The organism is Bradyrhizobium sp. LA6.1 (assembly GCF_040547805.1).
In the GTDB taxonomy this organism is placed as follows: domain Bacteria; phylum Pseudomonadota; class Alphaproteobacteria; order Rhizobiales; family Xanthobacteraceae; genus Bradyrhizobium; species Bradyrhizobium barranii.
The window spans coordinates 1-57,370 of sequence record NZ_JBEPQK010000031.1 but is presented as its reverse complement, the minus strand read 5'-3'; the positions used below and the strand labels follow the sequence as shown (position 1 = coordinate 57,370).

Here is a 57,370-nt window from a genome sequence, read left to right as displayed (position 1 = left end):
GTCCGAGAGGCGCAAGGACTCCGCCGTCCACGTTTCTCTTTCTTCATCTTCACTTGTCAAACAGCCCGGGACCAGGAGGTCCCAACCTTCCAGAGAGGAAGGGTTCCGACACCCTTACCGACGATGAATGAACTCCAACCGACTTATGTCGACTGTTGTGTCACTCAACAAGGTGAGGAGCATCAAGAGCGTGCATGCTTCCCTTGGCATCTAGGCCAAAGAGAGCGCCCGACAGACGGGCAACGCTGGAAAACGCATAGACGCTCACTCACCTGACTTCAAGCAGAAAATGAAAAGTTTCCACTTCGCCAATCTTCTCGTGTCCGCGTAGCAGAGCAGCAAGCCTGCTCGTCCTGGTTAAGCCCAGACGTTCATCGACTTTCCACCCGGGCACTCAGATAGTCAGAACCTCGGAAGAGACCGCTCTGGCCGTCGAGTTAGGGAACGATGCCTCGGCACGCCCACGCGACGTTTGCAAAGGACCTGGGGCCGTCGGGCCGGCCGGCCTCGTAGGCATCGCGCACGGCGGCGTCGGTGCGCGCTCGCTCCGCAGCGTCGAGCGCTGCCACATACTTGCCGAGCGGCCCTTCGCCAGCGGCAATCGGCGTCCAATAGTCGGCAAAGCTTTTGTAGTCCATGCGGATCATCAGCTCTACTTCCGCAATGCTCACGAGACCCTGTTCGGCAAAAGTCCGTCTCAGTTCGCCCGGCTGCATCATTGGTTGAAAGCAATAGCGACTGCGCAGCTGGCGCCCGCTTTCACCGAGTGCCGCCACCGTGTCGACCATCATGCGCATGCCGGGCATCCCGCCGAGATGATCCCACACCGCTGCCGCGACCACGCCGCCCGGCCGAACGACGCGGCGCATCTCGGCTACTGCCTTACCGGCTTCGGGAACGAACTGGAGCACGAGAAGCGCCAAAGCGCGATCGAACGTGCCGCCCTCGAAGGGCAGGGCGCAGGCATCCGCCTGTCGGACTTTTATTCGCGGGTTTGTGTTGCGCCGGATTACCTCCTCGACAAAGATTGGCGAATAGTCGACCGCGGTAATCTCGGCGAGGTCGGCGGCTTTGGCGAGCGTGAAGGTCAAGCTACCGGTGCCGCAGCCGATCTCGAGAATCCTTTCGCCGTCGGAAATCCCTGTGAAGTCGATGAATTTCCGCGCGAGTCTTCGGCTCCAGCGGCCCATGAGCTGCTCATAGCCCGCGGCGCTGTGGACGTTGAATTCTGAGGTCATCGAAGTCTCCGTGCGCTTCCCAGATTTTTAGATCTCCACGAGGTGGCTGCACAGCCGCTAACACAATCGCATTGCGATCGCGGCGAGAACGCCGTGCTGCTTGCTCTGTGGATGCGTATGAGAAGATCCGTCACGGCGAGCTCCTTTTGAGGGCTACCATGCCTCATCGAGGCCGAGTTGCCCAAACACCTCGCGACGAAGCTCAACGAAGTGCGGATCGCCCCGGTGGCGAGGATAGGGCTGGCTGTTGACGACTTCAGCCTTGACCCGTGCAGGCCGGTCGCTCAGCACGATGACACGGCCAGCAAGCAATAGCGCCTCCTCGACATCGTGCGTGACCATCAGCGCCGTGAAGCGCGAGCGCTGCCAAAGTGATACGAGTTCCGCCTGCATCGCGATGCGAGTCAGCGAGTCGAGCTGGCCCAAAGGTTCGTCGAGAATGAGCAGCTTTGGGTCGTTGACAAGCGCACGCGCCAGAGCCGCGCGTTGCGCCATGCCACCGGAAAGCTGGTGCGGGTAGGCATTGGCGAAGCCAGTGAGCCCCACCAGGCGCAAGGCGTCTTCGATACGCCCGCCATGAGTGCGTAGCAACCCGCGGGCTTCCAGACCAAGCGCAACGTTGCTCCGTACCGTCCGCCATGGATAGAGCGTTGGGTCTTGAAAAACGACGACACGCGACGGATCGGGTGCTTCGATCTCTCTTCCCTCCGCTAGCAGGGAGCCGGCTGTTGGAGTGTCGAGCCCCGCGACCAGCCGCAGCAGGGTCGATTTTCCGCACCCACTCGGACCCAGGAGAGCGACAAATTCGCCGCGGCCGACCTGAAGGCTGATGCGGTCCAATACCGGCAGGGGCTGCCCTTCGAGATCGAAGCTGTGGCTCACTTCGCGGAGCGTTAGCGTCGATCCACGGACCGCGTGATCGCTTGCGATCGCCGCTACCATCGCACCAGACCTTTCTGCCAGGATAGCAGGCGGTCCCGCAAGCGGAACAGCAGCGTGATCAGCCCTGAGCACAAGAACGCCATGAGCAGCAGCGCGGCGTACATATTGGCATAGGCCGCCCAACCTTGCGCCCATTGCAGGTACCAGCCGAGCCCCGCCTTCACGCCCAGCATCTCGGCTACGACAAGAACCGCAAACGAGTTGCCGAGACCCATGAACAGGCCAACAAAGACATGTGGCATTGCCGCCGGAATGGCAACCTTGAGCACGAGGAAGCGCTGGGTTGCTCCCAATGTCCGCGCAATATCGTAATAGGCGCTCTTCACGCAGGCGACGCCCGACCAGGTCAGCACGGTGACCGGAAACCCGGTGGCGAGCGCAATCAGGAAAATGCTGGCGCTGAAGCTCGACGGGAAAACGAAAAATGCGAGCGGCAGCCAAGCTGTCGCGGGCAGCGGCCCGATGAACCGCAAAACTGGGTGGATCCAATAACCGGCGAGCCGCGACCAGCCGATCGCCACGCCGGTTACGAACCCCACCGCCGCACCGAGAAAGTAACCGGTCGCGAGCAGACGCGCTGAGGCGAAGATGCCTTCAGCCAGCCGCCCCCAATCATCGATTACGACTTCGACAATGGCCTGCGGCGGCGGAAAGAACGGCAACGGCAGCAATCCAAGCTTTGCTGTGACGGCCTCCCAGGCAGCAAAAAACAGCGCGAGCGCAAACAGCCACGGGGAGAGCCGCTGGAGACGCTGAAAAGCAACAAAACGAACGCCGGCAAAGGCTGCCAGGGCGAGCGCAAGGGCCAACGCGCCGCAGGCAATCGCGAAGCCGCCCGTGTAGGCCCAATCGCTCTCGGGCTTATCCGGCCAGAGCGCAGTGAGCACGGCGACCATAGACCATGCGGCGGCAACAGACAGTCCGCCGATCAACGACCGAGTGGTCGAACTTTCAAAAAAGCCGAAACCCGATTTCTCTGATGGCCTCGGCACTTCATCGATGACCGAGCTCACTGCGGATCTTCCCAATCGGCTCAGCTTAGAACGTCAAGATAAATCCGCTCGGCGAACTTGGCCGGGTCAGTGCTTCGCTTCATGACGTTCACTGCCTTGAGTTCGTCGGTGTAGAGTAGAAGCTGCTTCTTGAGCGTGGCCCCGACCGGGTGATTGTGGTGAGTATGGCTACGATACATGGTGGCGAGATCCTCTACGGATCCTCTCCCGCCGTAGCCCGAATAGATTGCTGCGGCATCGGCGGGATCGCTGGCAACTAGGTCTGCCCCCTCCAGTATCGATCGGGTCAGAGCGGCCGCCACCGGCATTTCGCTTCGGGTGAGGCTGCCACGTATCGCGAGAACGCAGCAGGTGCGGTCGGCGAATTCACCCGTCAAGTTCGTCGCGATCTCGTTGAGTTTGCCTTCCTTGAGCCAGAGGTAGGGCAGCGGATCTATCTCGGCCAGCGCCTGCACTTCGCCCTTGTCGACGGCAAGCGCGAGCAGATTGGCCGGGTACTGGCGCCACTCTACCTCTTGGGCCGGATCGATGCCCTTTTTGGCGAGGTAGATCGAAAAGAAGTTCTTCGCTGGGCTCGATTGATCGCTAACCCCGATGGCCTTGCCGCGCAGGGATTCCAGGCTGTCAATATTCGCAGCCTTGGAGCCGAGGAGCCGGATGCAGCCGCCGTGCACACCGGCGGTGATCCGAACGTCGAAACCTTGCTCCAGCGGTTTGAGCCAGCGCAGGGCCAATCCCAAACCGGCATCCGCCTTGCCAGTTGCAATCGCCTCCAACAACTGGTCGGTCGAACCGCCGAAATTGACGAATTCGACATCGAGGTTGTGCTTGGCGAAGATACCCCGCTCCTTTGCGACTGCCGCAGCGACGGTGCACGCCGCGTTCGCATTCCAGGCGAGTTTGAGTTGGCGGGGTGGGCCCTGCAGCTCTTCACTGCTCGCTGCGGCGCGACAAATAAGAGGCTCGCCGGGAATATAAGACAGCGATCCAGTCCCGGATGCCGTCAGCGCGCGAGCCGCTCCAAACATTCCAAGCGGCGCCGTGGCGCCGAGGGTGCAAACCAACGTCAACACCGAGCGGCGGGAGAAGGCACCCCGCTTCGCTTCGGACAGACCTTTCGTCAAGCTGTTGCCAATTTCGCGCTTTTCCATGTGTCACTCCCAAACTCGCGTGTGAATGGAATAGAACTGGGCGGCGCTTTGCGGGGCCTTAGCTCACCTCTCTTTGGGCATCATCCGAGCCCGTCTGCTACACAGGTGTGAAGAGCTTCACATTAACGCAAAAAATTGGAAGGAGATAGCCGCGCGGCGATTAAGGCTCTTGTCAATCGTGTTGACCCACTCACGGCGGCGTCTGTCGCATTTGATCGCGATCGGCACGAGTAGATGGTCAATATCTGAGTCGGGCACACGCACCAGCATGCATGGAGCCTGCGTTGCGCGAATTGAGCAACGCCTGGACCGAGATCATGCAGGATAGGCTGAACTTCGACGCTAAGTTCAGCATGCTTTGGAATGGTCGGCTTCCCGCTTCGCTAGCTTGATCCCGGGAATGGCATCAATGTTGCGCCGGGGCATACTTACAAGGAGGTCGCATGATTACCGCCGTTGTACGATACACACTGCCGCCGCAGATCGACCACGCCGCGTGTCGCGAGCACTTTCACAAGATCGCCCCCAACTTCCGCGGGGTGACGGGGCTGATCAGCAAGCACTTCATCTGGTCCGAAAGCGGCTGGGCGGGCGGCGTGTACCAGTGGGAGCGTATCGAGGACGCTACGGCGTTCTACACCGGGCCGTGGCTCGAGGGCATCATCCAGCGCTACGGCATGAAGCCGCAGATCGATTTTTACGAGGTTTTTGCGGTAACAGACAACACGCGCGGTAAGGTTGAGCTGTTCGAGGAGGCCGTTGCTCCAAATGACCCCAGCAGATAGCTCTTCTGCCGCACTAGCGCGTAGAGGTGGCGTTGTATGAGAGGATAGCTGCGGAATCCTCACGTCATCGTAGGTAGCAAGTCCACGCCTCGACCGAATGCGACGGATCACTCTGATCTTGGCTCTTCGGAGACGTGCCGATCAGGCCAAATGTCCGCGTTTCGCCAAGAACTGCCCTCCCCGTTAAGTCGCAGTTTGACCCAACCCGGACATATCTTGCACCGGAGACAAGTAGCCCTTTTGGGCGTCCGGTAAGGCCGCCGCCTCGCCGGACCGATTAAGCTTCGACCGCTTTAGTTGAATGTTTGCAGCCTCAATTTGAGCGATCCGTCGGCTTGGCGTTCGAAGACGTGCGTCGCTAAACCACTGAAGGGAGACAGCTTGCCCTCCTTGTCCTTACCCGTAGCGCTCCACTTGGCTGTGCCGAAGACTACCTTGTCGTCTCCGCCGGCATCGATCATCTCCAACTTGTGATCCGTCACACCGCTCGCGAAGAGTCCGGCAAAGAACTTCTCGATCTCGGCCGGCCCCGACGCGACCTGATGTGTGGGCGGCATCAATTTTGCCGTCGCGACATAGGAGGCGCCGATGGCTTTCTCGTCGTGCTTGTTGAATGCGGCATCCCAAGCGGCGTAAGCCTTCTCCACGTCCCTCTTGGCGTCTGCGGCCAACGAAATTCCCGGCGCGCCGAGCAGACAAATGAGTAGTGTTGAAGACCGTTATAGGAATTTCTCGCGGCCCTGTGCTTTGATCTCGGTCTCCAGTTGCTGATCGAGCTTGTCGAGGCTTCGCCTCAAAACCTCGATTTCGTGCGGATCGAGCGCCGCCATGAGCTTGCGCTCGACCCGAACAACGAATTTCTCGATATCCTTGTAGACCTTGCGGCCATCGGTCGTGAGGCTCAGGCTGGCGCGGCGGCGGTCCGCTTTATCCACGTCACGATGAATCAGCCCTCGGCGCACCAGCAATTCGATGGAGCGCGCGACCTTGAACGCATCGGACGAGGTCAATGTCGCAAGTTGCGTGGCCGTCAGCGGCTGATGCCTGGCAATGACCGCGAGGCTTCGCCAGGCCGGCATCGTCAGCTCGTAACGATCTTCGTACATGGGGGAGATGAAGCTTCCCAGCCGCGAAGCGATGAGACCGAACCGGTATCCGGTCCAATTCTCGAGCGGGAGGATCGTGCTGACCTTGTTCATCAAGACAATTTGCTCGCGGTGATGGGAGCAGAACCATAACGAGTTGCACTGCACCACTCAACCGCTCGCTTTCCGGACGATCGCGTCATTGACGCAGGACCGAATTACTTGCATAATGCAAATAATAAGCATTCAAAAGAACCGAGGAGGATCACCATGTCGAAATCGACTGACGGCCAGGATCTGACGCTGGTTGGCCCGGGTACGGTCATGGGCGAGATGATGCGGCAATACTGGATACCCGCCGCTCTTTCTTCGGAACTATCAGTCGACGGCGATCCAATGCGCTTGATGCTGCTCGGTGAGCAGCTCATTGCCTTCCGTGACAGCTCGGGCCGGGTTGGCGTGCTGGATCACCAATGTCCGCACCGCTGTGCCTCGCTGTTCCTCGGCCGTAACGAGCAGGACGGCATCCGTTGCGTCTATCACGGCTGGAAATTCGACGTTGACGGCCGCTGCCTCGAAATGCCGAACGTCCCCCCTCCGCAGGATTTCAAGGAAAAGGTCCGTGCAAAAAGCTACAGGGTTCGCGAGTGCGCGGGCCTCATCTGGGTTTACATGGGCCCGCGGGCCGAGGCGCCGCCGATGCCGATGCACGAAGCGCTGTTCGTTCCGGAGCAGGATCTGACCGTCACCATCCTCCAGCGCGAAGCCAATTGGCTCCAGGGCCTCGAAGGCGATATCGACACGTCGCATTTCGGCTTCCTGCATGCCGGACACATCAACCCTGATGATTTCGAGGAAGGCCACCCGGCCCGTCACACGGTTTCCAACCGAGCGCCGGAGTACAAGGTCACCGAGACCGACTGGGGCACGATGTACGGCGCATTTCGGCCGGAAGCTGACGATCGAATGCACTGGCGCATGGCGCATTTCTCACTGCCGTTCTGGACCCAAACCCCGAACGCCGACTTTGCCGACCACGTGGTGGCCAAAGCGTGGGTGCCCATGGACGACACTCACACGATGCTGATCTCGATCTATGGCGGCCGCGCCAAAGGGGCGACTTACTCGAGTTCCAAGCTGAAATCCGGTGGCGGCATCCCCGGGGCCGACGGTCTCGATTATCTACCCAACACCACGGACTGGTATGGGCGCTGGCGTGCGGTCCAGAACATCGGCAACGACTGGCAGATCGATCGCGAAGCTCAGCGTACCAACAAGATCTACACCGGCATCCGCAACATCGTGATGCAGGACCAAGCCGTCACGGAAAGCATGGGGCCGATCGTCGATCACACCAAGGAACATCTCGCACCGAGCGACGTGATGATCGCGCGGACGAGGCGGCGCCTGCTCAACGCGGCACGGGCATTCGCCAACAGCGGCACCGTGCCGCCCGGCGTCGACGATGCCGAGGTGTTCTGGAACGCGCGCGCAGGCTCCTACTACGCTGACGCGAAGATCGACTGGCTCGAGGCCTATCAGGACAAGCTGAAGACCGCCATTCGCTGGCGTGCCCCGAGCCCGCAAGCCGCGGAGTAGCGACAATGGCCACGCCGGACCGGGAAAAGCGCGCGCGCATCACGCGCCGCGCTACGGTGTTTGGACTGACGGCCTCTTCGATCCTGCCGTCGATCATGGCTCCTTCGAGAGCGGAGGGCGAATGGTCCTCGCTGGTCGCCGCCGCAAAGAAGGAAGGCCGCGTGGTGCTCTACAGCGCATTCGTCGGCCTTGCCGCGCACAAGGAGCTCAAGAAGGACTTCGAGTCCGCCTACGGAATCACCGTGGACATTCTCGAAGCACGCGCGAGCGAAGTCCGGGAGCGCATCCGCATCGAGCAGGCTGCGGGCCGCAACGCAGCCGACGTCTCCGAGAACGGGCGGACCACGACCACGCTGCAGATCAGGGAGGAGCGTGTCTTCGAACCGCACGGCCCCCTCCCCAGCCTCGGCCGTCTCAAGACGGACTTCCCAAGCGACGGCATGCGGCTCCCTGTCTTTGCCATCGTCTACGGCATCCTGGCGAACACCATGCTGATCAAGCCGGCGGACGAGCCGAAAAGCTGGCTCGACCTGACGGATCCGCGCTGGAAAGGAAAAATCCTCAGCGACGATCTGCGGACGCTCGGCGGCGGCGGCGTGCTCTTCTCGGTCCTGCAGGACCTCTACGGGCGCGCCTTCCACGAGAAGCTTGCCCAGCAGGACCTGAAGTTCAGCCGGGAGATCCCCGCAAATGAGCGCCGCGTAGCGCGCGGCGAATACCCGCTCTACATCCCCGACAGCCTGACGTCGCTGCTCGAACTCAAGGGCCTTCCGGTCAAGTTCATCGCGCCGAAGGAGGGGCTGCCCTATGTCGGCTACGATCTCGCGCTGCTGAAGAATGCACCCCACCCCAACGCGGCGCGGCTGCTGATGGAATACTATCTGGGCAAGACGATGCAGCAGAACCTTGCGAGGCTCGGGCTGCTGCCGACCACGGCGGACGCGCTGACCGGTGTCGATCCCGCGGTGGCACAGATCGAAACAACGAAGCTTCTCGGCACCACGGATCCAGAACGCATGAACGAGATGCTGTCTTTGGCTCAGCAGATCTATCGCTGAGAGGCATTCCCGGCTTAAGGGGCCGCGCCGGCCTGCTCCGGCACAGCCCAAGCCGACTGCTGCGGAACGACGACGGTCACATTGTCTCCGACGGAGAAGCCACCGAACGGCGGCGCATCGACATTGAGGCGGCTATCGTCGGTCTGCACCACGACCGACCGGATCGGACCGCGGAAGATCGTATGCGCAATCTGTCCGGACCATCGAAGTTCGTGGTCACTGTGAGCTGCACCCGGCGCCGCGATCCGGGCGTCCTCGGGACGAACCATGACGGTCACGGGCCGCCCGGGCCGGATCTCGCTTGCCGACTGGCACGCACCACGCCAGCCCTTGCCGACGACATTGAGCCGCACCCGATGATCGTCGATCCGCGTGCAGGCCTCCACACTGGCCTCGAGCAGGTTCGGTGTCCCGAAGAAGGCCGCCACGATCCGGTTTGCGGGATAGCGATAGATCTCCTCGGGCGCTCCGATCTGCTGGATTCGGCCGCGATCCATCACGACCACACGGTCGGACAACGCCATCGCTTCGGCCTGATCATGTGTCACGTACAGGCTCGTCATCCCAAGCCGTCTCTGGATCGAACGGAACTCGTCGCCCATCTGCAGACGGAGCTTCGCGTCGAGATTGCTGAGCGGCTCGTCGAGCAGCAGCACCTTGGGTTCGAAGACGAGGGCCCGCGCGATCGCGACCCGCTGCTGCTGGCCGCCGGACAGCGCCGGTGCCGGCCGCTCGGCAAAATCCTGCATCTCGACCAGACGGAGTGCCCTGGCGACGAGATCGCGTATCTCGGCCGCGGATTTGCGGCGCACCCGCAGCGGATAGGCGACGTTCTCGAAGACGGTCATATGCGGCCAGATCGCGTATGACTGGAAGACCATGCCGAGCCGCCGGCGCTCCGACGGAACGAAAACGCCGCGAGCCGCATCACTGACGACCTCGTTGCCGATGCTGATGCGGCCACCGGTATTCTGCTCGAGGCCCGCGACCATCCGCAACGTCGTGGTCTTGCCGCACCCCGACGGCCCCAGCAGGGTCACGAATTCACCCTCGCTGACGCGCAGGTCGACGCCGTCGACCGCGACGAAATTACCGAAGCTCCGGCTTACCTTCTCAAGAACGACATTCGACATGGCACGATCCAAGCCTGGTCACATTCCACCGATACGGCTGCTGATGAACTTGAGTTGAACCCACCGGAAGACGATCACGAGAACCATCATGATGAGCCCGATCACGCTGACCTGCTCCGCGTTGCCGTTCGCCCACAGCTTCAGCAGCACGACAGACAACACCTCGGAGCCGACAGAATAGAGCAGAACGGATGCGCTCAGCTCGCGCATGATGCCGAAGAACACCAGCACCCATCCGACGGCGAAGGAAGGCCAGGCCAGGGCAAGGACGATGCGCCTCATGGTTTGCAGCCAGCTTGCGCCATGCACCCGGGAGCACTCCTCGAGGTCGAACGAAAGCTGCGCATATGCGCTCGACATGGCGCGCACCGAAAGCGGCGTCCCAAGCGAAATATAGGCCAGCAGCAGCGCCCAGATCGTGCCGTAGATCGGAATCGCGTGAGGCAGCAGAGCAAAACCCCAGAGAAACCCGACACCAAGGACGATGCCGGGCATCATCCACGGCAGCCAGGCCATCGAATCGATCAGCAGCCGGCCTCGCCACTTCGTGCGAACCGAGACATAGGCGACGGTTGCGCCGAGCAACATCGTCAGTGTGGCGCCGACGAGGCCCAGGAACATCGTGTTGCTGAACCCGCGCCAGAACTCGCTGCTGCCGAACACCGCCTGATAGTGCTCGAGTGTCAGCATGTCCCACTGGTAGAACCCGAAGAACTTGAAGAACGAGCCGATGATGAGTTGCCCGACCGGGAGGACCACCGTCACCACAAAGAACAGAACGCAAAAGGCAAAGGTTGCCCATCGCCATGCACCGAGTTTCATCACCGAAGGTGAATAGCCCTTGCCGGTGATGGTCTGAAAACTCCGGCCGCGCAGCATCCGCCGCTGCAGAAGAACGATCAGGAACAACAGCGCCATGATGACGAAGCTGATCGCGGTTGCATACTGATATTGCGGCGGCGACCGCTGGTTGATCGAGTCATAGATGTCCGTCGTGATGACCCGAATGCCTGCCGGTGAACCGAAGAATAGCGGCGACTCGAAATTCTCGATGCCGCGAATGAAGCTCAGGATGGCCGCACCTGTCAGCGCGGGCAGCATAAGCTGCAATGTGACGGTACGAAAAGTTCTCAGGCGTGACGCGCCGCACATGGTCGCCGCTTCTTCGAGACTCGGATCCATCGCTCGGAAGGCGTCCACGATAAGAAGAAACAGGAACGGCACGGAATACTGCATCATGTGCCAGACTACGCCGCCATATGAATAGACGTTGATCGGCGCTGTCTCCGATCCCGTGACCCACTGATAGAGCTGATTGAGCAATCCGACCTGCGGATTGCCGAGCATGCCCCACGCCATTGCGGTCAGGATGGGGGGAATGAAGAATGGCAGCGTGATCAGGACTTCCAGAGCCCCCCGGAATGGCGTGTCGGTTCGCGCCAGTATCCAGGCGAGCAGAACGGCCAGGATTACCGAAGGGATGGTCTTGGCCAGGGAGATGCCGACGGTGTTGAGGAGTGTCACCGCGCTTTGCAGCGTGATGACGTCGCGATATCCGTCCAGATTGAAAGTGCCGGCCATTCCCGGCGGCGTCGAATGCAGGCTTCCATAGAGCAGCATCGACAGCGGATAGACGGAAAGGAAGGCGAGAACGACGACGAGCAGAGCGAGCGCCGCAAGGCGGCCTGCCGCAGTCGCCTGCAGCCACCGCCCGATCCCGCTCAGGCCGGTCGTACGCCTCTCGACGAGGTTGTTCACTCCCTCTCCGGCTGAAACGCTCATGGGTCTCTCAGGGGTAAAGCTTCTTGGCGAGATCCATCATCGAGGAGCGCTCAGCCAGCTTGGCGGGACCAATGATCTTGGCATTCACGAACTGCTGCGCGTCCGGATTGGCGCGCTCGGCGGCCGCGGCGTTCACCGGAAGCATCCAGGCGTTTGCGTAGAGCAATTGCGACTCGACGCTGAGGAAGTGGTCGATGAACAAACGCGCAGCGTTGGGATGCGGCGCGTTCTTGAGCACCGCGAGATCCATCTCCGCGAAAGGTGCACCCTCCTTCGGAATCACGACTTTCACCGGCAGCCCCTTCAGATCGGACGTGAAGGCAAAGATCTGCGGGATATAGATGGCGTACTCGCCGCGAGCGACGCGCCGCGCGTCGTTTCGCATATCGCGGCTGAACACGGGCTTTTGCTCGGCGAGCTTCTGGTTGAAGTCGGTGCCCATGGTCTTTTCCAGGATGGCGAACATGGTATTCCCGCTGCCGAGCGGCCGCATGTCGTCCGAGAGGATCTTGCCCTTCCATTTGGGATCGTTGAGATCGTTCCAGCTCGTCGGGATGTCCTGCTCCTTGACCAGCCGCGTGTTGATGAGGATGCCCATCGGCTGCATGAAGGCCGGCACGCTGTATTCATTGGCTTTGAACGGCGGTCGCAAATGGGCGGCATTCGGGATCGGCGGCAGTTTCTGCACGAAATCGCCGTTCTTGAGTTGCTCCTCGATCATGGTCGTCGTGACCATTTCGGCGTCGCCCAGGAAGCGGCCGGCCGCCTGCTCGGTGCGGATGCGCTCGGAAAGCTCACTGGCACGGAGGTCGAGACTCTCGACCGGAATTCCGTATTTCGCTTCGAACGACTTGAGGACAGCCGTGAAGTAGGGAGCGCCCAAGGCCATGTTGTAGACCACGACTTTGCCTTCCTTCTTGGCGGCCTCGACGACCTTGTCCCAAGAACCGTCCTCGGCTTGCGCGGAGCTCAACAGACCCACGAAACAGGCGACAGCCGCCGACATCCCTAGCTTGAACACCACTTACTCCTCCCAATGCGCTTTTATTTACTTAATTGATTCACTGGTCTTCAGACTTCCAAGACAACATATTGCTTGTCGATCGTGACCTGAAACGTTTCGGCGCGCAGCTCGCCTTCGATCAGCGTGCCTCCGGGCTCGACTTTCAGCTCATAGCTTCGGACCTTGGTGCGATCCGGCTCGCACCATGACCGGCCGGTTCGCAGATCGAATTCCCAGCCATGCCACGGGCAGCGCAACAACTCACCGCGACGGCTGTATTGATAGTCACCGGGCCCCGTCGCCTCGACGAGCCCGACGATGCGTCCCTTGCACAGGGACGCCCCCTCATGCGGGCAACGATTGCCGACGGCGAAATACTCGCCCTCGACATTGAAGATGCCGATCTCGCGTCCATTGACCTGGACCAGCAGGCGCTGGCCCGGCGGGATCTGATCCACGGTCGCAACCACATGCCGCGCCATCAGTCCAGCCTGTAGAACTTGCGCGCATTCTCGTAGAGAAGCTGCTCGCGCTGGGCCTGCGTGAGATTGGCGCGAAACGCGTAGCGCGGATCGTCGAAATCCCAATGCGGGTAGTCGGTGGAAAACAGCAGCCGATCCCATCCGATCCTGTCGAACAGATCGATCAATTCGGCTGACGTCGCCGGCTCTTCCATCGGCTGCGTGCTGAACCACACCTGCTCGCGCACATATTCCGACGGCGGCTTCTTCACATGAGGAACCTCGCTCCGAAGTCGTGCCCAGTGCTTGTCCATGCGCGCATTGAGCGACGGTACCCAGCCCAACCCGCCCTCCATGATCACGACGCGCAACTCGGGAAAGCGCGCCAGGACGCCTTCAAACACGAGACTGGCCACGACCGCCTGCATGGTCTGGGCGACCGAGTGGTGTTCCTCCATGTAATAGGATGTCCATCCGCCGCCGGTCGACGGATGGCCATTGGTGCCGCCGACATGAATCGTGATCGGCAGGTTGTTGCGCACGGCCGCCTCATAGATCGGCCAGTAGCGCCGACGTCCAAGCGGCTCGTCGGTCTTGGGCAGGATCAGGATCTGGGTAAAGTTGGGATCCCCTCCCCTGGAATCGATCTCGGCGACGGAGGCAACCGTGTCCTCCTGGGCGATCAGCACCGAGGCCCTCAAACGCGGCTCCTGCTTCACCCAGCGTTCGACCTGCCAGGTGTTCATCGCGCGGGTCAACGCGACGCCAAGGTCGAGATTTCTCTGACTGCCCGGATTCCAGCGCAGGGGTATCAACATGCCCACCTCGATCCCGTTCGGATCGAGGTGCTGCTTCTTCATCAGGTCAAGGCTCGATCCCGGCGGCCCACCCTCCTCCGGATAGGCATCGATCCGCGCAGCGTCGGGCGACATGCGCGGATGCGACAGCGCCTCGGAGAAGGCGTGGCGCAGATGGCTGCCATAGACCGTGAGATGCTCGATCCATTGCCTTTCCAGATAAGGATGCACCTCGGTCCAGGAGGTCATCGCCGGATGGATGTCGCAATCGATGACTTTCAGCTTGTAGTTCGAGGCCCGTGGCCGTTCCAGTTCAACGGTGCTCATGGCACAACCTCCATGATCTGATCGGCCGTGGCCAATCGCGAGTAAGTGGCGAGCGCATTTTCACTGGCGATCTTGCGGAAAAGCGCATCAGGGAGCCGGCCGGAGAGAACCGCATCCCCGTCGAAATGCCAATGCGGATAGTCCGTCGAGAACAGGAACAGTTCGTCCGACTTGATGTGATCGGCGAGCCGCATGATGGCCTCGCCGTCGTCCGCCGCATCGACCGGCTGGACGGTGAAGCGCACATTGTTACGGATGATCTCGGACGGCGTGCGCGTGACCCACGGAACCTCGGCTCGCACGCCTTTCCATGTCTTGTCGGCGCGCCAGATGAACCCGCTCAGCCACGTCAACCCGGATTCGATTGCAACGACCTTGAGCCCGGGAAACTTCGCGAACACGCCCTCCGATATCAGGCTTTGAAGCTGGCTCTCGAATGCGGCGGATTGCGCCACATAGTCCTCGACATAGTATGACGGCCACCCGACGGCGGTAGGCGCATATCGATAGGCGCTTCCTGCGTGAATTCCGATCGTCAGGCCGAGGCGCTCGGCGCGTTCGTAGATGGGCCAGAGATGTCGCCGGCCCAGCGTCGTTTCACCGGACACCAGCATGAGGACCTGCACGAACCGGAAGTCGTCGGCGCGGCGGTCGATTTCCGCCACGGCGAGTTCCGCGTTGTGGGACGGGATCACGATCGAGGCGCGGAGGCGCGGATCCCGATTGAGCCAGTGATCCCTGATCCAGTCGTTGGTCGCCCGGCAGAACGCTGCCGCCATATCCTCACTGTGAAGCACCTGCGCGCCGTAGAGGCAGTTCAGAATTCCATAGCGTGGTCGAAACCGATCGAGCACATGGTCTTGCATCGCTTCGAGCGAGGAGCCAGCCTTCGCACCGCCCGGGAGAAGCCAGTCTGGACGACAGGACAGCGGCGAATTCTGCGGATAGCTGGTCAGGCTCAGATTGAGACGATCGAGCGCGCGGACGGAGACCATCTCGCGCCAATAGTCGTCCAGATAGGGCAGGAGGACGCCCATCCCGGGCACCGCCGGGTGAAGGTCGCAATCGATTGCGCCGGCATACGTCCTCGCCTCATCAAGACCGGCGACCAAGCCGTTTCCTTCCATGTCACTCTCGCCACTTTTTTCTTGGAATTGGGAGATTGGGCTCTATGTTGATATGTCAATAAATGTTTTGTCAAGAACTTTGATCTGGATCAATGCGCTGCAAAATGTGGGACTTGGAACGAAGTCCATTGGAGATCTTCGAAAATGCCGGCGACCAAGAAATTCGAGAGGGAGAAAGCTTCGGACGAACGTTCCCGGAATGCCGGAATGCTGGCCCGTGAACATGTGGCCGTGCTGGTGTCGACCCTCGGCATGCGCCTCAACAGAGGCGCGACCGCGTATTACCGCGCGGCCTGGAACATCGGCATCGTGGAATGGCGTCTTCTCATGACGCTCAAGAGCATCGAATCCCTCAATGTCAGTGAACTTTCCGACGCTGCCGACGTCGACAAGGCTGCAGCAAGTCGCAGTCTCGCCATCTTGGCGGATCGAGGGCTGATCTCGATCGAGCAGACTCGCTCCCGTGGCAGAGCCGCTATCGCCAAGCTTACCGGCGAAGGTAGAGATTTCGCCACGAGAATGGCCGAAGCCTCGCGTAAGCGCGAGGCTCGGCTATTCAAAGATTTCCCAATCGCCGACAAAAAACAATTGTCGCAACTTTTACTTCAGCTTTCTAATGCCTTGGATCATGCTGATTGGGAGCACTAACGGATCCCACAGCAGCGGCAGGATCAATTGAGCTACGATGCTCGCGTCCAACCCGCAGAACGTTTCTCGATAGGATGTCCCCGTCTCACTCACGGCACGCGCGACGCTCTTGCCCTCCTTAGGGAGACGGCCGGCGGCTTCGGATCGCCCCCAAAGTCCTGCTAGGTGGTGCATTGTTCTGAAAGTTGTCGCCGTCTCTCGCTTTTCAACCCGGATCGCCCGCAACAATTCGTAGACGTGGCTAGGCTTGATCTCGGGGGTCGTGAGTTTCCAATTGCCGGGTAAGCGTACAGTTTGAGCGACGACGGCCATTGACCGCGATGCTTCGTGCTCCAGATCGACCAGTGCTCGCGCATGTAGATTTCTGCGCACAGCTCGAAAGTAGGCAGGGTGACCTTGGTCTCTCCGGCTTTCGCTTCCTCAGGCGCCGCTCGCTTCTCCACACGATGTCGACGCCGGGTGCGCTGCGATCGCCTTTGACACGAAGACGCGCTGCGTCGCGGACAAGCCGCGCGTCCTTTAGCGACACGTCCTTGAGCGATCCGAGACCGAGCCAGCGCGGCTTACCTTCTTTCCAGTACCGTTAGCACCAGTTCTTGCACTCGCGATGACGAGGTAGAGACCGTCGCCGTTGTTGTTGCTGGCTGAGAAGATGATGACGGCACTGCGAAAATGCGAATAATTTCCGTTGGTCACTTTTGAGGGGCTGTGTGATAGGCCAAGCGGTCTCCCATCCTCAAGCAAGTCGATCTGGTCGGACCACTGTCAAAGTCTTGGCACTGGCCTGTTTCCGGCGACAGTGGCCTAGTTTGAAATGACAACGTGGCCCGTTTTGTTCTGGGCCAACCATACGGTGTATTCACGGGCGGAACACGCCGTCATAGATTGCCGAACTTTCCCGGTCTTGGCACGATCTGCAATAGACGCCGCATTCTGACGGGCAATATCATTTCCCGTTTCAGGACTATGGAGGGCGGGCGCGCTTCGCGGGCTAGCTCTTAGTCCGTATTCCTGACCGCCTCAGCTAGTATGGCGTAAAGCTGGCGCTTGCTGAGCTCTTTGGGCTGCCGCTTCTCCAGTGGTTTCGACACCTTCTTACCTACAGTGCGGGCACAAGCGGCGGACAATGCCGCTCTCTTCCGGTCTACCCCTGTGAACGGAAATCGTCAGACTGCACCGGCATGTATCACGCGGGCCAAAACCGGACTCGTGCACCGTAGAAAATGATGGCGCATGATCTACTTATCCTATCGGTTCTGGTATGATCCTTAAGGTGGTTGAATATCTCGGGAAGCGGATTTTTCGAGCAGGAAGGGCATCTGCGGAACCTAACGTAACATCAGACGTTCTTCCGGCGTATGAGCAGCGCCGTCGCCCCGGCGCAGCCTGCGCAGAGGCGTCGCGCTGTGCTGGTCGGAGAGAAAGCTCATGAGACTCACTCTTTCTGTCATCAAGGCTGACGTTGGCTCAGTCGGCGGGCATACGAAACCATCTTCACGCATGATGGCAGCTGTCGAGGGCGAGGTCGCGAAGGCGATCTGCAATGGTCTGTTGATCGACGGTTTTGTCTGCCACACCGGCGACGACATTGCGATCATCATGACGCACACTCGGGGCGAGGGGAGCTCCGAGATCCATCAACTCGCCTGGAAGGCGTTTCTTGCGGCCACTTCGGTTGCAAGGACTTCCGGTCTCTACGGCGCCGGCCAGGATCTTCTCGCAGACGCACCTTCCGGAAACATTCGCGGTGCCGGCCCGGGCGTCGCCGAGCTCAGCTTCGACCACAGCCTCTCGGGGCCGAGACCCGCGGAATCATTCATGGTGTTTGCCGCCGACAAATGCGGCCCCGGCGCCTATAACCTGCCGCTCTACCTCGCCTTCGCTGATCCCATGTATTGCGCCGGGCTGATGCTACCCCCGATGATCAAGGGATTCCGTTTCCATGTCATCGACATGGACCACACGGCGGGCGACAGCGTGATCGAACTCGACGCGCCCGAGGACAACTACCACATTGCCGCGCTGCTCCGCGACAACGAGCGCTTTGGCATTGATCGCATCGTTTCTCAAACATATGGCGAGGTTGCCGCCGCCGTGTCGGCGCAACGTCTTCACGCAATCGCAGGCAAGTACACCGGCAAGGACGATCCGGTCGCAATCATCAGAAACCAGGGAATTTTCCCGGCGCCCGAGGAAATTATCTCGCCCTTCGCCAAGGCACACTTCGTGGGCGGCGATGCGCGCGGCTCGCATGTGATGCCGCTGATGCCCGTGCCGCTCAATACACCGGTCACTGGCATGTACTGCCTGCCGATCGTTTCTTGCGCTGGCTTTTCGGTCGACAAGGACGGCCGCTTTTCCGAGTCCTATACCGATTTCTTCGACAACCCGGCGTGGGACGAGGTGCGCCGGCGCGCGCAACGCAAGGCAATCGAGATGCGCAGCCAGGGCTGGTCCGGCGCTGCGATGCTGCCCTATTCTGAGCTGGAATATGGCGGCTTCCGCGACACCGTATCCGCACTCGTGAAGCGATTTCGGCTGCGTGAGGAGCGCAAGCCGGAAGCGGCCGAGTAGCGAAGCTGCGCTGTGCATTATTACGACCTGCCAATGCTGGGAGGTTTGGCTTGGCGAAAAGACGCATCGGCATTCTCACGGGCGGCGGCGACGTCGCCGGCCTCAACGCAGTCATCAAGAGCGTGACTTATCGCGGCAGTGAGAACGACATCGAGGTCGTCGGTCTCCGCCGTGGTTGGGAGGCCCTCACGCACTTGAACCTCGAGGACCCGACCAGCAGGTCTCACTATGTCATCCCGCTCAACCGTGAAAACACTCGCACTATCGACCGGCGCGGCGGCACCGTGCTGCACTCGAGCCGCATCAATCCGTCCAAAATACAAAAGCTGCCCGATCATCTCGTCGGCAGGGACGTTCCAGTCTCCCTGAGTACCAAGGACGGCATCGTAACCAAGACCTGGGACCTCACCGGCCAGGTGCTGGCGAACCTTTCGGGGCTCGGAATCGAACACCTGATCGCCATCGGCGGCGACGACACGCTCAGCTATGCGGCCAAGCTCAACGAACTCGGCGTCAAGATCATCGCCATCCCGAAGACGATGGACAACGACGTCCGCAACACCGAGTACTGCATCGGCTTCTCGACCGCGATCACCCGCGCCAGCGATGCCATCCAGCGACAGCGCACCACTGTCGGCTCGCATGAGCGAATTGGCATTTTCCGCGTCTTTGGCCGCGATGCTGGATTCACAGCGCTCTACGCCGCGTATGCGACCTCGATACGATGCGTCATACCGGAGTACAAGGTCAACCTCGACAAACTGATCCAGCTGCTCCTCGAGGAGAAGCGAGCGAACCCAAGCAACTACGCGCTGATCGTGCTCAGCGAGGGTGCCGAGTGGGAGGGCTTCAACCTGCAGGAATACGGCGAGCCTGACGCCTACGGTCACCGCAAGAAGGCCAACGTGGCGGAATCGCTTGCCGACGAGATCAAGCGGCGCGCCGGCGAGGAGACGATCACCTCCGACCTCACCTACGACCTGCGATCGGGCGATCCGGACTTCATCGACAAGCTTGTGGCCCTGACTTTCGGCAACATGGCCTACGATGCCATCCTGGAAGGCAAGACCGGCCTCATGTCGGCGCTGGTAGAGGGCTGCTACGACCTCGTGCCCATCCCTGACGCCAAGCTCGGCCCGCGCAAATTGGACGTCGCCAGCAGCTACAACACGGAGCGCTATCGCCCCATCTACGGCAACAAGCAGGGGTTGCCGATCTTTCTCAACCGCGCGTCATAGATAGATGGTGACCCAAGCGCCGGCATGACTGGTTGCTGCGGGTGCGTCGCAACCGGCCTTGTCGCCGCCGCGCCACCGAGATCGGGGAGACGGCTCATGAGGACCTTGCTGCTGCTCGTGCTTTCTATGGTGACCGTCGTGCGCGAAGTGACCGCACAGGACGCTCAATGCGTCCTCGAACGCGCCGCCATGGTCGAAACCATCCGGTCCTACGCCCGGTCCCACGTCAGTGTTTTGGGACAGCAGGGGCTGTCGGGGAGAGTCCTTGAGGCCATGGGGCAAACACAACGCCATCTGTTCATCCCTGAGCGATCTTGCTCCATCGCATACGCAGACATGCCGCTTCCGATCGGCGCCGGCCAGACCATATCGCAGCCATTCATCGTGGCCTTGATGACTCAGCTGGCTTACGTCGCGCCCGATGATGTTGTGCTCGAAGTCGGTACGGGTTCGGGCTATCAGGCTGCCATCCTTGCGCACCTGGCGCGAAAGGTCTGCACCATCGAGATCATCCCGCAGTTGGCCGCAGCCGCAGCCAAAACGCTCAAGGACCTCGCGTATGACAATGTGAGCGTTCGGCTTGGCGACGGCTATGCTGGCTGGCCCGATTGCGGTCCTTTTGAAGCAATCATCGTCACCGCAGCGCTCGGGCACGTACCGGCGCCGCTGATTGAGCAGCTCAAATTGGGTGGCCGGCTGGTGATGCCGGTGGGACCTGCCTACACCACTCAGCAGCTCACGGTGGTGGAAAAAACCGGCCCGGGCAAGACAACAACGCGCGCCGCCAGCCTCGTGCGGTTTGTACCCTTTACGCGCTCACCAGATTAGAAACCAATCGACGTTTAATTCTTGAGCAGCACTTGCGCAGTCGCCTCGCTGGCTGGAGCCTTGCGGAAAGCGCCAGCTGTTCGAACCTGTCGGCTTCGGGTCAAAATCCGCATTGACCGCCGCGAAATCCAACTTCCGCTCTGCCCCTGTTAACGGACATCGTCAGACGGTCAGTCGGGTCCGCCACCAGTTGCAACTCAAAAAGACCCGCGCGCGAAGGGGAACCGAATGCGCTAGGTCGCATTTCTAGACGTACAGGCACACTTGCTACGTCAAGCTGACCCTTTCACGACAACTTCCGAAAAGATGGCGACCATGCCACGGGTGAAGCAAGCTGCGAAGCACGTACGCGCAACCAAAGCCGCCGCCGTCACGGCACTCGGTACGGCCGGACTGGGTCTCTCGCTGGCGGGGAGCGCATCCGCGCACACGATACCCACTGCTCATATCCCGCATTCTGACAACATCTCGCCCAATCAGCGCTTCGTTCTTGGCGAAGAGGAAATGGCCGACGTCAGTCTCGCCACGTTCTATCTCTTCGATAAGGAAAATGCTGGAAGCGACGTGCAGCTAGCCGCCGTTGTTGTTCGCCGAGGTTGCGGTGGTTGCCGTGGCTGCCGTGGTTGCCGAGCTGTGCGTGGTTGCGGTGGCTGCGGGGGTTGCGGCGGCTGCTGCGCACGCTGGGGACGGTGCCGCTGGTGCTAAGTTCCACGACCTAGCGGATGAACGATAAAACTTAACGAACAATCGTGCGGCATCTCCGCCGCAGGTCGGCGATGATATCCCCCCTGTAGCCTGCTTCTCAGTACATCCGTGAAACCGAAGCGTCGACCGATGTTATAGGGTCTTCAGATTTTCAGCGCTCGTCTTTCCGCGCCTCGGATCGGTCTTCTCCTCGAAGGAGACCTTCTGCCCTTCGGCTAGTCCATGAAGGCCCGCACGCTCGACGGCGCTAATGTGAACAAATACATCCGGCCCACCATTGTCCGGCTGAATAAAGCCAAAGCCCTTCTGGCCGTTGAACCACTTCACGACACCCGTTGCCATTATCCGTCTCCAACAGTACCCACGAAAGAGTTCGCTACCCACAATCCGTGTGAGCAAATTCGATCCAGCGATGTCTTGGAAAGGCCCCCTCGGGGCGCGGCCATCAAGTCATTCAATAGGTCGAACCCCTTCACCATACCACCGGTGGCATGGGTTGCCACGGGAATGAGATGAGAGGGCGCCGCGGCTGGCCTCGGGTTCCGCGGCCTTCTCGAAGGGACTGTTCACGGCCCGCAAAACCTTGATTGCAATCAGCGGGCCGGCGGGCTTCTCTGTGAGGCGCACGCACCCCAAATGCTGTAAGGAACACAATGCCCTACATCTTCTCGATCAACGACGACGTTCATCATCAAGCCCAGCGACCGCAGGGCCGCGCCGACAATGGCGAACGGACCGTCTACACTATTGTTGCATGCCTCCCGATTGAGGCGGACGGACGCATTCGATACCGCATCAAAAGCAAAACCGAGAATTTCGAGCGTGTTGTAACTGAAGATGAACTCAGTCAGTGGCTACAGCAGTAGGCGCGACAGTGGGCCTGTCGGTTGGTTCACAGGGGAGATCCAGCTCGACCTGCTTGCGGTCCACCTCGCTTCTCAGCGGCATTCGTACCGCGAGTGCAAACACCGCCTGTATCGGATCAAGCTCAAGGCCTCTCTTCGTTGCGTGTTCAGCCCGAACTATGCAGCCCCTGTGTTCCCCAATGAGCGCCAAAGGAGCCGCGACGCTAGTGGCCCGTGGCGTGCCGGTTCATTTCCTCCAGAAGCTCGCGCATTGCGTCGAACTGCGTGCCAAAGCCTTTCCAGTCGCCGGACTTCAATCGTTCAACGGCATGATTGTAGCGGTCGAGCGCCTCCCGTGCCTGACTTGCCGACGGGCGTGCGACAGGCATTTCCTCCTTCGTGCTCGAGACCGGCCGCACCGCGCCAGGCTCGATAAACAGTGCTGACAAGGCCTCGTCGAGCGTCTCCTTCATCACCACATGTTCACCATAGGCTGCGATCACGCGTTTCAGCTCCGGCAGGTGTCCGTGCTCCGCTCGCAAATAGAGCGGCGTTACATAGAGGATCGAGTTCTCGATTGGGATCACAAGCAGGTTCGCACCGCGTATCACCCGCGAGCCCATCTGATTCCACAGCGTGATCTGCTGCGATATATCGGTGCTCTGATTGATCCGCGCTTCGATCTGGAACGGCCCGTAGACGAGCTTCTCCTTGGGAAACTCGTAGACAATCAGCTTGCCGTAGTCGGGTGCGTCGCAACGCGCGGCGAGCCACGCGATCATATTGTCGCGGCGGCTTGGCACCATGGGAAGCATGAGGAAAAACTCGGCCTGCGGCTCGCCGGGCAGTCGCATGATGATGTAATATGGGGCCATCGTCGCAATGCCGCCGCCGCCCGGCTGGCGCGGGAACTGCCAGAGATCCTCGCGGTTATAGAAAACGTCAGCGGCCTCCATGTGATAGCTCTGATAGAGCTGCGCCTGAATCAGGAACAGGTCCTCCGGATAGCGAATGTGCCTCTGCATATCCGCCGGCATGGCCGAGAATGGCTTGAACAGGCTCGGAAAGATACGCCGATAGGTCGCTGCAATCGGATCGCCGGTCTCCATCAGGTAAAAGTCGACGGTCCCGTTATAGGCATCGACGATGACCTTCACTGAATTGCGAATGTAGTTGATATCCTCGTCTTGCGCCGGCTGCGCGGAGGGGAAGTAGGAACTCACCGTGTAGGCGTCCTGCATCCAGAACATCCGCCCATTGCTGATGACCAGATAAGGATCGTGATCGAGCCTGAGGAACGGGGCGATCGTTCGTACTCTTTCCCCGATATTGCGCCGGATCATGATACGGCTGTCGGTCGTGATGTAGCTTGAGAGCAGTAGGTTCGGGTCGTTGAAGTAGTAAGCGAACAGGCCTCTCCACACCATCGCCCCTATCGGAACGCCGCCCGTACCGTCATAAGCCGCGTAGACATTGTCCTTTCCCTTCGGATAGTCGAACTCCGGCGTGCTCCCCTTGACGATGACGTAGTTGTCGCTCCGTTCGCCGTAGTAGAGGCGCGGCTCGTGGATATTGGGGCCTCCATCCGCAACCGGAGGGATATCCCGCAAATAGAGCAGCGGTAGCCCCTCGGTGCTTTTGCGCGTGACCGGGCTCATCACCGCGCCATTGCCGTGAGTAAACAGCACGTGGCGGTTGACCCATGTCTGGGCATTCGGCGGCAGCAGGGAGGGCCGCAATTCGCGAGCCGAGAGCATTACGCTTTGGTAGGAGCCATCGAGCCAGTAGCGATCAACATCAAGATCATGGAATTTGTAGTAAGTGCGGATCTCTTGCAGCTGCGCGTAGGTGTCCGACAAGGGCAGCCAGTCCCACAGCCTGATATTGTCGATTGTCGCCTTGTTGGCGTCGAGCGTCTTGAAGCTAAGCTTCTGTTCCGCCGCAAACGGCTTGGCTGCGATCTGATCGAGATTGTATGCCTGCCGGGTGAGCGCAATGTTGCGTTCGATATAGGGCCTTTCCAGCTCCAATTCGCTTGGTTTGACGAAGAACTCCCGGAACAGCACGGGAATCACGCTAGACAGCACGAAAGACCCGATCACGACAAGCAGGAACGCGGCGGCAGGAAGCCGGTAGGTGCGCACCCGCAAATTTGCCCACGTGGCGAACGCCGCGATGACCGAAAGTCCGATCACCAACCACAAGGCCGGGAGCCTCACGTGGACATCGGTGTAGCTTGCGCCGACGACCACACCGTTGTCGCCGTAGAGCAGCAGATAGCGATCAAGACCATAGGACCAGGCCTTCACTGCAAAGAAAAGACCGAGCAGCACCGAGCCGTGGGCAATCGCCATCGACGACATTGATCGGCGATGAAGGTCGTATTCGATATCGCCGTGCACCCAGTAGATCGCCGCGGCGAAAAGCGCGCTGAGAACGAGCACGAGCATGATCCAGTTTTTGATGAGGATATAGGCGGGCAGCGAGAAGAGATAGAAGCCGATGTCCTTGTTGTAGAGCGGATCGTCTGCGCCATATGGCACCTGATAGACAAACCGCAGGAAGACACCCCAGTTGCCGACTTCTGCGGCGGCGACGAGCAGAGCGATCAAAGCTGCCCCACCTACGGTCAACCGGGACCACGGCAGTCGACCGCGTAAAAGCGCAAGCAAATCTGGCGGCGCGTTGACCGCGAAGTTCCACACCGAAGCGGTGACAAGCTGTGTCGACCGCCGTCGGGCAAAGCGCAGGGCGAACCATCCGTTCAGCCAAAGGATGATGGCGGTTCCGGTCCAGACCGCAAGAAAGATGACGGTTTTCGCACCGATTGTCGTCCAAAAAACCTGCGGATAATTGATCGAGGAAAACCACAGCCAGTCGACGAGGAGGTCGCTCGCGAGCCAAAGCAGGATCAGGCAAACCCCAATGACAGCGGCCGCAATAGTGAGCCCGACCACGGCACTCTGCCTTGGTACCTTCCGTTCGGGTCCGGTGATCCCGATCGTCATGGCTTGATCATAGCGGAAATGAGGGACGCCCGCCGCTCGATTTCGCGGTCGGAATAGCGCTTCAAGGCGGGGGCACGGGTGCTCGAACCTGGGTCGCCAGGATCGCGAAACAGCGCAAAGTGGCGAGGTCCGCCGCGAATTCCCATTCGGCCTCGGTCGGAAGTTCCTTGCCTGCCCACTTGGCAAAGGCCTCGGCGTCGTTGAACGCCACATGCACGACCGGGTGCTCGTCCAGCCTGCGGATCGAGCTGCCCGGTCCGTTAAGGCCGCCGCCAGCAGAAAATTTGTCATAATTCAAAGGCACGCGATGTGCCGTTCATCGGCGCGACCTAAATGATCTGCGGACAGTTTCTTCCTGACGGCTCTGCGATTGCGCCAACGAGTCGCGATGATTGCCTATGTTGTTTCGTCAAACTACTGCTCGACAGCTGACTATGGTCTCTCCGTTCTTGTGGTAGATTCGGCGGCGCTATCGTGCCAACCGGCCAACCAACGATCGGATTTCGGCACGTGCTGATTCAGTTGTCCGCAGGTTGCTCGCTCATATAAACTACCCCCCGATCTCCGGCGGAGCCTTGCCATGAAAGCCTTCTTGCTCGCCTGCGCAGCCGCAATTGTGATCGCGGCGGCCGGTTTTGTCGTCCTTGACCAGATCCAGGAACCCGTCCAACAAGCGTTTGCGACGACGGGCGTGCGGCTCTGACCAAGCGCCTGGCACATTTATGGGCCGCGCGATCCCTACTCCGCCGCGGTGGCCGCCGGCCGGGGCCGTGCATTCGCTTCGGCGCGCGCGTTCTGCTCTTCAAGCCAGAGCCCATGGTGCTCCTTGGCCCAGTTGACATCGACAGTGCCGCTGCCCATTGCCTCGAACGCGCCTTCCATACCGATCGTCCCGATATAGATGTGCGCCAGCATCGCCGCGATGAAGAGCATCGCCACGATGGAGTGAACGATCTGCGCGAACTGCATCCCTTCGATACCTGACAGATAGAACGGGAACATCAGCACATATCCGGTGGCCGCCACCAGGCCTCCGCCGATGACCACGATCCAATAGATCGCCTTCTGGCCGGCGTTGAAACGATAGGCCGGTGGATGATCGTGACCCACCATACCGCCACGGCGCTTGATCCAATCGACATCCGCCTTGTTCGGGACGTTGCCAGCGATCCACATCAGGAAGATCAGCACGACTCCGATGGTGAACGGAAAGCTGAGGTAGTTGTGCGCGTACTTCGCCCACTGCGACCATTCGGAAAACGCCTCGTGGCCAATCAGCGGCAGGAGCAACGGACGGCCGAAGGTGATGTTCAATCCGGAAATCGCCAGAACGACAAAGCAGGTCGCAGTCATCCAATGCACGAAACGCTCGAATAAGGAAAAGCGCACGATTGTGCGGCCGGATCGTCCGCTTTCCAGACGGACCATGCCGCGCGTCAAATAGAAGATCACGAGAACCGCCAGCATGCCGAGGATGGCAACCCCGCCAATCCAGCGCAGCGCCACGTTGCGGAATTCACGCCACTCGCGGCCAGCCGGCTGCATGAGCACGCTGGAGCGCTGGTCGGGAATGCTGACGCGCCCCTGGATCCGGTCCATTTCCTGGAGCAGCTGCCGCTCGCTAACCGAGCTCGCTGTCGGATTGACCTGCTGGGCCAGTGACGGTGCCGGCGCCGCAATGATCAACAGAAGCAATGCCCACGCGCCGATGGTGACTGGAATGAACCTTCCGGATGACGACATGAACTCCTCCTCGGCATCTGCGCCGCGTGGCCGCGGCCTGCTTCAGGACTCGATCGTCTCGCGATAGGCGGTTTTCCAGCCCCATGCGCCCGAGCCGTAGCCGCGCTTCAGTACGCGCTCTCTGTAGATCTGGGCGATGATCTCGCCATCGCCGGCGAGCAGCGATTTTGTCGAGCACATCTCGGCGCAGAGCGGCAGCTTGCCTTCGGCAAGCCGGTTCGCGCCGTATTTCTCGTATTCCTCCTTGCTGCCGTCGGCTTCGGGACCGCCGGCGCAATAGGTGCATTTGTCCATCTTGCCGCGGGAGCCGAAATTGCCGACCTTCGGATATTGCGGCGCGCCGAACGGACAGGCGTAGAAGCAATAGCCGCAGCCGATGCAGAGGTCCTTGGAGTGCAGCACCACGCCGTCGGCGGTGGTGTAGAAGCAGTTCACCGGACACACCGCAGCGCAGGGCGCATCGGTGCAGTGCATGCAGGCCATCGAGACCGAGCGTTCGCCCGGCTTGCCGTCATTGATGGTGACGACACGACGCCGGTTGATGCCCCAGGGGACCTCGTGCTCGTTCTTGCAGGCCGTCACGCAGGCGTTGCACTCGATGCAACGGTCGGCGTCGCAGAGAAATTTCATACGTGCCATCGTCGTTGCTCCTTATGCCGCCGCGATCTGGCAGAGAGTGACTTTCGTCTCCTGCATGTTCGTCGCGGGATCATACCCGTAGGTGGTGATCGTGTTCGCGCTTTCGCCGAGCACGATCGGATCGGTGCCCTTGGGGTAGTTGCTGCGAAGATCCTTGCCTGCGAGCCAACCGCCGAAGTGGAAAGGCATCCAGGCAACGCCCTTGCCGACACGCTCGGTGACGAGCGCCTTCATCCTGGCCCTCGAATTGTTCTCTGCGCCCGTGACCCAGACCCAGCCACCGTCCGTGACGCCGCGCTCGGCGGCATCGGCTGGATTGATCTCGATGAACATGTCCTGCTGCAATTCGGCGAGCCAGGGGTTGGTGCGCGTCTCCTCGCCGCCGCCCTCATATTCGACCAGACGGCCGGACGACAGGATGAGCGGAAATTGCTTCGCGATCCCCTTCTCGACCGCCGCCTTTTGCACCGAGAAGCCGATATTGGGCATCCGGAACTGCTCGGCGTCGGGCAACGTCGGATATTTCGCGACCAGGTCGACGCGCGGCGTGTAGATCGGCTCCCGGTGTACCGGAATGGGGTCGGGCAAGCCGAACGCATTCATCCGCGCCTTGCCGTTGCCATAGGGCACGCAACCATGCATGAGCGCGACACGCTGGATTCCGCCCGACAGGTCGAGCGACCACGACACCACGTCTGGCTTGGCCGGGTTGATCTTGTTGATAACAGCCATTTCGGCTTCCGTGAGCTCCGTGTCCCAGCCGAGCTTCTTCAGGCTCGCCAGCGTGAATTCCGGATAGCCGTCCTCGATCGCCGAACCCTTCGAGTACGAGCCGTCCGCGAGCAGGCTGACCTTGCGCGTGGTGCCGTCGGGCAGCTTCTCTTCGCGCTCGACGCCAAAGCGCGGACGGAACGTGCCGCCACCGTCCATCACGTGCAGATTGGTGTTGTAGAGCAGCGGCGTGCCCGGATGCTTGACTTCAGGTGATCCCCAGCACGGCCAAGGCAGACCGTAATAGTCGCCGCCGACCTCGGGATCGTCCTTGGGCGCCCGCATCGTCAGCATGTCGAACTTCGCCTGGTTCTTCATATGCGCCTTGAGGCGCTCGGGCGATTGCCCGCAATAGCCGGTCGACCAGCTGCCGCGGTTCATCTCACGCAGCACATCCTCCGCCTCGGGCAGATTGTTCTCGACCTTGATGTTCTTGAACATCTTGTCGGCGAAGCCGAACTTCTTCGCCAGGAGATAGATGATCTCGAGGTCGTCCTTCGATTCGAAGATCGGCTTCACGACCTGCTCGCCCCATTGCAACGAGCGGTTCGAGGCAACGCGCGAACCCTTGCACTCGAATTGCGTGGCAACCGGGAGAATGTAGACTCCATCCTTGCGTCCCGCCTCGACCGAGAGCGAGGCCCAGGTCGTCGGATGCGGGTCGGCGATGACGAGCAGCTCGAGCGCCTTCAGGCCATTAAGGGATTCAGGAATGCGGGTGATGCTGTTGCTGGCGTGCCCCTGCACGAACACGGCCCGCACATTGTCCTTCTGCGCGATCTGATCTTTCGGCAGCGTCACCGCTTCGAACCAGCGGGTCAGCGGGATGCCGGGCGTTTCCATGATCTGCTTGGAGTCGAAGCGCGACTTCAGGAACTCATGGTCGACCTCCCAAACCCGCGACCAGTGCTTCCACGCGCCTTCGGCGAGCCCGTAGTAGAACGGCAGCGTGACGATATCGAGCCCGACATCGGTCGCGCCTTGCACGTTGTCATGGCCACGGAAGATGTTGGCGCCCATGCCCGCTCCGCCGACATTGCCCGTCATCAGCAGTGCGATGCAACTGGCCCGCACGTTGGCGGTGCCAACGGTCTTCTGGGTCTGGCCCATGGCCCAGATCAGCGTTGCCGGCTTCTCGGTAGCAAACATCTTGGCGACGCGCTTGAGCTGCTCGCCGGGAATGCCGGTGACACGCTCGACTTCTGCCGGATTCCACTTCTCCACTTCTTTCCGGAGATCATCGAATCCATAGACCCGCTGTCGGATGAACTCCTTGTCTTCCCACCCGTTCTGGAGGATGTGCCACATCATGCCGTACAGCACCGGGATGTCGGTGCCCGGCCGCATCCGAACATATTCGGTCGCGTGTGCCGCGGTTCGCGTCAGGCGCGGGTCGATGACGACAAAGTTGGCCTTTTGAAGCTCCTTGCCCTCGAGCAGATGCTGCAACGATACAGGGTGCGCCTCGGCTGGATTGCCGCCCATGATGACCTGGGTCTTGGCATTGCGGATATCGTTGAAGCTGTTGGTCATCGCGCCGTAGCCCCAGGTGTTGGCCACGCCGGTAACGGTCGTTGAATGGCAGATGCGCGCCTGATGATCGGTGTTGTTGGTTCCCCAGAACGCGCCGAGCTTGCGGAACAGATAGGCGCCTTCGTTCGTCATTTTGGCCGAGCCGAGCCAATAGATGGAATCGGGCCCAGATTTCTCGCGGACTTCCAGGAGCTTGTCGCCGATCTCGTTGATCGCCGTATCCCAGGAGACACGCGTCCACTGCCCACCCACAAGCTTCATCGGATAGCGCAGCCGCCGCTCGCTGTGCACGAGCTCGCGCACAGAAGCGCCCTTGGCACAATGTGATCCGCGATTGATCGGGGAATCCCAGCTCGGCTCCTGGCCGATCCACACCCCGTTCAGCACCTCCGCCGTCACGGTGCATCCAACCGAACAATGCGTGCAGACGCTCTTGCGAACGGTTGCTCCCGATGTGAGGGGACCTGCCACTGCTGCTTTCGCCTTGCGGACGCCACCGACCGGCAGCGTGCTCACTGCGGCGAGAGCGCCGCCACCAAGGCCGGACCGGAGCAGGAAGGTGCGGCGGTCGAGACCATTGGTTTGCCCGGACAAACCTTCCGCGATTGATCCGCGTGAAGCGGATTCGGAACGCTGTTGTGTTCTCCTGATCAGCACGGCCGCCTCCTCTCAACCCGGATAGCGATTGACACGGTAGTACGCCTTCACATGATCGGTCTCCTTGTAGCGCGCCTTGCGTTTCTCATCGTCGGTCTCGCTGTCCGCCTGAGCAGGCGTGATCAAGGGCGTTGCCAACGTCGCGCCCGCACCGACCGTGCCGATGCCGACCTTGCGAAGGAAATCGCGGCGTCCGACTGTCGTTCTCTGCTCGTCCCTCATCGCATCTCTCCTGGACCAGCGGCGCTGGTCAGTTGACGAACGTGAAAGCCTCGGATTCGATTTCCAGAAAATTTCGTCCAAGTGTTCCGACCGACCGGTAGAATTTGGCGTTTTCCGCCTTCTCCATGTCGTCAAACAAACGTCCCATCCAGCGGGACACATGCTTCTCGAAGAATGTGCGCTGTGCTTCCGTTGGCACCGGAAAGCGTGCCACCGCAAGGCCCGCCATGATCTCGCACAGCGTCGCCGCGTGATCCTCGGGCTCAAAATTGCTCTCGACCCGCTCAATGCCGAGCGCGGCGAGATCGTCGCGCAGGCGCGACAGCGGACGTTCGTGGAGAAAGCCCGTCAAGTAATAGGATGCGTAAGGCAGCAACTCGCCGCGACCCAGACCGACGAAGAGGTCAAAATATTCGCGCTCGACCTCGGATACGGCCGCTACCGATGCAGCTTCTGCAAGGGTTGCGTGGGCGCGTCCAAGCGGCGTCGCATCGCCATGCAGTTGCGCGATCTGCTCGAGCAATGCGGCCGACGGCGCGGACGAGAGCAAGGTTGCAAGCAGCGCGTATTCCTGCGCGCGCGCGGCATCGGTCGGATCAACCGCGTCGTCCGGCGCGGCCGGCTCGCTATAGAGATCGGGACGAAGCACTTCGCGCGACACACCCGTTGCGCCTTCGACCGCAATCACACGTTGCGCGGGCACCCTGTTCCAGTTCGACACCGAGGGCTGGGCAATACCGATTTTTCGGGCAAGCTCGGCAACGCCGCCCGCCGCATCGATGGCTCGTTCAAGGCCCGCATCGCGCATGCCGACCTCCCATCCAGGGGGCCAAGCGCTTGATTGCGTTTGCGTAACAAAGACTAGCCGCGTGTCCGGGAGCGGTCAATTGATAGCCATAGTCTGAGGCTATCGCATTTAGTCGCAGTCTACCGGGGCAACGCCCCGCCATGTGTGCGGTGCCGAAGGGGAGTCTCTTCACTCGCAGCTACGGGTTGCGATGCAGTAGAATTCGACGGCAATTCCGCGGCTGCGAACTCGCCGAGCGGTCGAGGTTCCGTGATCGCCTTCACCGGATTTGATGATTGCTCGAAACCGGCCTCCGCGGGAACCGATCGCGCGGCGTCTTCGGCAGCCTCGGGCGGATTAGGGAGGCCCTCGGCGGCCTCTACCACGCCCCCGACGACGCGGCGGACGAGAGCGTCAATTTGCTCGGCCGAATAGTCCAGCGGACCGAAGCCAGCCATGGCGTTCGGGTCGTTGAAGTCCCAGGCGTTTTCCGCCAACCCCACGAAATCGCGGATGGTGGGATCGGCGCTCCAGGCGCGACGGAGCGCCGCCCGGCTCAACTCCTGCGGAATGCCTTTGCGCAGGAAAGCCGTGATGTCGGTGGCAGCATCGATCGATTCAATCGGGGGCAAGTTCGACAGCTCCGTCTCCGGGGGAGCCGGCTCTGCCGCAGCCCGGTTGGACAGCGCCGGCCCATGCGCCTCAGCGGCTTCTTCAGGGGCTGGTTCAGCGTGACCGGCCTTCGCCTCTTGCTTGCGGCGCGCCCAGCGCGCCAGGAATTGCTCGTCGCTCATTCGTGCTCACCGTCGTGGTGACGCCGCGCAAGCGCCTCAGGATCGGCGCGGCGTCGCTCGCGCTTGACGAATTCCCTCTCGACGTGGTGCTCGGCGATGAAATTTTCAATCGCCTTATGCAGTATCTCAGGCATTGGCACCGCTTCGACAAGATTGGCACCTGCTTCCGTGAATGCCTCGCCTTCCGCTGGATCTGCGGTGACGGCCGAAACGGCATAGGGCCAGGCGCCCTCGGAGGGAGTCAATACGATCCAGATGCGGGGAGCGCCCGTGGCAAGATTGTCGCGGTAGCGCTCGGTTTCCGAGCGATAGAGATCGACCATGGCGTTCCCGGCATAAAAGAGCGTCAATCCCTCCTGCGCCCGTAGGACAGTCCACGGCATCATCTCCGACTCATCCGGCAAGACGCCGATGCCGCGCCAGACAAAATCAATCCATGGGGAATCCGCCTTGCGGCGCTCGACGACAACGCCGACCGGAATGCGCAACAATGGCAGCGCGCCGGGGCTCACGTTGCAGCCTCCAGGTGCTTGATCGGCAGCCCCGTCAACAGATTCTGCGGCTTCATCTGCACCAGCTGATCGGAGGTCGTTGCAAGGATCAGGTAGACCGGCTCGCGCCCGACCGCATCAACGACCAGGCTGGAATCTGGAAAAGTGAGCCGGAACAGCGCCAGCACACGGCTTGCGGTGTGGTCGTCCAGCGCCTCTCCATGCCAAAGCTGGTCGCCCATCCGGGTGGCTTCAGCATCGAGCCCAACATACCAGGTGAGCTTCGCATCGCGCAGGGCGGTGAGCGGCTCAATTCCGACGGCAAATCCAAGCAAATGAGTAATCCAGCGCCCCATGGCCTCTGCCAGCGCAGCGGGGCCCCGCGTTCCGCCGGTGAAATCGAGCGCAAGATCGAACTGATCGCTGCGCTGCCAGTAGCTGTCGGCATTCCCCTCGCTGAGGACGTCGATCTCCGCGCCGGTTGTTGCCCCCAACATGGACATCAGCGACAACACGGGCGTTTGGCTTGGCCCGCCAATGATTTCCTCGTCGCCCAACAGCAGCAAGTGTTCGTGCGGCACGATACGCTGCGGCCGGAAGAACAGTTCGGCCGCGCGCAGCACGAACGGGTCCTCGCAGCCGTCAAGCGCATTTCGCAGGATCACGTGAACAAGGTGGTTCACAAACAGCGGCGGCAGGTTGACGTGACGTGAGCGAACCAATGCAAGATAGGCCGCTTCCAACGTGGGTTCGCGCAGCAGAAGCTTCCGAAATGCCAGTACGAATTGCCAGTTCTCCCGCGCATCCGCATCGGCGATCGCAGCTACCTCCTCCGCAGCGACTGCCCGGCCCGGGTCAGCGAGCAGCTCCTGGTGCAACCTGCGTTCGACCGCGCAAGCGTCGTCCGGCGGCATCAGTTCGGGGCGCACGAAGTAGGCCTTCAGGAACTCATCCGTGACCACGAGCCCGCCGCTCGCATTGTGATCGAGCAGATGGTGGCCGCAGGCGATCCAGAAATCCCTCATCGGCGCGACGGCTCCTCGCTCATATTCGCAAGATTGAGATCCTTGTCGGGCTCGGTGTCATCCTCCACTTCCATGAACGAGAACGCCTTGCCGTGACGCTGGCCCTCGCGCAGTTGCAATCTGCGGAATGACTCGCGGACCTCGCCATTGCTCGCCGAGCGGTGGACCGCGATCAGCGCGCTGATGGGATGCGTGCAGAGTGATTGCGCAAAGGCGACTTCCTCTTCAGCGGCAAGGCACGCGGTTGCAAGGTCCGGCGCCCCGAACCGTTCGACCAGTTGTTTCGCAAGGAGCTCCACCAACGTCCGGCGATCGCCCTCAGTCGCGGGGACGATCTGCACCAATGTCGACCAGCCCCAGGATTGCACGCCGAGGAAACCGCTTCGAAACGCCGAACGGTCCTTGCCGCTCAGCTTCGCTGCATCCCGATTACAAAAGCGGAAGGCGCCAGACACTGCCCAATCGCCGGGCTGCGCCGGCACGTCGAACACGAACGTGTCGGATGGATCGAGCGCGATGGTGCGCAAGAGCTTCACAGACGCGGTCCTCCGAGTATTGAATCGAACCATGACGGCGATAGCAAGCCCTTCTTCAGGTCGTGCCGATCGGTCCTGTTTGTCCCAATCCGGCGGGCAATAAGGTCACCGTTGTCAGCGATCACATATGTGGTTTGCCGCGCACGCGGCAACCGACTTAGAAACTCGCGTGCGATGTCGTCGAATCCATCGGCTTGCCAGCCGTCGAGAGCGCGCATCAGATGCCGCACAAAGCTCTCCGTCACCTGAATCGCGCCGGCCTCACCAAAACCCTCCTGATCCAGGGCGGAAGCGAGTGGATAAACGCCGGCTTCCCTGTCGCTCATCGCAACCGTCCGGATCATGGCACCGAACACCAGCCAGCGCGGCGGCTCGTCCTCCTTTGCGGACGAAGGCCAGCCGAGCCGCCCGCCACCAACGAGGCCGCCGTCAACACGGATCGCGTCCGGCCAGTCGATCGAGATCTCCTTGTTCGGCGGCGCATACGCGCGCAAGGCGTCGGTCAGCGCCACCATCCCCGCAAAGAAGGCGCGGCGCGCGGTACGCAACGGCTCGCCAGGTTCAAGGACGACTGCGAACTCGGCAAGATCGAACCGCCCCACGTAGGTCAGCGTACCTGCCCCACTCTCTTCGGCGATATGCATGGCATGGGCAAAAGAGTCACGACTTTCGCGCAGCCTCACCAGCGTGAATGGCGGAGGCAGATTGATTGGCTCCGTGACCGATGAGTGCCCAGGGGCTGTCGGTGTCAGGCGGACCTCCAGCTTTCTTTTCTTCTCTTGTGAGAATAACTTAATCGACCAGGAGGGGCGACGCGAGTCCGCTCGCCGTCGTTCCCGGACCTCTTCAGGAGGTGAAGGGCTGCGCATGCCTGATCCGCCGAACACGATCCTGATCTGCTCGTGCGAAGACACGATGCGCCTCGATACGGCCGCCGTGAAGCGAGGATGCCGCAAAAGCGAAATCGCCGAGTTCCGCCAGCTCTGCAGGGCCGAGCTCGATCATTTTCGCAATGCGGCGAAGGCGGAAGGACCGCTCATCGTCGGCTGCACCCAGGAGGCCCCACTGTTTGGCGACGAGGCGAAGGGGCGTTCGGGGAAACTGGATTTCATCAACCTTCGCGAGACGGCCGGCTGGTCGGTGGAGGGAACCAAGGCAGGCCCAAAAATGGCAGCACTGCTCGCCGCTGTGTCCGAGGCTGCGCCTGCTTTTCCGTTTGTCACCCTATCGAGCGAAGGGGTGATCTTGATCTATGGCCGCGACGAACTTGCGGTCGAAGCTGGTCGATTGCTTGCCGATCATCTCGACGTGACGATCATGATCACAAAGCCGTCACAGATTATGCCGCCGGCGACGACATCCTTTCCGATCGTCCAAGGAACGATCCGTAACGCCAAGGGCCATTTGGGGGCCTTCGAGTTGACGGTCGACGACTATGCGGCCCCCCGCCCCTCCTCGCGCGATACGCTCGTCTTCGAGGCTCCGTGCGACGGCCTGACTTCGCGCTGCGACATCGTCCTTGATCTCTCCGGCGGGAAACCGCTTTTTCCCGCGCATGACTTGCGCGACGGCTATCTCCGCGCGGATCCGCGGGACCCGGCCGCGATGCTGCGTGCGGTGCTCAGGGCACGCGACCTCGTCGGCAACTTCGACAAGCCGAAATACGTCAATTTCACCGCAGAGATCTGCGTCCATTCGCGCTCGAGGCTGACGGGTTGCCATCGCTGTCTCGATCTCTGCCCGACCGGAGCGATCACGCCACATGGCGATCACGTCAAGATCAACGCCGAGGTCTGCGCCGGATGCGGCCAGTGCGCCGCGGCCTGTCCGACGGGTGCAGCAACCTATGCCCTTCCGCCGCCCGATGCGCTGCTGCACAAATTGCGCGCAATGCTTTTGACCTACCGCGAAGCCGGCGGCTCCGGTGCGGTCGTGCTGCTGCACGACACCCAACATGGCAGCACGCTGATCGATGCGCTCGCCCGCCACGGCGACGGGCTTCCCGCCAATGTGCTGCCGTTCCCCGTCAACGAGGTGACACAGGTTGGATTGGAGGCGGTCGTGGCATCCTTCGCCTATGGCGCAGCGGGGATACGCTTTCTCCTCCGCGCAAGACCTCTGCACGACATCTCCGGGCTTTCTCAAACCATAACGATGGCTGATGCCATTGTTTCCGGATTAGGTTTTTCGGGGCGCCGGGTTGCGACTATCGAAACGGACGACCCGGACGTGCTGGGCGAAGTGCTGCGGTCGATTGAACCCGCGCCGGCCGTGGAGCGTCCCGCAACCTTCAAGACGGTAGGCAAGCGGCGCGACCTGCTTCGCTTCGCTCTTCACGAACTGCACCGCGTTGCGCCTGTGCCGACCGACGTCATTGCGCTGTCCCAGGGCGCGCCGCTTGGTACGGTTACCGTCAATACGGACGGATGCACTTTGTGCCTGGCCTGCGTGTCGGCCTGTCCCACCGGGGCTCTCCGCGACGATCCCGAACGTCCCGTGCTTAAATTCGTCGAAGATGCGTGCGTGCAGTGCGGATTATGCCAGAGCACCTGCCCGGAAAAGGTGATCACTCTGAAGCCGCAGATCGATTTCCGGGCCTCAAGGGCTCCGGCACGGATCATCAAGGAGGAAGAGCCGGCGCTTTGCATCCGCTGCAATAAGCCCTTTGGGGTAAAGAGCACGATCGAGAAGATCGCTGCGAAACTCGAGGGCCGACACTGGATGTATCCTGCGGGCGACAAGCGGCTGGACGTGGTCAGAATGTGCGCGGACTGCCGCGTCACCGCCATGAGTGAACAACAGTTCGACCCGTTCGCCGGCGTGCCCGAACGCGCTTCGCCTCGCACGACCGATGATTATCTCCGTGAGCGTGAGACCAAGCGTTAGCTACTTGGCGGTGGCGCGCGCCAGGAAATCCGTAAGCGCCTTGCGATCCTTCGCGGATCCAATCCGCTGCTCCGGCATTTTTGTGCCAGGCGTATAGGCGTTCGGACCGAGTTCGAACAATTTTGACACGGTCTCGGGCGTCCACACGATGTCCATCGCTTTGAGCGCGTCGGAGAAGCGATAACCAGGCAGCGACGCGATCCTGCGGCCGTACAAGCCCGCAAGCGTGGGGCCGGCGCGCTGCGCGTCCTGCTCGGACAGGGTATGACAGGCAACGCACGCCCTGAACACCTCGGCCCCGTGATCTCCCGTATAGGCGGCAAGCGGATCGCGCGGCGTGGCTTGCAACGATGAGCCGATGGGGGCGCCGGTCAGCGCGTTCCAGCGCCGGATCCTGCCGTCGACGCCGCCCGTCAGCAATGTTGCGTTGTCCGGCAGGAAAGCGACCGACCACACGGGCGAACCTGTATCGACCAGGCTTCGCGCGATGCTTCGCGCCTTTCGGTCGATGACCGCCACGACACCGCCAATTCCTGCAGCAGCGACCGACGTGCCGTCTGGAGAGATCGACAACGCGACAATCGGCGTCTGGCCAGCCTGCACCTCGCCGCTTTCCCGGCCCTCCGACATCAGAAAGCGTAGCCTGCCATCAGCACCACCCGCTACGATCTCGCCGTCAGGCGCGACTGCCACGGCATTAAGGGGTGAGCCCAGCGTAATGACATTAGGGGTGCCACCCGCCAATGGCCAGATCCTCAGTTCACGATCGTAACCCACGCTCACCAGCGATCGTCCATCCGGCGTGAATGCGACGCCGTTGACGTTCTGCGCATGCCCTTCCAGCACCTGCTGCGCGCCATCGCCGAGCGACCAGATACGAACTGTATGGTCCCAGGAGGCAGAAGCCAATCTTGCGCCATCCGGCGAGACTGCAAGTGAAGCGATCGGCGCGCCATGGCCCTCGAAAACCTGATCCGGCTGCTGCCGGCCAGGCGTCCAGATCGCTACCTTCGCATCCGCTCCGGCAGTCACCATCCGCCCATCCTTCAGGAAGGCCACCGCGTTCACCGCATCGGAGTGAAAGCGAAGGACCTGCTCGGCGGATTCGGTCTTGAGCGACCATCGGATGGCGGCGGTGTCGAAGCTGCCCGACAGAACATTGTTGCCATCACTGGAAATCGCAATCGCCCGCACGGGCCCACCGTGACCTGTCAATTGCGCTGGCGCCGGCGCTGAATGCATCGCCAACAGAGCGGCAACGATGCAGAGACTGGTGCTGAGACGTGGGACCCAATTCATCTGCGGCTTACAGGTCGTTCGGGCATGTCGTCGGTGTTGACACGGCGTACGTGCACTCGCTCCGTCTCGTCAATGATTGAAGCCGTTATCCGGTTTCCATGCTGCACCGCAGGACGGGCATGGCTCCGCTACTCAATGCCGCAACGGCTGTTGTCGGCTTGAACCGGGCATAACCTGAACCTATGCTTGATCTGACACGTCGAGGACGACGTCATGCAAATACGACCTAAAACGTATCTGCATTTCATTTCGTTGTGGCGATCACTTCGCGATGCGATACCGCCACACCATGACGATGTGCCCGCTGAAACGTCACCGTTCCTCATCTATACCGCGGCCGTGCTGATGCTTCTCTTGGCCATTCTGGAACTGGACGCTCATCGAGGCGAACTGGAATTGCTCGGCCTTTTGGGGAACGACTACCCGATTCCGCCCGCTTTCCTGGGCCCGTAGCCCCGCCTCTCGACCACGCTTTCGTTCGACCTCGCAGGCTCAAGCGCATCTATTTGCGAGCCCTGGCTGAACGGTCTGCTGCGCGGCCTTCTGCCTAAAGCGCGATGAGATTGGGATGAATCGTCATCGCGCTTTAGGTTGTTGTTTGAGCATGATCTTTTCGGAAAACCGCTGCGCACTTTTTCGGATCATGCCTTAGCGCTTGGAATCCCGCGGAAAGACCAATGACCGATCGTCAAAATCGTCGACCGGCAGCTTGTCTGCGCTTCGACCGCTTTGCATGCCCTGCAATGTCGACGGGCTTGATGTTCCGGCGCGCCCGACCGTTGCGTTCGAGTGTGATCGCGGGATGCCGGTCACAGCAGCAAGCAGACCAACAGCGGCGATGGAATAAATGATCAAAGGCTTCATGCGAAATCTCCTGTCCGCCAGAAATCCCCGCAGCGATCTGATTAGCGCGAAGCCTGACGTGGGGGTGTGAGCCGCCTCACACCTCCCGGGATTCTTGCGCTCAGCGCCTGTCAGGTTCCTAGTTTGGAACCGTCAGAGTCGGCTTCATCCCCTGAGCGAGGTTCGTCGACCGCGCGGGGCGGCAAGGCTTGTTGGGCGCGACTTGTTTGGCGCGCTGGTCACGAACAATCTTCGGGAGGCGTTGCGAAACAGCACGTCAGGCACGAAAATCTCAGACCATCTACCGCACCAGTTTCGCACCAGAAACGATCTCACCGGAACACAACGAACACGACCGAACGCAGACCAAAACGCGTCCAGATCAACGAAGCCGACTTCGAAGCGGCCGCATTGGCACGGGGGCGGCTCAGTTTTCGGACAATCACATCTTGATCGCATTCGCGAAGAGCCTGTCACCCCACTCGTACAACGGCCGCATGAAGTCCGATTGGGTGTGGATTGCTCGACCTTTGCGTTCACGCCATTTTCGTCCGTAGGTATCGAACGGAAAGTGTCGCATGTAGTAGTCGCAGGTCTCTTCCCAATGGTCGACCGACAACGATTTGCCGTAGTGCTGGCAATAGAGGCCAGTCGCCACGCGTTCAACGCCACCCGGCTCGCGCGCATGGTGCTCTGCGAAGGTGACCTGCAACCGGTTTCGCCACAACATCAGAATGTCTCGCCTTTCCGGACCAAAGAAACGACGAAAGTCCAACAGCTCGCGATCGGCCTGATAGGGTGCGTGGTCCCCAGGAGTCATATAGGCATCGAACAGTTGAACCCGCACGCCGTCGCATTCGCTAGAATGCGTTCCTTCTATGAATCCGCGTAAATCCCCGGTAACGCGCTCATCCGCATCGAAGCAAAACATCCAGTCGAACTGCAAATGCTCGCGCGCCGTCTGCAACAAGAGGCCGCGATGCCGACCCTCAGCAATCCGGCGCGCCTCGATGTCAGCTTCCCACGACCGATTTGTCACAATCAGAGCGACTTTCGGGTGTTCGCATAGAATCTCCAGCGTACGATCCGTGCTCGCGTCATCATAAGCGACAATCGCATCGACCTGCTTGCCCACGTAATCCAGTGTGTCTCTGAGAATAAGCGCTTCGTTACGAACGCGGGTAGCGCCGATTAGAAGGTGCTTGTCACCCAATAGACCTGTGTTGCAAGCAATGATTCGTTCGCCCTCGCGAAGTAGCCAACCAATGGTGCCCGGCATGATCGACGCCTCCCGACTATAAAAAATTGACACCAACGATGGCGGACGGGCGCGTATCAGCAAGATTAGGAACTCTCGTTGTCGCCGCATCGCGCCGGCGAGCCGCCCCTCTTGACCATCCCTCCCCATACGCGATTTCGTGATATCTTCTCAAAGAGGTTGTTAGATCAGCGAATGCAAGGCCGTGACCGCGGCCTCGCGGGTCTCCACAGGAACGAACAAATTTATCGAATGTGGTGATAGAACGTACTTTTCAACGACAATCCCGTGCGATTGCAGAATTTGCATCGCCTGAAATGGCAAGTCTGAAGAAACGCCGCCGAAGCAAGTGAGGCTCACCGAACTCAAAGTCTCACGCCCTTTGCGCAAGTCCTTGCTCCTTTCCAGCGTGCGCAGCAGAGTGTCGAGCGTTTCCGACTCGCAAGTCATCATGATGCGCGTTTTTCCGGCGGTGAAAGCCGAGGCGAGGACTTGCGGCCAAGATAGGCCGCTTTGCTTGAGATGCTGCGCAAATTTCTCAAAACCGTGACTGAGATTCGTCGAAGCGATCTCCACATGCTCAATACGAGCCATCGAGTTGACGGCCAGAATTTTTCCGGTTTCCATTCCGATAACCTCTTTCATCACTCGCGTGCTGTGTTCGGAATTGCCCCATTTTCGCAAATACAAAGGGATGTTTTGGCTTTGTGCCAGCTCCACGCTGCGAAAATGCAGAACCTTGGCGCCCCAAAAACACATTTCGGATAAGGATGCAAAATCCAGCCGGCGCAATGGTTTTGCGTTCGCCACGATGCGCGGATCGGCCGAGCAAATTCCGTCGACCTCTTTGATAATTTCACAGCGCTCGGCCTTTAGCGCCGCAGCCATGGCGACTGCAGTGGTGTCGCTGCCGCCCCTGCCTAGTGTGGTGATTTCTTTGGTTCGCGGATTCACGCCTTGAAAGCCCGCTAAAACCACGATGCGTCCGCGACCGAGTTCTTCGAGCACGCGCGCAGGCCGCACATCTAAAATGCGCGCGGAAGAATGAGATTCGTCTGTCATTACACCGGCCTGACTCCCGGTAAAACTAATGGCTGGCGCACCGAGATCAGACAGGGCCATGCTCATCAACGACATGCTGATGCGCTCACCGGTCGTTAACAACATATCCAGTTCGCGGCGGTTGGGATGCGGGCTTACTTGATAAGCCGCCTTAATTAGTTCGTCGGTCGTCTTACCCATCGCTGAAACGATCGCCACGACGCGATGACCACGGCTGTGCAAATCGGCGAGGCTCCTCGCAACCGCGCGGATTTTTTCCGGGGTTTCTAGACAGACGCCGCCGTATTTTTGCACGATGGTCGGATTGCTGCGCATTTACGTGCGACGGCAGCTGTATGAGCGGTGGCTTGATGTTCGCTTCGCTCCGCCGGATAGTTTCATGCATCTAGCTCCAGAACTGCTTGGGGTCCGCGCAAAGATTGGATCACCCCTATCGAATTTCGCGACGTTTTTTCCGCGCGCCAGCGCGTCTCTGAGGTTCAGAGAATAGGCCAGTGCACGCGGTTGCCCACGTACCTCTCCGCTCATCGCCTTTCACAGCTCTCCAAGTATTCGATACAAGAATCGTTTTTCTTGGCGGAAGATTGGCGGTCACGACAAGATCGGCTGGGTAACGCTAAAGGTTCTGCCGACCCGAAAAATAATCCCTGAATGAAAGTGTCGTACCGGTTTCGCCGGGAAATGGCCACACGCACGTCCTCGGACCAGCGGTGCCGCCGACCCGTCTCCACCGCTTCAAGCCGTTCGACTTGGGCACTGAGCCCATCACCGTCCATCGGGACAGTTCTCAATACCGCGCCTCTTTCGGCAAGGCGGCCCCGCCGGATGTGTACTAACAGAGTGGCCCGACGTCGTGTTTTCTAGGACGTTCCAAGACTTGTCAGCCTTGCACAAGGCAGCTAACGAAAATTTGGGTCCAGATGCTGGACATAATCGATGTGGATCAAATATCATCCACCATTGCGCGCGATTGCTCCAAGCTCCGAGAGCTTGGCGGCCGGGCCCTGTCGGCTGAGACAACAACTGACGCCCCCCGAGCCCGTGCCTACTTTCGCTTGGTTGCCCTGAGTTAGTGCGTCGCTACCAGCAAGGTTGCGCTATGCTGAAACACTTGCTCATTGAAGTCATTGGTCACGTTTCCGGTCTCAGCGACGCGCAGCTTGAACAAATTGAGCGGTCATTGCCCGCGACCAAGGCGCTGATCGATCTTCTCAGTAAGGCACATCCGATCATCGAACAGGCGGAAACGCTCTATAATGAGGCGCAGCCGCTAATCGATCAAGCTAGGAAAGAGTGGCAAACGGTCGGCCCTGCAGCGCAAATTCTGATTGATGTGATCTCACATCATCTCAACAAAGGCAGTTCGCCGGCGGAGGCCACTGAGGCAGTGCGCGCGGCGCTCGGCGGGTCAATACAGAACGTTGCGCAGGATCGTGGGATGGACCGGGGAATGAACCGCGTGACCGTGTTTGGGGGGACCGGCTTCGTTGGTTGTCGCGTTGTGCGCCATTTGAGCGTCTCCACCGTTACGGTGCGTATAGCCTCACGGCATCCTGCGCGGGCCGAGGGCGACAACGCGGAACAGGTCATCGCTGATGCCCATGACGAGCGCTCTGTAGAGGCCGCCGTTATGGGTGCCGACGGCGTCGTCAACGCGATCAGCCTTTACACCGAGCATGGAGGCGACACATTTCATTCGGTGCACGTCGAAGCGGCCGCCAGGATCGCTGGAGTGGCACGGCGGGCCGGGGTCAAACGGTTTGTGCACCTATCAGGCATAGGCGCTGACCCCACATCGCCTTCGCCATATATTCGCAATCGCGGCGAGGGCGAGGTGGCTGTGCAAGCGGCATTCCCTGGCGCAGTCGTTATCCGCCCGGCGGTAATGTTCGCGCCGGACGACGCCTTTCTCACGACAATTCTTGGGCTGCTTCGGACCCTGCCGGCTTATCCGCTATTCGGCGACGGCAGGACGAGGCTTCAGCCGGTGTACGTGGACGACGTCGCCGCGGCGATCGCACAGGTCCTGCGGCAAACACAAAGACCGTTTCCAATCTACGAACTGGCCGGCCCGCGCGTTTACTCATACGGCGAGCTGTTGCGGACCATTGCGCGCACCGCCGGATTGCGGCCAATGCTGGTGCGAGTACCCTTTGCTTTCTGGAATGCCGCCGCCGGCCTCGCTGAGATCCTGCCGCACCCGCCGCTCACGCGCAATCAGGTTGAGCTTATGCAGATCGACACGATGGTCTCGGGCAGCCGGCCGGGATTCGGTTCACTCGGAATTTCGCCGCGATCGCTCGAAGAAGAACTCAAAGCGATGCTCAAGCATACAAACGAGGAAACTCAAAACACAAATAAGGGTCGAGCCAGGTAGGGTTGAGACTTCGTTACCGTGTCACGATGTGACTACTGATGTCGGGAAGCGGCTTACCTCCGAGGTCGCGCACTAGGCCCGATAGATCAATGGTCGCAGCTCAGGGGTCAGTTCATCCGCCAAAGTTTTTACAAGAGCCGAAGGGGAATGACCCTCCCGAGTGAACCCTTAGCGTGCGGCCAGCCGGCTGGAGCTGTCTGAATTAGGACAATCGATCTGTCACATTAGGATACCCAACGGAGTGCTCCTTTTGCGCAGTCACCTCTTCACTTTGACCGGGAATAAATTGAGTTGGCCGGCTCGACTCATCCAGCCCAAGTCCGGACGGCAGGCGGCCCTACCACGCGACTCGCGAGGCGGGGTCGCTGCGTGTAGCTCTATCAGATGTGCTACCAGTTGGGTCGCAAGATGGTAGCGGGAAAAGCAGATCATGACTGACGATCAGGTCAATCTCGTGGTTCGGCACCTTTGCGAGCAATTGCACTTGACGCTCCGATTGAAGGGCAGCGAGGCACATCCACCAAACGCCAAGGATATTGGTTTCGATCCTGCCTCTGTAAGAACTGTGTTGCTGACAGGTCTGCGTTCGGCGGGCTTCACAATCCACCACGAGGCAATCGGGGCGAGCGAAGAGCCGCCGTGGTCCTAACGAAAAGCCCAGGACAGAAGTCCCGTGCCAATGTCCGGGTCGTACGCACCGGTCTACCTTTGAGCCGGTGACTTCCGGTCTACTCGCGTGAACGGAATTTGCCAGACCAACGCGACTGGTCGGGCTCGTGCCAATAGACGTCTTTTGCGTCTACTCAAATTATTTGGTCAGCTTGTGCGAGTAGTGTCGTCGGAACTACGAGCTTGAGCGCTTTTGCAGTTCTAACGTTGATCCATAACTCGACCCGCGTCGGCTGTTCGACGGGCAAGTCGCTGGCTCGTGCACCCTCAAGGATTCTTTTGACGTAGTAAGCTGATCGAATAAAAAGACGCCGTCTCGACGCACCGTAAGCGAGTAGACCACCTTCCCCGACGAAATCCGGCGATGTTGCCAAGCTCGGAATGCGGTGCATCAACGCCAACGCGGCGATGCGGCTTCGATACGCGAAACGAGGACGACTTCGCGACTCCATCGACCATCGGCCCCGGACCCGACGAGCGCAAGAGCGCACCCGCGTTAGTATTACTTGGGCCGCTTAACGATACCAGATCGCTTCGCAGATGGCCTCCGGGTGACGATCGTTTCAATACCTTGCAGCGTCCGCGCGAATTCGGACCGCAGGTGCTGCGCGTGTGCTGCATCCTTCGGCTCAGATAAAAATGCAATCTTCACGAAGAAGCGGTTCAATCGCGATGTGACGAGAAGATTGTCAGAGTGTTGCGAGCGTAAGTTCGTGATCTGTCGTCGCATCTCAACGAGATCGAACCGGTCATCGTCGGGCTTATTCGCCAAATGAAGCTCATACCGTTGCGGTAGATAAACGAAGCCGCCGCGCCGAATATCTTGGCGCGACGACCTCGCCATGGTGAACCCGGACGGGGCAATGTCCGGTGCAGAGAGGTTAGCGCTCCGCAGCTCGGGTGCAATCGAAGACGCGGATTAAGCTTGATGTCGTCGCGGAAAGTTAAATCTGGAACAAGCGCTACTGTGGTCTACAGCACGCCCGCGCGTCCAGTTAAGCGCTCCTTCTCCAGCGACGTCCCGGCCACGCGATCAAGGTCGGAGCCTAGCGCTTTGGCGCGGGTTACGTCGCCTCAATCGATCGCTCGGACTTGCCAGATTTTGCCGCCGTGTCCTTAGCGAAACTGTCCATAAGGCCGTCAAGCCGCCTTTCGCTTGGAGATCAGCTTTCGCCCGTTGCGCCGACGTCAGGTCGCGGCGGATCAGGTTTTCGTCGATTTCCATAGCGTCGCAGGATGTGCCGCCTGAGGCAGCTGCTCCGGCGATCCACGCGCGAAATCAGCCCAGGCACGATGAAATACCAAAAGTTGATTACTCTGTTCAATCAACCGAACATTGCTTTTGATTTGCCGGTATGAAAATATGGGCGCCTGACTGACGAGCGCGGCTGGGCACCGCCTTGTTCAAGACGATCGTAGCGTGGGGACCGACGCGCATGAATCTGAGAGGCTCAACGGCGGGTCACGGGAATACGACCTTGCCGGACACTCGCTTTGGCTATGAGGATCTACCACATTCCGTCGAAAAGTTCTTACGAGGTCAGGCCGACCGTATTCGTCGGCAATGCGCAAATTCGATCATCCAGATCGAAGCGGCGAAATGTGCTTGCGGCCGGTGCGGTCCTCATCGCGGTCGGCAGTGGCGCCGCCGCCGGCATGGCGCTGCTTGGTGGGTCGATGCAGGCAGAGGCGCTGATCCCTGGCCTGCTGCTACTTGGATTTGGCCGCGGCCTACTGGTGACGCCGCTCTTCAACATCATTCTCGTCGATGTTCCTCAAGGCAACATCGGGTCCGCGTCGGGCATGCTGAGCACCATTCAGCAGGTGGGTGGTACCTTCGGCGTCGCCCTGGTCGGGATCCTGTTTTCGACGGTGCTGATGCGAGCCCGCAGCGCCGGGATCGCCGAGGCCGACGCTTATTGTCGAGCGTTCGCGGCAGCCAGCGGCTATGCCGCCCTGATGGCTCTGCTCGTCCTTGCGCTGCTCTTGACTCTGTCGTCCGACCGTACGGCGCGCTCCGCCGCGCCCCGAGTTCGCGGCTGACATTGTCGCTAGCTTCAAGAGCCGAGTCCCCGGACGGCGCGGAGTGCGCGATCCGGCCTCGATCCATCAGGGATTAGATTGTTGGCCCGGACTTTTGTCAGACTGCGTTGCCAGTTCCACGTGATGGTTGCCGGCGCGGGGCCCGCAACAAGGATCGAGGAGTCTGCCGGTTCAAGAATGAGCAAGCAGCAACGGCGACGGCCTTCAAGAGATTGCCAATGAAGGATTCAGCTGCGAAGCCATCAAGGATTAGATTATCGAAGGCGAAAGTCGAGGCGCTACAGCCCGGGATCCGCATCGAGCGATCTGTCTAACACATTGATGTTATGTGGATTTATGGTAGCGGGAGACCGCTACCGCCTTTCCCCACACGACTCAAATCTGCGATATTCCCTCCGATGGCCCGCCTAAAGTCGGAAGCTCATCGAACGGTAGGTTCAAGTCGGGGGCACGCAACCAACGATTCTTGCGATTGGTCGAGAGGGCGATTCCCCGCCTGGCTGCGTACATTGACCGTTACCCGCAATTCCGCTCGTACATCTGCCACACCGTTCCCCTAAACGACACATGTGCATCAAGGAAGCGGTGTAGACGAGGGCTGCGAGAACTCTCGGAAGAGGCCCTCGACACTGTCGCTGACGATATCCTTGATGCCCGTCGGGTTGGTGTAAGGAAACCGCGCGTTGATCCAGCCGGACGGTCGCTGCCTTTGCAGCATCGGTGAAGCCCCCGCGGGCAATCTCCTCTGCGGCTATTGCGCGACAAGTCCTCAGATACAGCCGCTCGTCATCGAACATCGGCTCTTTCGGACCCGACGCGCCGTGTCCAGGGTGCACGATGGCGACATTGGGATACATCGCCTCGAGCCGGTCGAGGATGCCAAGCCACGGCCCGGTATGGGCTTCTCTAAGGGGACCGTGGAGCCGGTTGAGAATGGCGTCCCCGGGGAACAGCTCTCGCGTGGCGGGCAGGTAGTAGGCCGTGGTCGCAGGGGCCTCGCCAGCCCCTAATTCGCGCGCGACGATCGTCAATCCGTCGATTTGCAAGGTCGTGTCGCCGTCGAAGGTGATGCCAGGGACCACGAAGTCGCGCGGCGGGATGTCGGGCGCATCGGCCTGCTCGCCCGCGTTCGCACCATAGGTGTCGTAGCGAATCGCATCGGCGGTCACCTTGGACGAATAGACGGGGATGACCTGAGCCCCTGAACTTCCTCCAAAAAGAGGTAGAATCCGTCACCTTGAGGGAGACGGAGATGAAGCAGTCGAGGTTCACGGAAGAACGGATCATTGCGATCCTGCGGGAGCAGGAAGCGGGTTCGAAGACGGGGGATGTCTGCCGCAAGCATGGGATCTCAAGCGCGACGTTCTACAAGTGGAAGGCCAAATATGGCGGCCTGGACGTATCAGACGCTCGGCGCCTCAAGGTGCTTGACGACGAGAATGCGAAGCTGAAGAAGCTGTTGGCCGAGGCGATGCTCGACAACGCCATGCTGAAGGACCTCAATTCAAAAAAATGGTGACGCCCGTCGCAAGGCGGCAGGCTGTGGCTCACCTTCGTTCGAGTTTTGAGGTCAGTCAGCGGCGGGCGTGTGAAGTGATTGGAGCTGATCGGTCCTCGGTGCGTTATCGCAGCCTTCGGCCTGACGACGCGACCATTCGCGTCCGGCTGCGTGAGCTGGCGTCGGTACGCCTGCGCTTTGGCTATCGCCGTCTGCTTCTCATGATCCGCGGCGAAGGCGTGCTGATCAACCACAAGAAGCTGCGGCGGCTGTATGCCGAGGAGCGGCTGCAGGTTCGCCGGCGCGGCGGACGCAAGAGAGCTCTGGGAACACGGGCTCCGATGGCGTTGCCGCAGGGACCGAACCAGCGCTGGTCACTGGATTTCGTCAGCGACACGCTGACCGACAGCCGACGCTTCCGTATCCTGGCTGTCGTGGATGACTTCACCCGGGAATGCATCGCATTGGTCGCCGACACCTCGTTGTCGGGGACCCGGGTGGGTCGTGAGCTCGATGCCGCGATCGCTCAACGAGGCCGCCCGACCATGATCGTCAGCGACAACGGGACCGAACTCACCAGCATGGCCATCCTACACTGGTCGCAGCTCACCCGGATCGAGTGGCACTACATCGCACCGGGCAAGCCGCAGCAGAATGCCTTCGTAGAGAGCTTCAATGGACGACTGCGCGACGAGTTGTTGAACGAGACGTTGTTCTCGTCACTCGAGCATGCTCGAGAACTGCTTGCCGAATGGCAGGATGATTACAACACCGTTCGTCCGCACAGCGGGATCGGCAAACCTGCCGCCATCAACCTATGCCAGACTAACAGCGTCCGAAATGTAACGGGACGGGACGCTGCGCTATGTCGAGGGCTCCGCGCCCCGTCCCGTTGCATCACCGAGCCACACAGGCTCAAATAACCAAAGGATTCTGCCCATCGCTGGATGATCTTTGGGGCTCAGGTCACGCATCCGCAGTGGAAGCTGACACCGACTGGCGAGGCGATGGCCATCTTCGCTGGGACGGAGGCCTATGTCAGCCCCTCCTGGTACGTGACCAAGCACGCGAGAGGCGAGGCCGTACCGACGTGGAACTATATCGCCGTGCATGCCTATGGGCCGGTCGAATTCTTCGATTCTGCCGATCGGCTGCGAAGGTGGTCACGCGGCTGAGCGATGTGCACGAGCGCTCGCGCACAGACCGCTGGGCGGTGTCTGACGCCCCTGGCGATTTCATCAAAACGGAGCTTAAGGGGATTGTCGGTCTGCGATTGCAAATTACACGCCTCAATGGCACGCGGAAGATGAGCCAGAACCGCAACGCGGCGGATCGCGCCGGTGTCATCGAGGGGCTATCGAAGAGCGACCGTGACCAAGACCGTCGTGTGGCTCACCTCATGACGAACCCGGACGACGTATTGTGACGCGGTATCACTGGATTTTCTCCATATCCTCGACTGCTCTCCTTCTGGACAGCGATGCGACGGCGGCGGTCGGTTCCTGCTCGGGCTTTTACAGATCACAGAAACCATACACGACGCCTCGCCTGCGCGTCACCTATTGCGAGCGGCAGCAGCGGCGCGAGGCCCCGAGGCCAGTCCGGAGAAGAAGAGCGGTACACCGGTTGCAATCCGCGGGCTGCTTCGGGGCGCATGACAGGAATGCTCCGATTGAGATCGGATTCAAGGGGGCTGCGCCGGCTCCACTGCTGTCAAAGCAAACCAGTTTAGTACGGAATCTTGCGACTGGCGCTAACTGATCCGCCACACTGAAACTCTGCGCAGCCACGAGCGAAGGTTGCATCTAAAGTAAATCACCGCATTGAAATCGCCCTTCCCACCCAAACAAAGATGCTTTGGAAGGCGGATTGCCGTCATTCTCTCGAACACCGCGTATGCAGCTTTCACCGTGATTCCGACGCCCTGCAAGTCTCAAGAGACTTGCAGGAAGCCTTCAAAGCGTCTTGAAGCTAACACGGTCAGATTGCAGATCTTCTGACAATTCGCGACAATCTGCGCTCGCTCCAACACTCCCCGATGGGCAGTAAGAAAAGCGAATGTCTAAATCCGCGAGGTCTCGCCGCTCGCTCTGTCACGATGATCGGGCTCCCGGAGCGCCCTGCTCGATATCGCACTCGAGCCTAAGACGTTGAAGAGACCTGTTCCCACCGATCGACGACGTCCGGCGCAGCCGGCATGCTGAACTGAAAGACGGCCCCGCGAGGATCATTGGCGCCCGTCCACATCCGGCCCCCGTGCGCCTCAATAATAGAATGGCAAATGGCCAGCCCCATGCCCATGCCTTCGGGCTTGGTGGTGTAAAACGCCTCGAACACGCGGTCAGCACTGTTCGGATCGAGTCCTGGGCCCGTATCCCGAAAAGTGACCACTACGTTGTTCGAGTCATCTGTCCGCGCACTGATCAGTAACTCGCGGTCACTTTCGTTAATCTCGCTCATGGCGTCGATGGCGTTCGTGATCAAATTGAGAATCACCTGCCGGACCTGGACGCGATCTGCCCGGACGAGCGGCAACGCCTCAGTACGTCGCGTTTGCACCCATACATCATTTTTCGTAAGTTCCGCGCGAACTAGGGCCAGCACCTCTAAGATCAATTCGTCAATTGCGAGCAGCTCAGTTTGCATAGGAGCCTTATTCATAAGAGCGCGGATCCGACGGATCACGTTCCCTGCACGCATACTGTCACGGACAATCAAACCGAAGGTGTGCCGAACTTCTTCCAGATTTGGCGGTTGAGCACCGAGCCAATTTAGCCCCGCCCCCGCATTACTTCTGATCGCGGCAATCGGCTGGTTGACCTCGTGGGCGATTGAGGCGGCCAGCTGTCCCATTGTCGTGATCCGATTGGCGTGTGCCAGCCCCATCAGAGTCTCGCGATATCGTCGTTCGCTTTCACGGGCTTCTGCTTCCGCTCTCTTTCGCTCTGTCAGGTCGAGGACGAAGCCAACACCTTGGTCGTCTCGCGCATCGAATACGGCGAGGCCAATTAGCACCGGCACGCGGCTGCCATCCTTGCGGACATACTCTTTCTCGAACTGCTGAACAGCTCCGGTCCTTTTTGCTTCTCTTCCAGCATTCAGTGTGCGCTCGTGCCATTCTGGCGGTGTAAGGTCGAGACCGTTAACTCGCCTCGCGACGAGATCCTCTCGGTCGTATCCTACCATCGTGAGGAAGGTTTGATTTGCCTCGATGATCTCGCCTCCTTCGCGAATGATAAATATTCCGATGACGTTAGCGTCGAGTAAGCGCCGGATTTTCGACTCCCGTTGCTGAACTTCGCTGTACAACCGGCTGTTTTCCAGCGCTGTTGCAGCTTGCGAGGCAAGCATTTTCAGCACCGAGTTGCGGGCAGCCGAGAATATGCGCGCGGCGAGATTATTCTCCAGATAAAGTACACCGATCAGCTTGCCCTGCGTGATCAGTGGCAGGCAAAGAATAGAACGCGCTTTGCGCTCGCGGATATACGGATCTTCCGCAAATGAAGGCTCGGCGGCAGCGTCTTCGAGAATGACGTTTTCGCGGACGCGTAGGACGAAATGCAGCACGGACTCGGGAAGCGCCATCGGAGTTACGGGCTGTTCATTCACCTTTACAAGCAGCGCATCCGCTACCGTTGTGGCTTCCGCCTCGATCCGTGGCTCGCCTCCATGCAGCAGAATTAACAAACCTCGTTCGGCGCCGGCCTGCTCAATGGCAGTCCGCATAAGCGTGTCGATTAGTTTTTGGAGAACAATCTCGCCGGAAATCGCCTGCGACACTTTTGTCACCGTCGCGAGATCAAGATGCTCAACCGGAGCTCCGATCCTCATTCCATTCATGGCAGGAGTGGTCTCCTCATGGCTGAGATGGGGATACAGCTCGTCGAGCTGACGCACCTTGCCATCTGCTCCCCAACGAAGGTAGCCGCGCCGCGCGTCCTGCAGGTAAACCCGGGAGATTCTGTCAAAACCGCGCGCAGCATAAAAGCGCGCTGCAAGTTCGCAAGCGATTCCCTCGTGGTGGGCGAAACCGTTACGTGCTGCGGTCTGGATTGAGTGTTCATATAGTCGCATTGCGTCTGCATCCCGGTATTCGAGCCTTGCAATTTCGGCGCCGACCAAGGCAGCCCGATTCTCAAAATTTTCAGGACAATTCGTCGCCCATATCTGCAGCTGTCTGTAATGGGCATCAATGATATCCCAATGCTGCTGTTGTTCGCTTTCGCCTAGCTTGTCGCAGTAACATGAGTGAGACAGCGCACCATAGAAGTGAAGCTCCGCGATCAAGGGCTCCGTCGGCATAGTCCATAATTTGGGCTCCGCCTTGGAGCGAGCATCAACAGCCGCAGCATAATCGCCGGCTAGAAATCGCGCCTGAAGTTTGCGGATCCAGTAGACGGTTTCGCTAGGTGACAGCTCCGGACTCCGTGCCAACGATCGCTCGACGTCTAGCTCGTCAAATTGTTGGTCATCGAAGCAACCGAATGAGCGCGTGAGGCCGCGCATGTTTCTAATGATTGCGAGCTGAACGGCTACGCCATCAGCAGCAAACTGAACCTTTCTATTCCGTATCGTAGCAAAACTTTTCTCTACTTCGTTCTGCACCTCTTTCAGGGGATCTCCGGCCATCATCATATTTGAGGTTAGATGAAGCAAGCTGTACGCTTCATAGATGACATCGCCGCTGCTGACCGCAGCTGCGAGCGCTCGCCGAATCAAAACTCGGCCACCTCTTAGGGGCTTCGTCCACGGGATCACGTTGCACCCGAAGGCCAAATAGACGGGAGCCCGAAAGCGGGAGAACTCACCGCGATCAACCAGGTCGCAAGCAAGACGACCAAATTTGTCAGCTGCTTGGTAGTCACCGAAGCGCCCGGCCAAGATTCGGCCTAGCCATGCGTAATGGGCGCAAGAAGCATCAGTGTTGCCGTATTCGAGGCTGATGGTGACAGCTCTGCAGATGACCAAAGCGGATAAATTGGCGTCCGTGAAACCTGCGGGCGGAAGAATCCGCGTCAAGACGGCAAGCGTGGCAAGCGCGGTCTGATCGGTCATTGCAGGCAAACTAGCAAGATCCTCGATTGCGTTGGGCAGCTGCGACCACATCCGCTGATATTCGGCTAATGTTTCCTGGTCCGTCGGATGCTGCGACCACTCGATCCCGACGTCGTGAAGATATTCGAGCCCTGTGAGCACTGCCCGCCCGTGCTGACCGAGCGTCAAGTAAAGATCGACCCGCAAACAGGCGACCGTTGCTCGCTGGGGCCCGTTCAAGGCGCGCTTCGACAGAGCGGACAGGAGACTCTCTGCAACGTCCAGCTGGCCTACCAAGAATTCGCATTCCGCCCGGCTTGTCTCCAGTGCAAACGCGAGTTCGTGGCGCCCTCGCCAAGAGTGCTCCGCGAGCAGCGCAGCACCAACGGTGAAATATGTGAGTGCCGAGGCGTAGGCCGCCGACGCCCTGGCACGCTGCCCTGCGACCAAATTCAGCTCTGCGAGCTGCTCACGCTCCTGACCGGAGGCAATTAGCGCGACACCTCGATTGAGTTGACTGACGATGTCGAAGATTGCCTCTTCGCGTTTGTGCGCAGGGGCGTGTGCCGCCAGCATCCGACCGATCCGCAGATGGGCAGGAGCGCGCGAGGATTCCGGCACCAGCAAGTAGGCCGCCTCTTGAAAGCGATCGTGGAGGAAGCGGTAGGCTGTTCCGTGGCGCGCGATCAGTTCCTGCCGGATCGCCGGCCACAGGGTCGCATGCACCTGCTCCTGCGAAGTTTCGAGCACGATTGCAAGCTCCGCCGTCCCGGCGATGTTGCCGAAACAGGCCAGCTGTTGCAGCGCGTCCTGCGTTTCCTCGGGCAGGCGGATGAGCTTGCCGAGCATCAGATCTACGACGTTCTCGGTGTACGCTTTTGCGTGAATACGCTCGAGATCCCATCGCCAGCGCGCCGACTCGTGATCGAACGTCAACAGATGCTCTTCGGCCAGCTCAGAAAGGAATTGAATGGCGAAGAACGGATTACCCATCGTCTTCTGATGCACCAACTTTGCAAGCGGGGCAGCGCGTTTGGGTCCGCAGCGAAGGGTGTCCGCGACTAACTGCGCGACATCGTCTGCAGTGAGCGGCGAGAGCGTGATCTCCTCGAAATTTACGTCAGCTCTCCTGATGGAGTCCAGCTTGCGTTTGAGTGGATGGCCTGCATCAAGCTCGTTGCTGCGGTAAGCTCCAATGAGCAGCAGGTGCAGATCCGACTGGGTCAGGAGATCCTCGATCAAGTCGAGCGTTGCGGCATCATGCCACTGCAAATCGTCGAGGAAGAGCACCAAAGGATGGGTTCGCCGGGCGAACACGCCAATAAAGCGGCGAAGCACCAGCTGGAAACGAATCTGCGCTTGCCGGGCTGGAAGCTCAGCAACCGCGGGCTGCTCGCCAATGATCCGGCTCAGATCGGGGATCAATTCGACCATCAGTCGTCCATTCGCGCCGAGCGCCTCCCGGAGCGCTTGCCGCCAGGTGGCGAGTTCGCCCTCACTTTTGCTGAGAAGAGCACGGACAAGACTCTGAAACGTGTGCACTAGCGTCACATAAGGAACGTCGCGCTTCAGCTGGTCGAATTTGCCTGACACCAACTGCCCGCGCGAGGGCACCAGCGCTTTGTGTAGCTCCTGGACGAGCGAAGATTTACCGACACCGGAGTAACCAGCGACGAGCACCAACCTCGGCGCGCCGCTCTTCACCGCGCGATCGAAAGAGGCAAGCAAAGCCTCGATCTGAAGGGCTCTGCCATAGAGCTTCTCGGGGATGAGCAACCGATCAGGTGTGTCGTCTGTGCCGAGCTCAAACGGGTCGATGCGACCGTGGTTGGCCCATGCTGCGAGACAGTGTTGCAGATCGTGCTCAAGGCCAGCGGCAGTCTGGTAGCGTTCCTCGGCGGTTTTCGCGAGGAGTTTCATCACAATCTGAGATATCGGCTCGGGGAGGTTTTGCGATTTCTCGACGGGCGGTATTGCTTTTCTTGCAATATGACAATGGATCCACTCCAAGGGATCTGAGCCCGTGAACGGCAGCGCGCCGGTCAGCATCTGGTAGAATGTCACGCCAAGTGAATAGAGATCGCTGCGACAATCGACCGAGCGATTCATTCGTCCGGTCTGTTCGGGCGCCATGTAGGGCAGCGAGCCGGCGATGAACTCGGCAGGCTCAGGCGGCACGCGCTCGCGGGAAAGACGGGAAGCCAGACCAAACCCAGTGAGTCGCGCCTGTTCGTCAGGACAATTGACCAGAATGTGAGCGGGTTTCAGGTCCTTGTGAACCAAGCCGTGCCGGTGAAGCTTGCCCACGGCCCTCGCGATGCCAACAGCGAGGCGCAGGAAGCGCTTGGGCTCCATACGGAGCCCAAGTAAATTTAGCAGTGGCTCGCCGCATGGATCCTCCAGGACCAGCATAGTCCGACCAGCTTCCCGGATGAGTTCCAACGGCCGCACCGCCCATGCCTCGTCTAACTCCTCCCTCAGCTCATACTCATGGGCGAGGCGGTCGAGCGTCGCTGGGTGTTCCGCGATGGGCCGCACAACAAGCACGACAGCCCTGCTGCCGTGGATTTGCAGGCGCCACGCACGGCAGAACGCGCGATCACCGTCCTCCCACAGGGGCTGGATGTCACTGTCGAGATTCGAGCCGAACAAAGTTCGGCTGAGGGGGTCCCGCGGCATTTGCCCGCCCGGTCAATAAGGACTGAGCCAAAACCTGACACATATGGGGCGAGCTTGTGAAGGGAAAACGGCGCGAGTACCGATCAAGGCCGCCAAAGAGTGGACCGCGGCACGCCAAGGTGCGACTTGCCTTCCAACCAAGCCGCGCTAGCGACGGCGCTATTTGTGGCGCGCGTCGCGCGGCTTGGTTGGAAGGGACAGCCCGATCGTGTCGATCCAGCCCAATCCTGCGCGCCGGCCGCCTGCACAGCATCGGCGGCGGGCGCTCCCGACTAGCGCAGTGTGTGGGCGAAGGATTGTATTTGATAGAGCGGCTCGTGGCCCGTTGCCGGACCACCAGCGGCCCACTGCCCAACGTGCAGCAGGGCCCAGATCGCTGCTACCGCTCAAGCAGACAATGACATGTGAAAGCTGATCGGTTTGCCCATGATCGGCACAACGCGCGAGGCCATTGGACGCCGGCTTCTGACGGCTGCATCGGCCTGAGCGTCCGGGGCGCGATGCGCAATGCCATCCCATGAGCCAATTGCGAGATCTCCTGGCGCGAACTGAAGCCCCGAGCGCCACAACTCGCTTCGCACAACGTCGTCCGAGTATGTCTTTCGAGCAAGCGGCCATACCATTGACGCGCTCAGTCTTCAGCACCAAACTAACATGGCATTGGGCCGAGAAACGTGTCTTCACAAGCTTCGAAGCCGTCCCGGTGCGCGCTGTCACGGCGTTAACGTGCGCCCGGTCCGTCCCGGTATTATCTGTGAAATGTTGATTATGCTGTCCCCGCGAAGCGAGCAGCGCGGCGACACTGAGATCGCCGTACCGAGCTAAGGAAGCACAGAGCCTGTGTATCCGTGTATCCGTGTATCCGTGTATCCGACACGATATTGAAGGACCTCGCCGTACACAATTTTGCACTTGAAGAAGGCCGGCCCTTCGACAACGCCTCTCAGACGCTAGTCACGAGCCTGATTTACGATCGCAGCAGAGACTTAGCTCGAACGAGACGAATCCAATGATGCGGAGGCGCGTTTGGACTTTGAATGATCAATAAACCGCAACGCCTGATCGAGCGACTTGAGCCAAAGTGTCAATCGGCGTTCGACTGGGACCCCCTAGCGGCATCCAAAAGGGACCCCTTTGATCGGCGTGCTCTGCTGGTAGCGCTCGGGTCGTCGGAGCT

General features: G+C 60.3%; 44 protein-coding genes and 3 pseudogenes. 16 read left to right on the top strand and 31 right to left on the bottom strand.

Features of this window, described 5'->3' with window-relative positions; translation table 11 throughout:
• Nucleotides 1-437 precede the first annotated feature (437 nt).
• The 4 genes from ABIB99_RS42270 to ABIB99_RS42255 form a co-directional block, all read right to left on the bottom strand.
• Nucleotides 438-1,238, bottom strand: a complete 801-nt coding sequence (locus tag ABIB99_RS42270; protein ID WP_063985286.1) for a class I SAM-dependent methyltransferase — start codon at nucleotides 1,236-1,238, stop codon at nucleotides 438-440.
• A 153-nt stretch (nucleotides 1,239-1,391) separates the two neighbouring features.
• Nucleotides 1,392-2,180, bottom strand: a complete 789-nt coding sequence (locus ABIB99_RS42265; RefSeq protein ID WP_063985287.1) for an ABC transporter ATP-binding protein — start codon at nucleotides 2,178-2,180, stop codon at nucleotides 1,392-1,394.
• On the bottom strand, nucleotides 2,174-3,112 hold the full coding sequence (locus tag ABIB99_RS42260; protein ID WP_224517721.1) for an ABC transporter permease: 939 nt from the start codon (nucleotides 3,110-3,112) through the stop codon (nucleotides 2,174-2,176). Before ABIB99_RS42260 ends, ABIB99_RS42265 begins: the two co-directional genes overlap by 7 nt.
• 101 nt (nucleotides 3,113-3,213) lie before the next feature.
• Nucleotides 3,214-4,344: an ABC transporter substrate-binding protein gene (locus ABIB99_RS42255; RefSeq protein WP_354181767.1), complete on the bottom strand. Its 1,131-nt coding sequence runs from the start codon at nucleotides 4,342-4,344 to the stop codon at nucleotides 3,214-3,216.
• A gap of 443 nt (nucleotides 4,345-4,787) precedes the next feature.
• Here ABIB99_RS42255 and ABIB99_RS42250 point away from each other — a divergent pair, with 443 nt between their 5' ends.
• Complete coding sequence (locus ABIB99_RS42250; protein ID WP_085398205.1) at nucleotides 4,788-5,129, top strand: hypothetical protein; 342 nt, start codon at nucleotides 4,788-4,790, stop codon at nucleotides 5,127-5,129.
• 293 nt (nucleotides 5,130-5,422) lie between these two features.
• Here ABIB99_RS42250 and ABIB99_RS42245 read toward each other — a convergent pair whose 3' ends face one another.
• Both ABIB99_RS42245 and ABIB99_RS42240 read right to left on the bottom strand, forming a co-directional pair.
• Nucleotides 5,423-5,800, bottom strand: a complete 378-nt coding sequence (locus ABIB99_RS42245) for a YybH family protein (RefSeq protein ID WP_354181764.1) — start codon at nucleotides 5,798-5,800, stop codon at nucleotides 5,423-5,425.
• 48 nt (nucleotides 5,801-5,848) lie between these two features.
• Nucleotides 5,849-6,328, bottom strand: a complete 480-nt coding sequence (locus ABIB99_RS42240) for a MarR family winged helix-turn-helix transcriptional regulator (RefSeq protein WP_085403315.1) — start codon at nucleotides 6,326-6,328, stop codon at nucleotides 5,849-5,851.
• A 156-nt stretch (nucleotides 6,329-6,484) separates the two neighbouring features.
• On the opposite strand from ABIB99_RS42240, the gene ABIB99_RS42235 reads away from it, so the two are divergent.
• Both ABIB99_RS42235 and ABIB99_RS42230 read left to right on the top strand, forming a co-directional pair.
• The gene (locus tag ABIB99_RS42235; RefSeq protein ID WP_354181762.1) at nucleotides 6,485-7,813 is read left to right on the top strand and encodes a Rieske 2Fe-2S domain-containing protein; all 1,329 of its coding nucleotides are present in this window, start codon (nucleotides 6,485-6,487) and stop codon (nucleotides 7,811-7,813) included.
• A gap of 5 nt (nucleotides 7,814-7,818) precedes the next feature.
• On the top strand, nucleotides 7,819-8,871 hold the full coding sequence (locus ABIB99_RS42230) for an ABC transporter substrate-binding protein (protein WP_354181760.1): 1,053 nt from the start codon (nucleotides 7,819-7,821) through the stop codon (nucleotides 8,869-8,871).
• A gap of 14 nt (nucleotides 8,872-8,885) precedes the next feature.
• On the opposite strand, the gene ABIB99_RS42225 is transcribed toward ABIB99_RS42230, so the two are convergent.
• Genes ABIB99_RS42225 through ABIB99_RS42200 form a run of 6 tightly spaced genes read right to left on the bottom strand, consistent with a single transcriptional unit; the run spans nucleotide 8,886 to nucleotide 15,501 of the window.
• A complete protein-coding gene (locus ABIB99_RS42225) occupies nucleotides 8,886-10,004 on the bottom strand; it encodes an ABC transporter ATP-binding protein (protein WP_354181758.1) in 1,119 nt (372 codons plus the stop codon).
• 18 nt (nucleotides 10,005-10,022) lie between these two features.
• Nucleotides 10,023-11,786 carry an ABC transporter permease gene (locus ABIB99_RS42220; protein ID WP_354181756.1) on the bottom strand — a complete coding sequence of 588 codons (1,764 nt, stop codon included), beginning with the start codon at nucleotides 11,784-11,786 and terminating at the stop codon, nucleotides 10,023-10,025.
• Nucleotides 11,787-11,793: 7 nt separating this feature from the next.
• On the bottom strand, nucleotides 11,794-12,810 hold the full coding sequence (locus ABIB99_RS42215) for an ABC transporter substrate-binding protein (RefSeq protein ID WP_245344197.1): 1,017 nt from the start codon (nucleotides 12,808-12,810) through the stop codon (nucleotides 11,794-11,796).
• A 47-nt stretch (nucleotides 12,811-12,857) separates the two neighbouring features.
• Nucleotides 12,858-13,271, bottom strand: a complete 414-nt coding sequence (locus ABIB99_RS42210; protein WP_354181753.1) for a Rieske (2Fe-2S) protein — start codon at nucleotides 13,269-13,271, stop codon at nucleotides 12,858-12,860.
• Complete coding sequence (locus ABIB99_RS42205) at nucleotides 13,271-14,374, bottom strand: amidohydrolase family protein (protein WP_135217089.1); 1,104 nt, start codon at nucleotides 14,372-14,374, stop codon at nucleotides 13,271-13,273. The genes ABIB99_RS42210 and ABIB99_RS42205 overlap by 1 nt, the downstream gene beginning before the upstream one ends.
• Complete coding sequence (locus tag ABIB99_RS42200; RefSeq protein ID WP_354181751.1) at nucleotides 14,371-15,501, bottom strand: amidohydrolase family protein; 1,131 nt, start codon at nucleotides 15,499-15,501, stop codon at nucleotides 14,371-14,373. The genes ABIB99_RS42205 and ABIB99_RS42200 overlap by 4 nt, the downstream gene beginning before the upstream one ends.
• Nucleotides 15,502-15,645: 144 nt before the next feature.
• On the opposite strand from ABIB99_RS42200, the gene ABIB99_RS42195 reads away from it, so the two are divergent.
• From ABIB99_RS42195 to ABIB99_RS42180, 4 genes are all read left to right on the top strand, one after another.
• Nucleotides 15,646-16,149, top strand: coding sequence for a MarR family transcriptional regulator (locus tag ABIB99_RS42195; RefSeq protein WP_354181749.1), 504 nt, complete (start codon nucleotides 15,646-15,648; stop codon nucleotides 16,147-16,149).
• Between the two features lie 1,428 nt (nucleotides 16,150-17,577).
• Complete coding sequence (locus tag ABIB99_RS42190; RefSeq protein WP_063985299.1) at nucleotides 17,578-18,723, top strand: fructose-1,6-bisphosphatase; 1,146 nt, start codon at nucleotides 17,578-17,580, stop codon at nucleotides 18,721-18,723.
• Between the two features lie 50 nt (nucleotides 18,724-18,773).
• On the top strand, nucleotides 18,774-19,961 hold the full coding sequence (locus ABIB99_RS42185) for a 6-phosphofructokinase (RefSeq protein WP_063985300.1): 1,188 nt from the start codon (nucleotides 18,774-18,776) through the stop codon (nucleotides 19,959-19,961).
• 96 nt (nucleotides 19,962-20,057) lie between these two features.
• A complete protein-coding gene (locus tag ABIB99_RS42180; RefSeq protein ID WP_084795290.1) occupies nucleotides 20,058-20,789 on the top strand; it encodes a protein-L-isoaspartate(D-aspartate) O-methyltransferase in 732 nt (243 codons plus the stop codon).
• Nucleotides 20,790-21,626: 837 nt separating this feature from the next.
• Here ABIB99_RS42180 and ABIB99_RS42175 read toward each other — a convergent pair.
• Complete coding sequence (locus ABIB99_RS42175) at nucleotides 21,627-21,836, bottom strand: cold-shock protein (protein WP_038945713.1); 210 nt, start codon at nucleotides 21,834-21,836, stop codon at nucleotides 21,627-21,629.
• Nucleotides 21,837-22,147: 311 nt separating this feature from the next.
• On the opposite strand from ABIB99_RS42175, the gene ABIB99_RS42170 reads away from it, so the two are divergent.
• Entirely contained in the window at nucleotides 22,148-22,360 is a 213-nt protein-coding gene (locus ABIB99_RS42170; protein ID WP_063985301.1) for a hypothetical protein, read from the top strand.
• A gap of 203 nt (nucleotides 22,361-22,563) precedes the next feature.
• On the opposite strand, the gene ABIB99_RS42165 is transcribed toward ABIB99_RS42170, so the two are convergent.
• Both ABIB99_RS42165 and ABIB99_RS42160 read right to left on the bottom strand, forming a co-directional pair.
• Entirely contained in the window at nucleotides 22,564-25,347 is a 2,784-nt protein-coding gene (locus ABIB99_RS42165) for a UPF0182 family membrane protein (RefSeq protein WP_063985302.1), read from the bottom strand.
• Between the two features lie 130 nt (nucleotides 25,348-25,477).
• Nucleotides 25,478-25,606: pseudogene (locus ABIB99_RS42160) on the bottom strand (formylglycine-generating enzyme family protein); the annotation flags it as partial.
• A 321-nt stretch (nucleotides 25,607-25,927) separates the two neighbouring features.
• Between ABIB99_RS42160 and ABIB99_RS42155 the strand changes: the two are divergent.
• Nucleotides 25,928-26,050 carry a hypothetical protein gene (locus ABIB99_RS42155; RefSeq protein WP_256376430.1) on the top strand — a complete coding sequence of 41 codons (123 nt, stop codon included), beginning with the start codon at nucleotides 25,928-25,930 and terminating at the stop codon, nucleotides 26,048-26,050.
• 35 nt (nucleotides 26,051-26,085) lie between these two features.
• On the opposite strand, the gene ABIB99_RS42150 is transcribed toward ABIB99_RS42155, so the two are convergent.
• From ABIB99_RS42150 to ABIB99_RS42105, 10 genes are all read right to left on the bottom strand, one after another.
• Nucleotides 26,086-27,090 carry a formate dehydrogenase subunit gamma gene (locus ABIB99_RS42150; protein ID WP_354121341.1) on the bottom strand — a complete coding sequence of 335 codons (1,005 nt, stop codon included), beginning with the start codon at nucleotides 27,088-27,090 and terminating at the stop codon, nucleotides 26,086-26,088.
• Between the two features lie 42 nt (nucleotides 27,091-27,132).
• Entirely contained in the window at nucleotides 27,133-27,729 is a 597-nt protein-coding gene (gene fdh3B / locus ABIB99_RS42145) for a formate dehydrogenase FDH3 subunit beta (protein ID WP_063985305.1), read from the bottom strand.
• Between the two features lie 12 nt (nucleotides 27,730-27,741).
• Nucleotides 27,742-30,690 (bottom strand): formate dehydrogenase subunit alpha, encoded by a 2,949-nt coding sequence (locus ABIB99_RS42140; protein WP_354181744.1) that lies wholly within the window; start codon nucleotides 30,688-30,690, stop codon nucleotides 27,742-27,744.
• A gap of 12 nt (nucleotides 30,691-30,702) precedes the next feature.
• The gene (locus ABIB99_RS42135; protein ID WP_063985307.1) at nucleotides 30,703-30,912 is read right to left on the bottom strand and encodes a twin-arginine translocation signal domain-containing protein; all 210 of its coding nucleotides are present in this window, start codon (nucleotides 30,910-30,912) and stop codon (nucleotides 30,703-30,705) included.
• Nucleotides 30,913-30,940: 28 nt separating this feature from the next.
• Entirely contained in the window at nucleotides 30,941-31,720 is a 780-nt protein-coding gene (locus ABIB99_RS42130; protein WP_354181741.1) for a molecular chaperone TorD family protein, read from the bottom strand.
• A gap of 119 nt (nucleotides 31,721-31,839) precedes the next feature.
• Nucleotides 31,840-32,493, bottom strand: a complete 654-nt coding sequence (locus ABIB99_RS42125; RefSeq protein ID WP_354181739.1) for a DUF3306 domain-containing protein — start codon at nucleotides 32,491-32,493, stop codon at nucleotides 31,840-31,842.
• Nucleotides 32,490-33,005, bottom strand: a complete 516-nt coding sequence (locus ABIB99_RS42120; RefSeq protein WP_071916335.1) for a DUF3305 domain-containing protein — start codon at nucleotides 33,003-33,005, stop codon at nucleotides 32,490-32,492. The genes ABIB99_RS42125 and ABIB99_RS42120 overlap by 4 nt, the downstream gene beginning before the upstream one ends.
• Nucleotides 33,002-34,009, bottom strand: a complete 1,008-nt coding sequence (locus ABIB99_RS42115; protein WP_354181737.1) for a DUF6352 family protein — start codon at nucleotides 34,007-34,009, stop codon at nucleotides 33,002-33,004. Before ABIB99_RS42115 ends, ABIB99_RS42120 begins: the two co-directional genes overlap by 4 nt.
• Nucleotides 34,006-34,545: a DUF6505 family protein gene (locus tag ABIB99_RS42110; RefSeq protein ID WP_354181735.1), complete on the bottom strand. Its 540-nt coding sequence runs from the start codon at nucleotides 34,543-34,545 to the stop codon at nucleotides 34,006-34,008. Before ABIB99_RS42110 ends, ABIB99_RS42115 begins: the two co-directional genes overlap by 4 nt.
• Complete coding sequence (locus ABIB99_RS42105; protein ID WP_354181771.1) at nucleotides 34,542-35,249, bottom strand: biotin/lipoate--protein ligase family protein; 708 nt, start codon at nucleotides 35,247-35,249, stop codon at nucleotides 34,542-34,544. The genes ABIB99_RS42110 and ABIB99_RS42105 overlap by 4 nt, the downstream gene beginning before the upstream one ends.
• Nucleotides 35,250-35,460: 211 nt before the next feature.
• Here ABIB99_RS42105 and ABIB99_RS42100 point away from each other — a divergent pair, with 211 nt between their 5' ends.
• The gene (locus tag ABIB99_RS42100; protein WP_354181769.1) at nucleotides 35,461-37,431 is read left to right on the top strand and encodes a 4Fe-4S binding protein; all 1,971 of its coding nucleotides are present in this window, start codon (nucleotides 35,461-35,463) and stop codon (nucleotides 37,429-37,431) included.
• Here the strand turns inward: ABIB99_RS42100 and ABIB99_RS42095 are convergent, their stop codons facing one another.
• Complete coding sequence (locus ABIB99_RS42095) at nucleotides 37,432-38,730, bottom strand: c-type cytochrome (RefSeq protein ID WP_354181733.1); 1,299 nt, start codon at nucleotides 38,728-38,730, stop codon at nucleotides 37,432-37,434.
• Nucleotides 38,731-38,943: 213 nt separating this feature from the next.
• On the opposite strand from ABIB99_RS42095, the gene ABIB99_RS42090 reads away from it, so the two are divergent.
• Nucleotides 38,944-39,183 carry a hypothetical protein gene (locus tag ABIB99_RS42090; RefSeq protein WP_071916339.1) on the top strand — a complete coding sequence of 80 codons (240 nt, stop codon included), beginning with the start codon at nucleotides 38,944-38,946 and terminating at the stop codon, nucleotides 39,181-39,183.
• A gap of 195 nt (nucleotides 39,184-39,378) precedes the next feature.
• On the opposite strand, the gene ABIB99_RS42085 is transcribed toward ABIB99_RS42090, so the two are convergent.
• The 3 genes from ABIB99_RS42085 to ABIB99_RS42075 form a co-directional block, all read right to left on the bottom strand.
• Nucleotides 39,379-39,594 carry a hypothetical protein gene (locus tag ABIB99_RS42085; protein WP_354181730.1) on the bottom strand — a complete coding sequence of 72 codons (216 nt, stop codon included), beginning with the start codon at nucleotides 39,592-39,594 and terminating at the stop codon, nucleotides 39,379-39,381.
• A gap of 421 nt (nucleotides 39,595-40,015) precedes the next feature.
• On the bottom strand, nucleotides 40,016-40,852 hold the full coding sequence (locus ABIB99_RS42080) for a glycosyltransferase (protein ID WP_354181728.1): 837 nt from the start codon (nucleotides 40,850-40,852) through the stop codon (nucleotides 40,016-40,018).
• Between the two features lie 162 nt (nucleotides 40,853-41,014).
• Nucleotides 41,015-42,208 carry an aspartate kinase gene (locus tag ABIB99_RS42075; RefSeq protein ID WP_354181726.1) on the bottom strand — a complete coding sequence of 398 codons (1,194 nt, stop codon included), beginning with the start codon at nucleotides 42,206-42,208 and terminating at the stop codon, nucleotides 41,015-41,017.
• Nucleotides 42,209-42,992: 784 nt separating this feature from the next.
• Between ABIB99_RS42075 and ABIB99_RS42070 the strand changes: the two genes are divergently transcribed.
• Together ABIB99_RS42070 and ABIB99_RS42065 are read left to right on the top strand one after the other, a co-directional pair.
• Entirely contained in the window at nucleotides 42,993-44,270 is a 1,278-nt protein-coding gene (locus ABIB99_RS42070) for a complex I NDUFA9 subunit family protein (protein ID WP_354181724.1), read from the top strand.
• Between the two features lie 430 nt (nucleotides 44,271-44,700).
• Nucleotides 44,701-44,919: a hypothetical protein gene (locus tag ABIB99_RS42065; protein WP_166349897.1), complete on the top strand. Its 219-nt coding sequence runs from the start codon at nucleotides 44,701-44,703 to the stop codon at nucleotides 44,917-44,919.
• Nucleotides 44,920-45,073: 154 nt separating this feature from the next.
• On the opposite strand, the gene ABIB99_RS42060 is transcribed toward ABIB99_RS42065, so the two are convergent.
• Nucleotides 45,074-45,391: an ABC transporter substrate binding protein gene (locus ABIB99_RS42060; protein WP_354181722.1), complete on the bottom strand. Its 318-nt coding sequence runs from the start codon at nucleotides 45,389-45,391 to the stop codon at nucleotides 45,074-45,076.
• A gap of 1,048 nt (nucleotides 45,392-46,439) precedes the next feature.
• Here ABIB99_RS42060 and ABIB99_RS42055 point away from each other — a divergent pair.
• From ABIB99_RS42055 to ABIB99_RS42045, 3 genes and pseudogenes are all read left to right on the top strand, one after another.
• Nucleotides 46,440-46,982 (top strand): MFS transporter, encoded by a 543-nt coding sequence (locus ABIB99_RS42055; RefSeq protein WP_354181720.1) that lies wholly within the window; start codon nucleotides 46,440-46,442, stop codon nucleotides 46,980-46,982.
• Between the two features lie 1,252 nt (nucleotides 46,983-48,234).
• Nucleotides 48,235-49,431: pseudogene (locus ABIB99_RS42050) on the top strand (IS3 family transposase).
• Between the two features lie 20 nt (nucleotides 49,432-49,451).
• Nucleotides 49,452-49,906 (top strand): annotated as a pseudogene (locus tag ABIB99_RS42045) (FMN-binding negative transcriptional regulator); the annotation flags it as partial.
• Nucleotides 49,907-50,622: 716 nt separating this feature from the next.
• On the opposite strand, the gene ABIB99_RS42040 reads toward ABIB99_RS42045, so the two are convergent.
• Nucleotides 50,623-56,193 carry a trifunctional serine/threonine-protein kinase/ATP-binding protein/sensor histidine kinase gene (locus tag ABIB99_RS42040; protein WP_354181718.1) on the bottom strand — a complete coding sequence of 1,857 codons (5,571 nt, stop codon included), beginning with the start codon at nucleotides 56,191-56,193 and terminating at the stop codon, nucleotides 50,623-50,625.
• Between the last annotated feature and the right edge of the window lie 1,177 nt (nucleotides 56,194-57,370).

Coding starts and splice junctions, on each gene's coding strand:
- ABIB99_RS42220 (WP_354181756.1), bottom strand. CDS start 11,786: ATGAGCGTTTCAGCCGGAGAGGGAGTGAACAACCTCGTCGAGAGGCGT.
- ABIB99_RS42070 (WP_354181724.1), top strand. CDS start 42,993: ATGCTGAAACACTTGCTCATTGAAGTCATTGGTCACGTTTCCGGTCTC.
- ABIB99_RS42175 (WP_038945713.1), bottom strand. CDS start 21,836: ATGGCAACGGGTGTCGTGAAGTGGTTCAACGGCCAGAAGGGCTTTGGC.
- ABIB99_RS42195 (WP_354181749.1), top strand. CDS start 15,646: ATGCCGGCGACCAAGAAATTCGAGAGGGAGAAAGCTTCGGACGAACGT.
- ABIB99_RS42205 (WP_135217089.1), bottom strand. CDS start 14,374: ATGAGCACCGTTGAACTGGAACGGCCACGGGCCTCGAACTACAAGCTG.
- ABIB99_RS42095 (WP_354181733.1), bottom strand. CDS start 38,730: ATGAATTGGGTCCCACGTCTCAGCACCAGTCTCTGCATCGTTGCCGCT.
- ABIB99_RS42190 (WP_063985299.1), top strand. CDS start 17,578: ATGAGACTCACTCTTTCTGTCATCAAGGCTGACGTTGGCTCAGTCGGC.
- ABIB99_RS42165 (WP_063985302.1), bottom strand. CDS start 25,347: ATGACGATCGGGATCACCGGACCCGAACGGAAGGTACCAAGGCAGAGT.
- ABIB99_RS42115 (WP_354181737.1), bottom strand. CDS start 34,009: ATGAGGGATTTCTGGATCGCCTGCGGCCACCATCTGCTCGATCACAAT.
- ABIB99_RS42240 (WP_085403315.1), bottom strand. CDS start 6,328: ATGAACAAGGTCAGCACGATCCTCCCGCTCGAGAATTGGACCGGATAC.
- ABIB99_RS42265 (WP_063985287.1), bottom strand. CDS start 2,180: ATGGTAGCGGCGATCGCAAGCGATCACGCGGTCCGTGGATCGACGCTA.
- ABIB99_RS42130 (WP_354181741.1), bottom strand. CDS start 31,720: ATGCGCGATGCGGGCCTTGAACGAGCCATCGATGCGGCGGGCGGCGTT.
- ABIB99_RS42125 (WP_354181739.1), bottom strand. CDS start 32,493: ATGAGCGACGAGCAATTCCTGGCGCGCTGGGCGCGCCGCAAGCAAGAG.
- ABIB99_RS42040 (WP_354181718.1), bottom strand. CDS start 56,193: ATGCCGCGGGACCCCCTCAGCCGAACTTTGTTCGGCTCGAATCTCGAC.
- ABIB99_RS42155 (WP_256376430.1), top strand. CDS start 25,928: ATGAAAGCCTTCTTGCTCGCCTGCGCAGCCGCAATTGTGATCGCGGCG.
- ABIB99_RS42060 (WP_354181722.1), bottom strand. CDS start 45,391: ATGGAGTCGCGAAGTCGTCCTCGTTTCGCGTATCGAAGCCGCATCGCC.
- ABIB99_RS42090 (WP_071916339.1), top strand. CDS start 38,944: ATGCAAATACGACCTAAAACGTATCTGCATTTCATTTCGTTGTGGCGA.
- ABIB99_RS42065 (WP_166349897.1), top strand. CDS start 44,701: ATGACTGACGATCAGGTCAATCTCGTGGTTCGGCACCTTTGCGAGCAA.
- ABIB99_RS42200 (WP_354181751.1), bottom strand. CDS start 15,501: ATGGAAGGAAACGGCTTGGTCGCCGGTCTTGATGAGGCGAGGACGTAT.
- ABIB99_RS42235 (WP_354181762.1), top strand. CDS start 6,485: ATGTCGAAATCGACTGACGGCCAGGATCTGACGCTGGTTGGCCCGGGT.
- ABIB99_RS42075 (WP_354181726.1), bottom strand. CDS start 42,208: ATGCGCAGCAATCCGACCATCGTGCAAAAATACGGCGGCGTCTGTCTA.
- ABIB99_RS42055 (WP_354181720.1), top strand. CDS start 46,440: ATGAGGATCTACCACATTCCGTCGAAAAGTTCTTACGAGGTCAGGCCG.
- ABIB99_RS42225 (WP_354181758.1), bottom strand. CDS start 10,004: ATGTCGAATGTCGTTCTTGAGAAGGTAAGCCGGAGCTTCGGTAATTTC.
- ABIB99_RS42170 (WP_063985301.1), top strand. CDS start 22,148: ATGCCCTACATCTTCTCGATCAACGACGACGTTCATCATCAAGCCCAG.
- ABIB99_RS42085 (WP_354181730.1), bottom strand. CDS start 39,594: ATGAAGCCTTTGATCATTTATTCCATCGCCGCTGTTGGTCTGCTTGCT.
- ABIB99_RS42135 (WP_063985307.1), bottom strand. CDS start 30,912: ATGAGGGACGAGCAGAGAACGACAGTCGGACGCCGCGATTTCCTTCGC.
- ABIB99_RS42270 (WP_063985286.1), bottom strand. CDS start 1,238: ATGACCTCAGAATTCAACGTCCACAGCGCCGCGGGCTATGAGCAGCTC.
- ABIB99_RS42080 (WP_354181728.1), bottom strand. CDS start 40,852: ATGCCGGGCACCATTGGTTGGCTACTTCGCGAGGGCGAACGAATCATT.
- ABIB99_RS42150 (WP_354121341.1), bottom strand. CDS start 27,090: ATGTCGTCATCCGGAAGGTTCATTCCAGTCACCATCGGCGCGTGGGCA.
- ABIB99_RS42250 (WP_085398205.1), top strand. CDS start 4,788: ATGATTACCGCCGTTGTACGATACACACTGCCGCCGCAGATCGACCAC.
- ABIB99_RS42210 (WP_354181753.1), bottom strand. CDS start 13,271: ATGGCGCGGCATGTGGTTGCGACCGTGGATCAGATCCCGCCGGGCCAG.
- ABIB99_RS42180 (WP_084795290.1), top strand. CDS start 20,058: ATGAGGACCTTGCTGCTGCTCGTGCTTTCTATGGTGACCGTCGTGCGC.
- ABIB99_RS42255 (WP_354181767.1), bottom strand. CDS start 4,344: ATGGAAAAGCGCGAAATTGGCAACAGCTTGACGAAAGGTCTGTCCGAA.
- ABIB99_RS42100 (WP_354181769.1), top strand. CDS start 35,461: ATGCGCCTCGATACGGCCGCCGTGAAGCGAGGATGCCGCAAAAGCGAA.
- ABIB99_RS42230 (WP_354181760.1), top strand. CDS start 7,819: ATGGCCACGCCGGACCGGGAAAAGCGCGCGCGCATCACGCGCCGCGCT.
- fdh3B (WP_063985305.1), bottom strand. CDS start 27,729: ATGGCACGTATGAAATTTCTCTGCGACGCCGACCGTTGCATCGAGTGC.